At 66.4% G+C, this 54,533-nt stretch carries 60 protein-coding genes (2 of these 60 running past the window's edge); 32 read left to right on the top strand and 28 right to left on the bottom strand.

Going from position 1 to position 54,533, the window contains the following annotated elements; translation table 11 throughout:
* Together R5H30_RS10195 and R5H30_RS10190 are read right to left on the bottom strand one after the other, a co-directional pair.
* A protein-coding gene (locus R5H30_RS10195; protein WP_318328180.1) for an aminotransferase class I/II-fold pyridoxal phosphate-dependent enzyme crosses the window boundary here: on the bottom strand, positions 1-76 show its beginning. The gene continues 1,121 nt to the left of window position 1, outside the view; only the first 76 of its 1,197 coding nucleotides appear in the window; its start codon is at positions 74-76; the stop codon falls past the left edge of the window.
* A gap of 156 nt (positions 77-232) precedes the next feature.
* Positions 233-1,561: an amidase gene (locus tag R5H30_RS10190; protein ID WP_318328179.1), complete on the bottom strand. Its 1,329-nt coding sequence runs from the start codon at positions 1,559-1,561 to the stop codon at positions 233-235.
* Between the two features lie 84 nt (positions 1,562-1,645).
* On the opposite strand from R5H30_RS10190, the gene R5H30_RS10185 reads away from it, so the two are divergent.
* Positions 1,646-2,872: an FAD-dependent monooxygenase gene (locus tag R5H30_RS10185; RefSeq protein WP_318328178.1), complete on the top strand. Its 1,227-nt coding sequence runs from the start codon at positions 1,646-1,648 to the stop codon at positions 2,870-2,872.
* Here R5H30_RS10185 and R5H30_RS10180 read toward each other — a convergent pair whose 3' ends face one another.
* The 6 genes from R5H30_RS10180 to R5H30_RS10155 all read right to left on the bottom strand — a co-directional run bounded on the left by R5H30_RS10180 (position 2,873) and on the right by R5H30_RS10155 (position 7,459).
* Complete coding sequence (locus R5H30_RS10180; RefSeq protein WP_412105128.1) at positions 2,873-3,025, bottom strand: Trm112 family protein; 153 nt, start codon at positions 3,023-3,025, stop codon at positions 2,873-2,875.
* A gap of 29 nt (positions 3,026-3,054) precedes the next feature.
* On the bottom strand, positions 3,055-3,699 hold the full coding sequence (locus R5H30_RS10175; protein ID WP_318328176.1) for an LON peptidase substrate-binding domain-containing protein: 645 nt from the start codon (positions 3,697-3,699) through the stop codon (positions 3,055-3,057).
* Between the two features lie 27 nt (positions 3,700-3,726).
* On the bottom strand, positions 3,727-4,644 hold the full coding sequence (gene trxA, locus R5H30_RS10170; protein ID WP_318328175.1) for a thioredoxin: 918 nt from the start codon (positions 4,642-4,644) through the stop codon (positions 3,727-3,729).
* Between the two features lie 57 nt (positions 4,645-4,701).
* Positions 4,702-5,490: an exodeoxyribonuclease III gene (locus R5H30_RS10165; RefSeq protein WP_318328174.1), complete on the bottom strand. Its 789-nt coding sequence runs from the start codon at positions 5,488-5,490 to the stop codon at positions 4,702-4,704.
* A gap of 68 nt (positions 5,491-5,558) precedes the next feature.
* Positions 5,559-6,533, bottom strand: a complete 975-nt coding sequence (locus tag R5H30_RS10160; RefSeq protein ID WP_318328173.1) for a zinc-dependent alcohol dehydrogenase family protein — start codon at positions 6,531-6,533, stop codon at positions 5,559-5,561.
* 239 nt (positions 6,534-6,772) lie between these two features.
* Positions 6,773-7,459 (bottom strand): response regulator transcription factor, encoded by a 687-nt coding sequence (locus R5H30_RS10155; RefSeq protein ID WP_318328172.1) that lies wholly within the window; start codon positions 7,457-7,459, stop codon positions 6,773-6,775.
* A 158-nt stretch (positions 7,460-7,617) separates the two neighbouring features.
* On the opposite strand from R5H30_RS10155, the gene ribA reads away from it, so the two are divergent.
* Positions 7,618-8,712, top strand: a complete 1,095-nt coding sequence (gene ribA, locus R5H30_RS10150; RefSeq protein WP_318328171.1) for a GTP cyclohydrolase II — start codon at positions 7,618-7,620, stop codon at positions 8,710-8,712.
* Positions 8,709-9,221, top strand: coding sequence for a L,D-transpeptidase family protein (locus R5H30_RS10145; RefSeq protein WP_318328170.1), 513 nt, complete (start codon positions 8,709-8,711; stop codon positions 9,219-9,221). The genes ribA and R5H30_RS10145 overlap by 4 nt, the downstream gene beginning before the upstream one ends.
* Positions 9,222-9,231: 10 nt before the next feature.
* Here R5H30_RS10145 and R5H30_RS10140 read toward each other — a convergent pair whose 3' ends face one another.
* Both R5H30_RS10140 and R5H30_RS10135 read right to left on the bottom strand, forming a co-directional pair.
* Entirely contained in the window at positions 9,232-9,885 is a 654-nt protein-coding gene (locus tag R5H30_RS10140) for a YggS family pyridoxal phosphate-dependent enzyme (protein WP_318328169.1), read from the bottom strand.
* Between the two features lie 105 nt (positions 9,886-9,990).
* Positions 9,991-10,902 carry a porin gene (locus R5H30_RS10135; RefSeq protein ID WP_318328168.1) on the bottom strand — a complete coding sequence of 304 codons (912 nt, stop codon included), beginning with the start codon at positions 10,900-10,902 and terminating at the stop codon, positions 9,991-9,993.
* Between the two features lie 267 nt (positions 10,903-11,169).
* Here R5H30_RS10135 and R5H30_RS10130 point away from each other — a divergent pair, with 267 nt between their 5' ends.
* The 5 genes from R5H30_RS10130 to R5H30_RS10110 all read left to right on the top strand — a co-directional run bounded on the left by R5H30_RS10130 (position 11,170) and on the right by R5H30_RS10110 (position 16,363).
* On the top strand, positions 11,170-11,661 hold the full coding sequence (locus R5H30_RS10130; protein ID WP_318328167.1) for a DUF3576 domain-containing protein: 492 nt from the start codon (positions 11,170-11,172) through the stop codon (positions 11,659-11,661).
* Between the two features lie 99 nt (positions 11,662-11,760).
* Positions 11,761-14,301, top strand: coding sequence for a leucine--tRNA ligase (gene leuS, locus R5H30_RS10125; RefSeq protein ID WP_318328166.1), 2,541 nt, complete (start codon positions 11,761-11,763; stop codon positions 14,299-14,301).
* Complete coding sequence (lptE, locus tag R5H30_RS10120) at positions 14,288-14,764, top strand: LPS assembly lipoprotein LptE (protein WP_318328165.1); 477 nt, start codon at positions 14,288-14,290, stop codon at positions 14,762-14,764. Before leuS ends, lptE begins: the two co-directional genes overlap by 14 nt.
* The gene (holA, locus tag R5H30_RS10115) at positions 14,761-15,765 is read left to right on the top strand and encodes a DNA polymerase III subunit delta (RefSeq protein WP_318328164.1); all 1,005 of its coding nucleotides are present in this window, start codon (positions 14,761-14,763) and stop codon (positions 15,763-15,765) included. Before lptE ends, holA begins: the two co-directional genes overlap by 4 nt.
* A 10-nt stretch (positions 15,766-15,775) precedes the next feature.
* Positions 15,776-16,363: a glutathione S-transferase family protein gene (locus R5H30_RS10110; protein WP_318328163.1), complete on the top strand. Its 588-nt coding sequence runs from the start codon at positions 15,776-15,778 to the stop codon at positions 16,361-16,363.
* 68 nt (positions 16,364-16,431) lie between these two features.
* Here the strand turns inward: R5H30_RS10110 and R5H30_RS10105 are convergent, their stop codons facing one another.
* A complete protein-coding gene (locus tag R5H30_RS10105; RefSeq protein WP_318328161.1) occupies positions 16,432-17,613 on the bottom strand; it encodes a TIGR03862 family flavoprotein in 1,182 nt (393 codons plus the stop codon).
* 47 nt (positions 17,614-17,660) lie between these two features.
* Between R5H30_RS10105 and R5H30_RS10100 the strand changes: the two genes are divergently transcribed.
* The gene (locus tag R5H30_RS10100; RefSeq protein ID WP_318328160.1) at positions 17,661-17,966 is read left to right on the top strand and encodes an HNH endonuclease; all 306 of its coding nucleotides are present in this window, start codon (positions 17,661-17,663) and stop codon (positions 17,964-17,966) included.
* 67 nt (positions 17,967-18,033) lie between these two features.
* Here R5H30_RS10100 and R5H30_RS10095 read toward each other — a convergent pair whose 3' ends face one another.
* Positions 18,034-18,783: an SDR family oxidoreductase gene (locus tag R5H30_RS10095; RefSeq protein ID WP_318328321.1), complete on the bottom strand. Its 750-nt coding sequence runs from the start codon at positions 18,781-18,783 to the stop codon at positions 18,034-18,036.
* Positions 18,784-18,920: 137 nt separating this feature from the next.
* Here R5H30_RS10095 and R5H30_RS10090 point away from each other — a divergent pair, with 137 nt between their 5' ends.
* From R5H30_RS10090 to lpxK, 6 genes are all read left to right on the top strand, one after another.
* Complete coding sequence (locus R5H30_RS10090; protein WP_318328159.1) at positions 18,921-20,438, top strand: DUF2125 domain-containing protein; 1,518 nt, start codon at positions 18,921-18,923, stop codon at positions 20,436-20,438.
* A 90-nt stretch (positions 20,439-20,528) separates the two neighbouring features.
* Positions 20,529-21,875, top strand: a complete 1,347-nt coding sequence (locus tag R5H30_RS10085; protein ID WP_318328158.1) for a TldD/PmbA family protein — start codon at positions 20,529-20,531, stop codon at positions 21,873-21,875.
* Positions 21,862-22,638, top strand: a complete 777-nt coding sequence (locus R5H30_RS10080) for an inositol monophosphatase family protein (RefSeq protein WP_318328157.1) — start codon at positions 21,862-21,864, stop codon at positions 22,636-22,638. Before R5H30_RS10085 ends, R5H30_RS10080 begins: the two co-directional genes overlap by 14 nt.
* Positions 22,639-22,713: 75 nt before the next feature.
* A complete protein-coding gene (locus R5H30_RS10075; RefSeq protein WP_318328156.1) occupies positions 22,714-22,956 on the top strand; it encodes a DUF4170 domain-containing protein in 243 nt (80 codons plus the stop codon).
* A 6-nt stretch (positions 22,957-22,962) separates the two neighbouring features.
* Entirely contained in the window at positions 22,963-24,198 is a 1,236-nt protein-coding gene (locus R5H30_RS10070; protein ID WP_318328155.1) for a 3-deoxy-D-manno-octulosonic acid transferase, read from the top strand.
* A complete protein-coding gene (gene lpxK, locus R5H30_RS10065; RefSeq protein WP_318328154.1) occupies positions 24,198-25,202 on the top strand; it encodes a tetraacyldisaccharide 4'-kinase in 1,005 nt (334 codons plus the stop codon). Before R5H30_RS10070 ends, lpxK begins: the two co-directional genes overlap by 1 nt.
* Positions 25,203-25,212: 10 nt before the next feature.
* On the opposite strand, the gene R5H30_RS10060 is transcribed toward lpxK, so the two are convergent.
* Genes R5H30_RS10060 through R5H30_RS10050 form a run of 3 tightly spaced genes read right to left on the bottom strand, consistent with a single transcriptional unit; the run spans position 25,213 to position 27,515 of the window.
* Positions 25,213-26,334: a CaiB/BaiF CoA transferase family protein gene (locus R5H30_RS10060; protein WP_318328153.1), complete on the bottom strand. Its 1,122-nt coding sequence runs from the start codon at positions 26,332-26,334 to the stop codon at positions 25,213-25,215.
* Positions 26,331-26,996: a DsbA family protein gene (locus R5H30_RS10055; RefSeq protein ID WP_318328152.1), complete on the bottom strand. Its 666-nt coding sequence runs from the start codon at positions 26,994-26,996 to the stop codon at positions 26,331-26,333. Before R5H30_RS10055 ends, R5H30_RS10060 begins: the two co-directional genes overlap by 4 nt.
* A 12-nt stretch (positions 26,997-27,008) precedes the next feature.
* Positions 27,009-27,515 (bottom strand): DUF721 domain-containing protein, encoded by a 507-nt coding sequence (locus R5H30_RS10050; protein WP_318328151.1) that lies wholly within the window; start codon positions 27,513-27,515, stop codon positions 27,009-27,011.
* A gap of 82 nt (positions 27,516-27,597) precedes the next feature.
* On the opposite strand from R5H30_RS10050, the gene mutY reads away from it, so the two are divergent.
* The 3 genes from mutY (at position 27,598) to R5H30_RS10035 (ending at position 30,387) form a co-directional block, all read left to right on the top strand.
* Positions 27,598-28,662: an A/G-specific adenine glycosylase gene (mutY, locus tag R5H30_RS10045; protein ID WP_318328150.1), complete on the top strand. Its 1,065-nt coding sequence runs from the start codon at positions 27,598-27,600 to the stop codon at positions 28,660-28,662.
* A 69-nt stretch (positions 28,663-28,731) separates the two neighbouring features.
* Complete coding sequence (locus R5H30_RS10040) at positions 28,732-29,883, top strand: alkane 1-monooxygenase (RefSeq protein ID WP_318328149.1); 1,152 nt, start codon at positions 28,732-28,734, stop codon at positions 29,881-29,883.
* Positions 29,884-29,949: 66 nt separating this feature from the next.
* Positions 29,950-30,387: a response regulator gene (locus R5H30_RS10035; protein ID WP_318328148.1), complete on the top strand. Its 438-nt coding sequence runs from the start codon at positions 29,950-29,952 to the stop codon at positions 30,385-30,387.
* Positions 30,388-30,515: 128 nt separating this feature from the next.
* Here the strand turns inward: R5H30_RS10035 and R5H30_RS10030 are convergent, their stop codons facing one another.
* The 3 genes from R5H30_RS10030 to R5H30_RS10020 all read right to left on the bottom strand — a co-directional run bounded on the left by R5H30_RS10030 (position 30,516) and on the right by R5H30_RS10020 (position 33,153).
* On the bottom strand, positions 30,516-31,616 hold the full coding sequence (locus R5H30_RS10030) for a site-specific DNA-methyltransferase (protein WP_318328147.1): 1,101 nt from the start codon (positions 31,614-31,616) through the stop codon (positions 30,516-30,518).
* A gap of 86 nt (positions 31,617-31,702) precedes the next feature.
* Positions 31,703-32,332, bottom strand: a complete 630-nt coding sequence (gene rnhB, locus R5H30_RS10025; RefSeq protein ID WP_318328146.1) for a ribonuclease HII — start codon at positions 32,330-32,332, stop codon at positions 31,703-31,705.
* A gap of 179 nt (positions 32,333-32,511) precedes the next feature.
* Entirely contained in the window at positions 32,512-33,153 is a 642-nt protein-coding gene (locus R5H30_RS10020; protein ID WP_318328145.1) for a hypothetical protein, read from the bottom strand.
* 174 nt (positions 33,154-33,327) lie between these two features.
* On the opposite strand from R5H30_RS10020, the gene R5H30_RS10015 reads away from it, so the two are divergent.
* The 3 genes from R5H30_RS10015 (at position 33,328) to R5H30_RS10005 (ending at position 35,409) form a co-directional block, all read left to right on the top strand.
* On the top strand, positions 33,328-33,615 hold the full coding sequence (locus R5H30_RS10015) for a hypothetical protein (RefSeq protein WP_318328144.1): 288 nt from the start codon (positions 33,328-33,330) through the stop codon (positions 33,613-33,615).
* A gap of 1 nt (position 33,616) precedes the next feature.
* The gene (locus tag R5H30_RS10010; protein WP_318328143.1) at positions 33,617-34,291 is read left to right on the top strand and encodes a winged helix-turn-helix domain-containing protein; all 675 of its coding nucleotides are present in this window, start codon (positions 33,617-33,619) and stop codon (positions 34,289-34,291) included.
* A 95-nt stretch (positions 34,292-34,386) separates the two neighbouring features.
* Entirely contained in the window at positions 34,387-35,409 is a 1,023-nt protein-coding gene (locus tag R5H30_RS10005) for an aspartate-semialdehyde dehydrogenase (RefSeq protein WP_318328142.1), read from the top strand.
* Between the two features lie 322 nt (positions 35,410-35,731).
* On the opposite strand, the gene R5H30_RS10000 is transcribed toward R5H30_RS10005, so the two are convergent.
* A complete protein-coding gene (locus R5H30_RS10000; RefSeq protein ID WP_318328141.1) occupies positions 35,732-36,217 on the bottom strand; it encodes a DUF6364 family protein in 486 nt (161 codons plus the stop codon).
* Positions 36,218-36,298: 81 nt separating this feature from the next.
* Entirely contained in the window at positions 36,299-36,949 is a 651-nt protein-coding gene (locus R5H30_RS09995; protein ID WP_318328140.1) for a carbonic anhydrase, read from the bottom strand.
* 143 nt (positions 36,950-37,092) lie between these two features.
* On the opposite strand from R5H30_RS09995, the gene R5H30_RS09990 reads away from it, so the two are divergent.
* The 3 genes from R5H30_RS09990 to R5H30_RS09980 all read left to right on the top strand — a co-directional run bounded on the left by R5H30_RS09990 (position 37,093) and on the right by R5H30_RS09980 (position 39,712).
* A complete protein-coding gene (locus R5H30_RS09990; protein WP_318328139.1) occupies positions 37,093-37,473 on the top strand; it encodes a hypothetical protein in 381 nt (126 codons plus the stop codon).
* Positions 37,474-37,541: 68 nt separating this feature from the next.
* Positions 37,542-38,924 carry a leucyl aminopeptidase family protein gene (locus tag R5H30_RS09985; RefSeq protein ID WP_318328138.1) on the top strand — a complete coding sequence of 461 codons (1,383 nt, stop codon included), beginning with the start codon at positions 37,542-37,544 and terminating at the stop codon, positions 38,922-38,924.
* Entirely contained in the window at positions 38,921-39,712 is a 792-nt protein-coding gene (locus R5H30_RS09980) for a C40 family peptidase (RefSeq protein ID WP_318328137.1), read from the top strand. The genes R5H30_RS09985 and R5H30_RS09980 overlap by 4 nt, the downstream gene beginning before the upstream one ends.
* Before the next feature lie 76 nt (positions 39,713-39,788).
* On the opposite strand, the gene R5H30_RS09975 is transcribed toward R5H30_RS09980, so the two are convergent.
* The 3 genes from R5H30_RS09975 to R5H30_RS09965 all read right to left on the bottom strand — a co-directional run bounded on the left by R5H30_RS09975 (position 39,789) and on the right by R5H30_RS09965 (position 42,581).
* Positions 39,789-40,136 carry a DUF2794 domain-containing protein gene (locus R5H30_RS09975; RefSeq protein ID WP_318328136.1) on the bottom strand — a complete coding sequence of 116 codons (348 nt, stop codon included), beginning with the start codon at positions 40,134-40,136 and terminating at the stop codon, positions 39,789-39,791.
* 51 nt (positions 40,137-40,187) lie between these two features.
* Positions 40,188-41,849 (bottom strand): Y-family DNA polymerase, encoded by a 1,662-nt coding sequence (locus R5H30_RS09970; protein ID WP_318328135.1) that lies wholly within the window; start codon positions 41,847-41,849, stop codon positions 40,188-40,190.
* Between the two features lie 114 nt (positions 41,850-41,963).
* Positions 41,964-42,581, bottom strand: coding sequence for a TetR/AcrR family transcriptional regulator (locus R5H30_RS09965; protein WP_318328134.1), 618 nt, complete (start codon positions 42,579-42,581; stop codon positions 41,964-41,966).
* Positions 42,582-42,708: 127 nt separating this feature from the next.
* Here R5H30_RS09965 and mbfA point away from each other — a divergent pair, with 127 nt between their 5' ends.
* The 7 genes from mbfA (at position 42,709) to R5H30_RS09930 (ending at position 48,526) form a co-directional block, all read left to right on the top strand.
* Positions 42,709-43,683, top strand: a complete 975-nt coding sequence (gene mbfA / locus R5H30_RS09960) for an iron exporter MbfA (protein ID WP_318328133.1) — start codon at positions 42,709-42,711, stop codon at positions 43,681-43,683.
* Between the two features lie 36 nt (positions 43,684-43,719).
* Positions 43,720-44,649 carry an AEC family transporter gene (locus R5H30_RS09955; protein ID WP_318328132.1) on the top strand — a complete coding sequence of 310 codons (930 nt, stop codon included), beginning with the start codon at positions 43,720-43,722 and terminating at the stop codon, positions 44,647-44,649.
* A gap of 64 nt (positions 44,650-44,713) precedes the next feature.
* Positions 44,714-45,547: an S-formylglutathione hydrolase gene (gene fghA / locus R5H30_RS09950; protein WP_318328131.1), complete on the top strand. Its 834-nt coding sequence runs from the start codon at positions 44,714-44,716 to the stop codon at positions 45,545-45,547.
* A complete protein-coding gene (locus R5H30_RS09945; RefSeq protein ID WP_318328130.1) occupies positions 45,544-45,996 on the top strand; it encodes a YaiI/YqxD family protein in 453 nt (150 codons plus the stop codon). The genes fghA and R5H30_RS09945 overlap by 4 nt, the downstream gene beginning before the upstream one ends.
* 69 nt (positions 45,997-46,065) lie before the next feature.
* On the top strand, positions 46,066-46,686 hold the full coding sequence (locus R5H30_RS09940) for an HAD family hydrolase (protein ID WP_318328129.1): 621 nt from the start codon (positions 46,066-46,068) through the stop codon (positions 46,684-46,686).
* Complete coding sequence (locus tag R5H30_RS09935) at positions 46,683-47,597, top strand: ornithine cyclodeaminase family protein (protein WP_318328128.1); 915 nt, start codon at positions 46,683-46,685, stop codon at positions 47,595-47,597. The genes R5H30_RS09940 and R5H30_RS09935 overlap by 4 nt, the downstream gene beginning before the upstream one ends.
* The gene (locus R5H30_RS09930; RefSeq protein ID WP_318328127.1) at positions 47,594-48,526 is read left to right on the top strand and encodes an alpha/beta hydrolase; all 933 of its coding nucleotides are present in this window, start codon (positions 47,594-47,596) and stop codon (positions 48,524-48,526) included. Before R5H30_RS09935 ends, R5H30_RS09930 begins: the two co-directional genes overlap by 4 nt.
* Positions 48,527-48,530: 4 nt before the next feature.
* Here the strand turns inward: R5H30_RS09930 and R5H30_RS09925 are convergent, their stop codons facing one another.
* Positions 48,531-49,775 (bottom strand): MFS transporter, encoded by a 1,245-nt coding sequence (locus tag R5H30_RS09925; protein ID WP_318328126.1) that lies wholly within the window; start codon positions 49,773-49,775, stop codon positions 48,531-48,533.
* Positions 49,776-49,921: 146 nt separating this feature from the next.
* On the opposite strand from R5H30_RS09925, the gene zapE reads away from it, so the two are divergent.
* Positions 49,922-50,980 (top strand): cell division protein ZapE, encoded by a 1,059-nt coding sequence (zapE, locus tag R5H30_RS09920; RefSeq protein WP_318328125.1) that lies wholly within the window; start codon positions 49,922-49,924, stop codon positions 50,978-50,980.
* Positions 50,981-50,984: 4 nt separating this feature from the next.
* Here the strand turns inward: zapE and R5H30_RS09915 are convergent, their stop codons facing one another.
* The 4 genes in view from R5H30_RS09915 to R5H30_RS09900 are tightly spaced (at most 56 nt apart) and all read right to left on the bottom strand, a layout consistent with a single transcriptional unit that may run on beyond the window.
* A complete protein-coding gene (locus R5H30_RS09915; protein ID WP_318328124.1) occupies positions 50,985-52,259 on the bottom strand; it encodes a bifunctional folylpolyglutamate synthase/dihydrofolate synthase in 1,275 nt (424 codons plus the stop codon).
* Positions 52,256-53,203 carry an acetyl-CoA carboxylase, carboxyltransferase subunit beta gene (gene accD, locus R5H30_RS09910; RefSeq protein ID WP_318328123.1) on the bottom strand — a complete coding sequence of 316 codons (948 nt, stop codon included), beginning with the start codon at positions 53,201-53,203 and terminating at the stop codon, positions 52,256-52,258. Before accD ends, R5H30_RS09915 begins: the two co-directional genes overlap by 4 nt.
* A 56-nt stretch (positions 53,204-53,259) precedes the next feature.
* Positions 53,260-54,165 carry a CPBP family intramembrane glutamic endopeptidase gene (locus tag R5H30_RS09905; RefSeq protein WP_318328121.1) on the bottom strand — a complete coding sequence of 302 codons (906 nt, stop codon included), beginning with the start codon at positions 54,163-54,165 and terminating at the stop codon, positions 53,260-53,262.
* Positions 54,162-54,533 carry the end of an ABC transporter transmembrane domain-containing protein gene (locus tag R5H30_RS09900; RefSeq protein ID WP_318328120.1) on the bottom strand. 2,733 nt of this gene lie beyond the right edge of the window, so 372 of the gene's 3,105 nt are visible here — the last part of the coding sequence; the start codon falls outside the window, past its right edge; the stop codon is at positions 54,162-54,164. The genes R5H30_RS09905 and R5H30_RS09900 overlap by 4 nt, the downstream gene beginning before the upstream one ends.

Raw genomic sequence — 54,533 nt, 5'->3', positions numbered from 1 at the left:
CATGCACGTCAAGCAACGCGCGAAGGCGCGGCCATGCATGCGGCGGAAGGTTCGAGAACCGCTCGGGAAAAAACATACGACTGCCTCAGACCGGGATCGTTCACGCCCCGTTTCGCCCAAGGTAGCCCAGCGCCGCCGCCCGCGTCCAGAAAATCCCGACTGCTTGTCGGCACTTGTGGCATTTCTGACATCTTGACGCGGGCTGAATCGCGCGGTTTCCGGAAGGCCCGGATCAGGCCAGAGCGGCCTCCGCGGCGGCCCCGATGCGCAGCAGCGCCGCTTCCATGTCCGGGGGTGCCATCAGCGTGATCCCGCAGCTCGGCGTCCCGGTCGGAAGGGTCAGCGCACAGAGCCCCATCAGGTTCGCGATCCGTGCGTTGCGCAGCGCCATCAGGTTGGCCGACACATAGTAATCCTCGTCGCTTTCCAGCTTCTCGAGCGTCGGTGGCATGATCGGGTTGGTCGGCAACAGCACGGCATCGAACCCCGCGGTCGCCCGGTCGTAGTCGATGCGCAACGCCTTCAACGACGCCCAGGCGGCGACGAAATCCGGGCCGGAATGGGCATTGCCGATGCGGAACCGTTCGAGGATCTGCGGGAACATCTTCTCGGGATCGGCTTCGATCACGTCGCGCCATAGCCCGTAGGCCTCGGCGGTGTAGACGCAGGCGGAGAGATCCATGGCTCTCGGAAGGCCGTCGAAGCTCAGGCGTTCGATCTGCGCCCCCGCCTCGCCGAGCCTGCTCACCGCGGCCTCGAAGGCAGCGCGCGGCGTGTCGGCGATACCGTCGAAGGTCAGCGTGTCCAGAACGGCGAAGCGTCGCCCCTCGAGTGACGCGCCTTCCAGATCGGAGGGCCCTTCGCCTTCGAGCACGCCGAGCAGCAGCGCCGCATCCTCGACCGTCCGACACAGGGGCCCAACCGTGTCGAGGCTCAGGATCAGCGGCACGACACCTTCGAGCGACAGCCGGCCGGAGGTGGTCTTGAGCCCGACAAGGTCGTTCCAGGCCGCCGGCGTGCGCACCGAACCGCCGGTGTCCGACCCGATGGCAGCGGCTGCGAGGCCGAAGGCGACGGACGCCGCGGCCCCGGAAGAGGACCCGCCCGATACGGCGGCTTCGTCGTTGACGCAAGGCGACGTCGCGGTCGACGGGTTGTAGCCCAGACCGGAGAAGGCCAGCTCGCTCATATGGGTCTTGCCGAGGCACACGAGCCCTGCGGCGGTCGCGTTCGCCAGCACCACCGCATCCGCTTCGGGAACGCGGCCCTCCAGAAGCTTCGAACCCGCCTCGGTCGCGACGCCCGCGGTGTCGAAGAGGTCCTTCCAGCTGACCGGCACGCCGTCGAGCGGCGACAGGCGGCGATTTTCCTTCGCCCGCACGGCGGCGGCCCGGGCCTCCGACAGCGCCCGGTCGCGGGTCACGCGGGCATAGATCCGGTCGCTGAGCCGATGCGCCTCGATGGCGTCGAGATAGGCGGAGGCCAGCGCCACGGGATCGATCTCGCCGCGGCCGATCGCGCGCCCGAGTTCCGCCGCGCTTTTCGTCAACCACTCCTGCATCGTGCCGTCTCCCGGGATTTTCGCGGCACGGTAGCGACGCCGGGGCGCATGGACAATCCCCCGGCCCGGATCATATGCAGGGCCATGAGTTACGACAGCGATATCGTAATCGCCGGGGGCGGTCTGAACGGCATGACACTGGCGCTTGCCTGTGCCGCGGCTGGCCAGAGCGTGACACTCGTGGATGCGCAGATTGCGGCGCGTCAGGCCGAGCCGGAGTTCGACGGCCGGGCCTATGCCCTCGCGCTCACCTCGATGCGGCTGCTCGACGGGCTCGGGTTGCGCGCGGCGATCGAGGACGATGCGCAGCCGATGCTCGAGATCAAGGTGACGGACGGCCGCGCGGGCGAAGGCCCCTCGCCCTTTTTCATGCATTTCGACCATGCCGAGATCGAGGAAGGCCCGATGGGCTACATGGTCGAGGACCGGCACCTGCGCCCCGCCCTTCTGTCGACCGTCGAGAACGCGCCGGGAATCGATCATCTCGACGACACGACCGTCACAGGCCAGAGCGCGGATACGAGCGGGATCACCGTGACATTGTCCTCGGGTGGATCCCTGCGCGCGCGGCTGCTCGTCGGCTGCGACGGACGTGGATCGGGAACGGCGATCCGTGCCGGCATCCAGCGCACCGGATGGGGCTACGGTCAGACAGCGCTGGTCTGCGCGATTGCGCATGCCAAGCCGCATGGCGGCACCGCGCACCAGTTCTTCATGCCCGAAGGTCCGCTGGCGATCCTGCCCCTGAAAGGTGACCGCTCGTCGATCGTCTGGACGCAGGGCACCGAGGCCGCGGCACGGGTCAACGCCCTGCCCGACGCGGCGTACCTTGACGTGCTGCGCCCGCGGTTCGGGGATTTCCTGGGCGAGATATCGCTGGCCGGAGGCCGCTTCAGTTACCCGCTGAGCCTGTCGCTGGCGAACCGGCTTGTTGCCGACCGCGTGGCGCTGGTCGGGGATGCCGCGCACGGGGTCCACCCCATCGCGGGGCAGGGTCTCAACGCCGGGCTGCGCGATATCGCGGCGCTGGCCGAGGTGATCGCCGACGCGACACGGCGCGGCGAGGACGCAGGCGCGCCCGACGTGCTGCGGCGGTACGAGCAATGGCGGCGCTTCGACAACACCGCTTTGGCGCTGGCGACAGACACCTTCAACCGACTGTTTTCGAACGACAATCCGATCCTGCGCGCGGGGCGCGACATCGGCATGGGCATCGTCGGAAACTGGCCCGGACTGCGCCGCGCCTTCATCCGCGAGGCCGCAGGGCTGACCGGCGACCTGCCGCGCCTGATGCAGGGCCTGCCGCTCTGATCAGTCGAGCACCCGCGCCTCGTGTTCCAGCATCACCGGGATACCGTTGCGGATCGGGTAGGCGAGGTTGGCCGCCTTCGAGACCAGTTCCTGCCGCTCGGCATCGTAGTGCAGCGTGGTCTGGGTGCGCGGGCAGACCAGCGCTTCGAGCATGCGCCGGTCGAAGGTGACCTCGGTCCCGCTCACTGCATGACCTCGCTCGCGTCGCCGCCACGCAGCGCATATTCGATCAGGGTCACCAAAGTCTCGCGGCGCGTCGCCAGCGACGGCGCCTCGAGCAGCGCTTGTTTGTCCTCGGGTTCGAAATCCAGCATCATCGACAGCGAGTTGACCAGCAACTCGTCCTCGGCCTGCTTCAGCGTGTCCCAGTCTGCGGTTAGCTTGCGCGCGTCGAAGTACCGCCCGATCAGGTTCATGAAGGGATCGCGCGAAAAGCCCGCGTCATGCTCTTCCGCGCCGAGATCCCGGTCGAACCCGCTCCAGTTCACGGTGCAGCGCCGGTAGGGCGCGAAGCCCTCGATCTCCTCGACGATCCGAAAGCGCGAGATACCCGCCAGCGTGATCAGGTAGCGCCCGTCCTCGGTCTCGGAAAATTGCGTGACCCGCCCGGCGCAACCGATGCTGTGCAGAGACTTGCCCGCGCGTCCGGGAACCGGGTTTGGCTGGACCATGCCGATCAGCCGGGTGCGGGTCTTCAGCGCGTCCTCGAGCATCTGCAGGTAGCGCGGTTCGAAGATGTGCAGCGGAAGCCGTGACCGTGGCAGAAGCAGCGCCCCGGGAAGGGGAAATACCGGGATCGTCTCGGGGAGCTCTGCCGCGGTGACCATGACTTCGAAGTTAGCCCGCGACACGGTTCAGGCAAATATCATCGAACTCAATTTGCGGCGGCCATTCAGCATCACCGGATCGTTCGGTTTCATCGCCTCGAAAATGGTAAAAAGCTGCGTCTTCGCGGCCCCGTCGTTCCATTCGCGATCCCGCCGGAAGAGCTCGAGCAGCTCGTCTACCGCCGCCTCGGCGTCGCCCTTGGCATGCAGTGCCTGCGCAAGGTCGAAGCGTGCCTGGTGGTCGTCGGGCTTTGCCTCGACCGCAGCCCGCAGTTCGGCCACCGGACCCGCGTTCTCGGCCTGCCGGGCGAGCTGCAGCTGCGCATGCGCGGCGTCGAGTTCGGGCGACTTGGAAATCTCGGCCGGCGCCCCGTTCAGGATCGCCTCGGCCTGGTCGAGTTCGCCCATCGCGATATGCGCGCGCACCAGACCGCCGTAGGCGGCCGCGTTGTTCGGCTCTTCCCCGAGGATCGCGGCAAAGGTCTGGGCCGCGTCGGTCGCCGCCCCTTCGGACAGCATCTCTTCGGCCGCCGCGATCGCCTCGGCCAGGGCTTCACCCGGCGCCTCGCCGCCACCGGCGCTGACGACACGGTCGACAAAGGCTTTGATCTCGGATTCGGGCACTGCGCCCTGGAAACCGTCGACCGGCTGGCCCTTGTGGAAGGCGTAAACGGTCGGGATCGACTGGATGCGCAGCTGGCCTGCGATCATCTGCGCCTCGTCGACGTTCACCTTGACCATCTTCACAGCGCCCTTGGCGGCGCGCACGGCAGCTTCGAGCTGCGGCCCGAGCGTCTTGCAGGGGCCGCACCACGGGGCCCAGAAATCGACGATGACCGGCGTGGTCTGCGAGGCGTCGACGACATCCGCCATGAACGTCGCTTCGCTGCTGTCCTTGATCAGATCGTCCGCCGTCGGCGCGGCTCCGAGATTGAGGTCGACCATGTCACTATCCTTCGCGTTGAGCGTTTCGGGCCTTATATGTGCGCATGCGCGCCGGATTCAAAGGTCAAATGTCGCAAACACCGGGGCGTGGTCGCTGGGCTGCTCCCAGCCTCGCGCCGCGCGCAGGATCCGGCTCGAATGGGCGGCGTTGGCGATGTCGGGCGAGGCCCAGACATGGTCCAGCCGCCGGCCCTTGTCGGCGGCGTCCCAGTCCTTGGCGCGGTAGGACCACCAGCTGTAAAGCTGCCCCTCGGGGATATCCTTGCGGGTCACGTCGACCCAGTTGCCGGCATCCTGCGCCGCGCCGAGATGCTCGACCTCGACCGGCGTGTGGCTGACGATCTTCAGAAGCGCCTTGTGGTTCCAGACGTCGTCCTCGCGCGGGGCGATGTTGAGATCGCCGACGAGGATGGATTTCTCGGGTTTCTCAGCATGGAACCAGTCGCGCATCTCGGTCAGATAGTCGAGTTTCTGGCCGAACTTCAGGTTCACCTCGCGGTCCGGCACGTCGCCCCCGGCAGGCACGTAGAAGTTGTGCACCGTCACGCCGTTCTCGAGCCGTGCTGCGACATGCCGTGCATGGCCCAGTTGCGCGAAGTCGCGTTCGCCGACATCCTCGATCGGCAGCTTCGACAGGATCGCGACACCGTTGTAGCCCTTCTGGCCGCGCGCCACCGCGTAGCGGTATCCCGCCGCGGCAAAGGCATCGAGCGGCATCTTCTCCACCGGGCTTTTGCATTCCTGCAGGCAAAGCACGTCGGGCGCGGTCTCGGCCAGCAGCCGCAGAACGATTGGCGCGCGCAGGCGCACCGAGTTGATGTTCCAGGTGGCAAGCGAAAAGGGCATCGACGGTCTCCGTTGGTGGTGCGGCGGACCCTATCGCGGCCCGCCCGGAGGTTCCATGCCCGATCCCGTCAGATCCCGTTCGGAGCGAGGAGCACCTTGCCGTCGCGCTCTCCGGCCCAGGAATGACGTGCCGCCTCGGCGATCTGGTCGAGCGTGAAATGCCGGTCGATCGGGGCGTGCAGCGTGCCTTTCAGCACAGCACCCGTGAGGGCGGTATAAAGCTCTTTCTGCGCCGCGCGGCTCGCGGACTCGAACCACTTGACCAGCCAGAACCCGCGCAAGTGCAGGTCGCGGAAGATCATCTTGCCGGCATCCACCGCGCAAGGCTGGTTCGACATGCCGCCATAGCTGACCAGCGTGCCGCCCGGGGCCAGCGTATCGCCGAGCCGGGCGAAGGTGTCACCCGCAACCGCGTCGAGAGCCAGTTTCATCTCGGCGCCCGTCGCTTCGCGCACGCGCTCAGCCAGGTCGGGACCATCAACCAGCACGGTTTCCGCGCCAAGCTTTTCAAGGCTCGGGATCGCGCTCTCGCGGCGCACCACGTTGAGCACGTTTATTCCGCGCGCCTCGGCAAGCTGCACAAGATAGCTGCCGACCGCGGAATTGGCGGCGGACTGGATCACCCAATCACCCTCGGCAAGATCGACGAACTCGGTCAGCAGAAGCTGCGCGGTCGCCGGATTCACCGTGAGCATCGAAAGCTGGTCGAGGTCGCCCTCCGGCAGTGGGACCAGCGTGGCGATGTCGCAGACCATCTCGGTCATCCATGTGCCGCGTCCGGGCGGCAGCAGGACAAGCTGCCCGGTCTCGATCCCGTCGCCGTTCACTTCCGACACGCGACCAAGCCCCTCGTTGCCCGGGATCGCCGGCAAGGGCGGCTTGATGCCGTAGTTGCCCGAGACCTGGATCAGGTCCGAGGGATTGATCGGGGCGCGCAGCACCGACACCCGGGCCTGCCCGTCTGCGAGGACCGGAGCGTCTTCCTCGACAAGCTTCAGCACCTCGACCGGGTTTCCGAACTCTTCGTAGATCACCTTCTGCATCGGCCTGTCCTTTCCTCGCTTGCGGTTGGATCAGAGGTAGTGACCTCTAAGTCACCCTGCCATGCGCCTTACGCGCGGTCAGGACAAAAAAAGACCGGGCACAAGGCCCGGTCCAGTCCAACAGGGAGGTGCATGCCATGACCCGGGCATGCGCGGGAACTGGTTCGGTCGCTCGTCAACCGGAGTCCAAGTGGCTCGATACACTCATAACGGGATATTCGTTAACCTGGGCTTGAACGTCAAGCCATCAGACGATAGCCGCCGGATTCGGTCACAAGAAGGCGCGCATTTGACGGATCCGGTTCTATTTTCTGACGAAGCCGGTAGATGTGCGTCTCGAGTGTATGGGTCGTGACGCCGGCATTATAGCCCCAGACCTCGTGCAAGAGCACGTCGCGCGGCACCACCGCATCGGTCGAGCGATAGAGGAACTTCAGGATATTGGTCTCTTTCTCGGTCAGGCGCACCTTCTTCTCGTCTTCGGTGATCAGCATCTTCATCGACGGCTTGAAGGTGTAGTGGCCGAGCTGGAACACGGCGTCCTCGGACTGCTCGTGCTGGCGCAGCTGCGCGCGAATCCGTGCCAGCAGCACCGGAAACTTGAACGGCTTGGTCACGTAGTCGTTGGCCCCGGCGTCGAGGCCGAGGATGGTATCGGCATCGCTGTCATGGCCTGTCAGCATAACGATCGGGCTTTTCACGCCCTGCTTTCGCATCAGCTTGCACAGCTCGCGCCCGTCGGTGTCGGGCAATCCGACGTCGAGAATGACCAGATCGTAAAGCGCCTCACGGGCCTTTGCCATCGCGTCCGCGCCGTTCCCGGCCTCGTAGACGTCGAAATCCTCAGTCATGATGAGCTGCTCGCTCAGAGCCTCGCGGAGGTCCTCGTCATCGTCGACCAGAAGTATCTTCTTCAACTGTGCCATGCCAATTCCTCGCGTCGTTTCGGGACACATGTGGCCGGATCACGATGGCGGCAAGGAAGGCGTCGGAAAAATCACGGGCTCGTGTTGCGTGAACCGGCAAATGTTTCATTCTATGTCGATCTGGCCTAGATGGGCTGAAAACCTCGGATCGCCGCATCATGACACTTTCACCCGACAGCACCGAACGGATCGCACGTGCACGCGCAGACATGCGGATGGGCTTGCCCGTGGTGCTGGACGGCGAGGACGGCACTGGAAGCCTCGTGCTGGCAGCGGAAACGGTCTCGGACGCGCGGCTCGGGGACGTCCTTACAGTCGGTCAGATACCTGTGATCGCGATCACCGCGCGGCGGGCGCAGACGCTGAAGGCGATGATCTATGATGGCGATCTCGCGCGGGTCCGGATACCGCCGGACGCAACGGGGCGCTGGGTGCGCGCGTTGGCCGACCCGGCGGACGACCTGCGCGTGCCACTCAAGGGACCGCTGACCTGTGACCGCGGCGGCGATGTCTCGGCGCACCGTGTGGCGATCCTTCTGGCCAAGGCGGCGCGCCTGCTGCCGGCCGCGATCGTCGTGCCGGTGCCGGATGCGGCGGGATTTGCGGCGGCCAACGATCTCACGCGGATCGCGCTTGGCGACGCGGCCTCGCAATTCGGTGTGGCAAGCCCGTTGCACGCAGTCGTCAACGCGCGTCTGCCGATGGAAGTCTCGGAAAGCGGGCGGCTTCACGTCTTTCGTCCCGAAGACGGCGGCGAAGAGCATTACGCCGTTGAGATCGGCACGCCGGACCGGCAGGCGCCGGTGCTGGTACGGCTGCATTCGGCCTGTTTTACCGGCGACCTGATGGGCTCGCTGAAATGCGACTGTGGCCCGCAACTGCGCGCGGCGCTGGCACAGATGGGCCAAGAAGGTTCCGGCATCCTGCTTTACATGAACCAGGAGGGGCGCGGCATCGGATTGGCCAACAAGATGCGGGCCTATTCCTTGCAGGACCAAGGCTTCGACACCGTCGACGCCAATCACCGCCTCGGCTTCGAGGATGACGAGCGCGACTTTCGCCTGGCAGCACAGATCCTGACGCGGCTCGGGGTCTCGCAGGTGCGTCTGCTGACGAACAACCCCGCGAAGGTCGCTATGATGGACACCTGTGGCATCACCGTTGACAAGCGGGTGCCGCTCCGGGTCGGCGAGAACAGCCATAACGCGGCCTACCTTGCCACGAAGGCGGCGAAGTCGGGGCACTTGCTGTGACGACCGGGCCGGGTTTCGGCCCGCACGACCTCGTGCTGACCCCCCGCGGGTTGCGGTTTGGCGGTGTCTGTTTTCCCTGTACCATCGGGCGCGGCGGCGTGATCGGCACGAAGGCCGAAGGCGATGGCGCGACGCCGCGCGGCACGTATCGGATCGTCGGGATGCTCTACCGGGCGGACCGGATCGCGCCACCTGCGCCCTGGGCCCGGCCGATCGGCCCGCGAGACCTGTGGTCGGACGACCCCGAGGATCCAAGCTACAACCACCTCGTCCAAAGCCCGCATGCGTTCAGCCACGAAGCGCTGCGGCGTGCAGATCCCCTCTATGACCTCGTATTTCTGACGGACTGGAACTGGCCCGATGCCGTGCCCGGCAAGGGGTCGGCGATCTTTCTGCACCAGCAGCGCCGGCCGGGCTATCCGACGGAAGGGTGCATTGCGCTTCGCCGGCGTGACCTGCACCGGATCGCGCGTGCCATCGTGCCCGGCACACGACTTTTCGTGCGCTAAAGCTGCGGCGTCAGCCTTGTGTCCGTTCTCCGAAAATCGCGGAGCCGACTCTGACATGTGTGGCGCCGAGCGCTATCGCGCGCTCGAAATCGCCGCTCATGCCCATGCTGAGGCCCGCAAGCCCGTTGCGCGCGGCGATCTTGGCGAGCAGGGCGAAATGCAGCGATGGCTCTTCTTCGAGCGGCGGAATGCACATCAGGCCGCGGATCGGCAGGTCGAGCGCGCGGCAGTCCTCGATGAAGCTGTCGGCATCCGCGGGTAGGACGCCCGCTTTCTGCGGTTCCTCGCCGGTGTTGACCTGCACGAAAAGCTCCGGACACGCGCCGGTTTCCTGCGCAAGCCGCGCGAAGGTATTGGCGAGCTTCGGGCGGTCGAGCGAGTGGATCGATTGGAACAGCTCGAAGGCCGTCCGGGCCTTGTTGGTCTGCAGCGGGCCGATCAGGTGCAAGTCGATCCCGTCGAACCGCTCGCGGAAATCCGGCCATTTTCCCGCGGCTTCCTGCACGCGATTCTCGCCGAAGACGCGGTGTCCTTCGCCAAGCACCGCCTCAACGCGCGCGTCGGGCTGAACCTTGGACACAGCGATGAGCGTGACGGAACCCGCATCGCGCCCTGCTGACGCCTCGGCCTTCGCGATGCGCTCGGTTATCTCTGCAAGTCCCACGCAACCTGTCTCCCGGTGATCTTATCCGGGCAGGTAAACGCAGACCCCCACAAATGAAAAGGGCGGACCCGAAGGCCCGCCCGAATTCAGATCGACTGGTTCGACTTAGAAGTCGAAGCGCACACCGAGGTCTGCGATGGTGGTGTCGTCCGACTGGCCCACACCGCCGCGCAGGAATGCGCCGCCGCCGAGGTTGTGCTTGAAGCCGATACCGTAGGCTTCGTCGCTGTCGTCGTCACCGTCGCCGTAGGCGAGCTGGATCGAGGTGGCTGCGCCGATTTCGATATCTGCCGACAGACCGTAGGAGTCGTCGTCGATGTCGCTGTTGGCGTAGAAGCCGACCAGGTCGAAGGTGCCGAAGTCGTAGTTGCCGGTCAGGACCCAGAGGTCGTCGTCAACTTCGGAGTTGGCGTAGCCCAGAGCGACACCGAAGTTCGCGCCGGTGTAGGCAACGTGGAACGATGCTTCCTCGTCGTCGACCGCGTCGTCCGAGTAGGAGCCGGCGATTGCGAAGGCGCCGAAGGCGTAGCGTGCGTACACGGCGTTCTTCTGGCCGGTGCCGGTGGAGCTGTAGCCGTCGAAGCCGAAGTCCTGGCCGTTGTACTGGCCGAGGAAGTCGGTCAGACCGATTTCATAGCCGTAGTAGTTCGGCATGTTGTCGATGGCGCCGGCGATGTTGCCGAGGTCCATGCGCAGGCCGCCGGCCGATGCCGAGAAACGTGCGCCGTTCAGGCCTGCGGTGTCACCGTCGTCAGCCTGCATACGAACACGGGCTTCGAGCTTAACGCCACCGTCGGTTTCGGTGATGACGTCGATGTTCAGGCGGAAGCGCGTGTCAAGGAAGGTCTCTTCCTCGGTGAAGATCGGGTCGCCGTTGGCGTCCACTTCACCGGTGTCGACGAGACGGTCTTCTTCGTACTTCACACCGAAGCGCTGGTAGCCGCTGAAGGAGACTTCGGCGGCAGCTACGCCGGCGGTCAGGACCAGTGCCGTAGTAGCGAGGAGGAGATTTTTCATGCGTGTTCCCTCGAGTTAAAATCTAACACCAGACTGGAGAATCCAACCCTGATATGGGCTGCATATGCCGCCTTCGCGTTCATCAACACAAGGATTGTGTCCGGAGCCTCGGGAAAATGCACTTCGATGGTGCAGCTTTGCCACACCCGATTTGACGCCGCCCAAACCGGCCCGCAAATGCCCGGCTGGGCGCAGCGTGGAGAATGAACTTGCCCGCATTTGCCCCATTGTTTATGGCTCTTTGCAGTTACAAAGAGGGTCGAGCGGATGAAACCCAACAAAGCATTGCGCCTGTGGCTGGTGCCGGCGTCACTGCTGGCGCTCGCGGCCTGCGGACAGGGCGGAAACCCACCCGAGGCCGGACCCTTCCCGTCCGAGACAACCGGTCCGGAACGCGACGAGGCGCGCGCCGAGGGCAACACGATCTGGGATCTGTTCAACCGGCCCGATCACGAGACCCAGGTCCAGGTTAACCGGTACCTGTGGTCGGCCTCGCTTGAGGTGCTCGATTTCCTGCCCGTGCAGACCGTCGATCCCTTCACCGGGGTGATCGTCACCGGCTTCGGCACCCCGCCGGGCGGAGGGCGCAGCTACCGCGCCACGGTGCTGATCAGCGACCCGGCGCTCGACGCGCGGTCTTTGAACGTTTCGCTGCAGACCAGCGGCGGCGGTTCGGCCGATGCCGCAACCGTGCGCGCGGTGGAGGATGCGATCCTAAACCGGGCGCGGCAGCTACGGATCCGGGACAACCGGCTCTAGTTCGCCCGACCCGCGACGGCCAGAAGGATACCGGCGCCGGGCCTCCGTGCAGGACACGGTGCCCGGCGTTTCATTTGAGACGAAGACGAAGGACGCAGGATGCAGCGTTACACACCCGCAGAGATCGAAGCGCGCTGGCAGGATGCCTGGGAGAAGAAGTCGGTCTTCAAGGCGGTGCGGAGCGAAGACAAGCCCAAGTACTACGTGCTGGAGATGTTCCCCTACCCGTCGGGCCGCATCCACATGGGGCATGTGCGCAATTACACGATGGGCGATGTGATCGCGCGCCACAAGCTCGCCACCGGTCATAACGTGCTGCACCCGATGGGCTGGGACGCCTTCGGCATGCCGGCCGAGAATGCCGCGATGGCGATCGGCGGCCACCCCAAGGACTGGACCTACGGCAACATCGACGACATGCGCGCGCAGATGAAGCCGCTTGGACTCTCGATCGATTGGAGTCGCGAGTTCGCGACCTGCGATCCGGAATACTACGGGCAGCAGCAGGCGCTGTTCCTCGACATGCTGAAGGCCGGCCTGGTCTACCGCAAGGAAGCGGTGGTGAACTGGGACCCGGTGGATATGACCGTGCTCGCCAACGAGCAGGTGATCGACGGCAAGGGCTGGCGCTCGGGCGCCGAGGTCGAACGGCGCGCGCTCACCCAGTGGTTCTTCAAGATCTCGGATTTCTCCGAGGAACTGCTCGAGGCGCTCGACGGGCTCGAGAACTGGCCTGCCAAGGTGCGCCTGATGCAGGAAAACTGGATCGGCAAATCGCGCGGGCTGCAATTCGCCTTCTCCACGGTCGACGCGCCGGACGGGCACGACCGGATCGAGGTCTACACGACAAGGCCCGACACGCTGATGGGCGCCTCATTCGTCGGCATCTCGCCCGATCACCCGCTGGCCAAGGTGCTCGAGCGCGAGAATCCGCAGATCGCCGCCTTCTGCGCCGAATGTCGCAGGGGCGGAACCACCGAGGAGGCCATCGAGAAGGCCGAGAAACTCGGGTTCGACACCGGTATCAAGGTCCGCCATCCTTTCGACACGGCGCACGAAATGCCGGTCTACATCGCGAACTTCATCCTGATGGATTACGGAACCGGTGCCATCTTCGGCTGTCCGGCACACGACCAGCGCGATTTCGAGTTCGCCACCAAGTACGATCTGCCGATCATCTCCACCTACCTTCCGTCGGAAGACGCCGACGAAGCGCTTGCCGCGGCATACGTGCCGCCCAAGACCGAAAAGGTGTTCTACAACAGGGGCTTCGCAGGCGAGCAATGGCAGACGGGTTTCGAGGGGATCGAGACCGCCATCGATTTCTGCGAGGCCAATGGCGTCGGTCAGGGCGTCACCAAGTACCGCCTGCGCGATTGGGGCCTCTCGCGCCAGCGCTACTGGGGTTGCCCGATCCCGGTGGTGCATTGCGAGACCTGCGGCGTGGTGCCCGAGAACAAGGAGAACCTGCCCGTCGAACTGCCCTACGACGTCAGCTTCGACACCCCCGGAAACCCGCTCGACCGGCACGCGACCTGGCGCGATACAACCTGTCCCTCCTGCGGCGGCAAGGCGTTGCGCGAGACCGACACGATGGACACCTTCGTCGATTCCTCGTGGTATTTCGCGCGCTTCACAGCACCCCGGGCCGGAACGCCGACCGAGGCCGAGGACGTGGCCTACTGGATGAACGTCGACCAGTACATCGGCGGCATCGAGCACGCGATCCTGCACCTGCTCTACTCGCGCTTCTTCGCCCGCGCGATGCACATCACCGGGCACCTGCCGAAATCGGCCATCGAGCCCTTCGATGCGCTGTTCACGCAGGGCATGGTCACGCACGAGATCTACCAGACCCGCGATGCCAAGGGCCGCCCGGTCTATCACCTGCCCGAGGACGTGACCGACGGCAGGCTCGCCGACGGCACCGAGGTCGAGATCATCCGCTCTGCCAAGATGTCGAAGTCGAAAAAGAACGTCGTCGATCCGGTCAACATCATCGGGGCCTATGGCGCGGACACCGCGCGCTGGTTCGTGCTGTCCGACAGCCCGCCCGAGCGCGACGTGGAATGGACCGCCTCCGGGGCCGAGGCCGCCTACAAGCACCTCGCGCGGGTCTGGTCGCTGGCCGAGCGTATTGGTGGGATGGAAGGCGCAGGGGAGGGCGACGACGATCTGCTGCGCGCCATGCACCGGACCATCCACGACGTGACGCTCGGAGTGGAAAGTTTCGGCTTCAACGCCGCCATCGCCAAGCTCTATGCCTTTACCGCGACCTTGCAGAAGTCCAAGGCCGGGGCGGATGCCCAGAAACAGGCGATGCTGACGCTCGCGCAACTCATGTCGCCGATGACACCGCATCTCTCCGAGGAGATCTGGGCGCGTCTGGGCCAGGACGGGTTGATCACCACCGCGCCCTGGCCCGTGGCCGATCCGGCCATGCTGGTCTCGGACACCGTGACCCTGCCGATACAGGTCAATGGCAAGCGCCGAGGCGAGATCACGGTCGCGGCCGATCTTGGCAAGGACGAGGTCGAGCGTCTGGCGCTGGAAGAGGCCAACGTCGCGCGTACCCTCGACGGGGCCGTGCCGCGCAAGGTCATCGTGGTGCCGGGACGGATCGTGAATGTCGTGGTCTAGCCGCCTCCTGTTGCCGCTGCTTCTGGCGCTGGCCGCCTGCGGCTTCCAGCCGGTCTACGCACCGGGCGGCAGTGGAACGCGGTTGCAGAACCAGGTCCTGGTGTCTGAACCCGATGATCAGCGCAGCTATCTAGTCACGCGACGGATCGAGGAACGGCTCGGACGCGCCGCGACCCCGGCCTACGCGCTCGATCTGGTTGTCTCGACCCGCGAGGACGGTCTGGCCGTCGACCGCGAAGGCAATACCACGCGGTTCAACCTTCTGGGCCGCGCCGACTACACCCTGACCGAGGTCGCGACGGGTCGCGTCGTCACTTCCGGCTTCGTCGACAACTTCACCGGCTATTCCGCTACCGGCACCACCGTGGCGACACTGGCCTCCGAGCGCGACGCGCTGATCCGGCTGATGACGATTCTCGCGGACGAGATCGTGCAGCGCCTGCTGGTCTCGGACCTGTCGTGAAGCTCGGCGCACGCGACGCACCGGGGTATTTTGCCAAGCCCGATCCGGGAAAAACCGGGGTGCTGATCTACGGCAGCGACGCGATGCGGGTCGCGCTCAAGCGCCAGCAGATGCTCGCGGCACTGCTCGGAGAAAACGCCGAGGAAGAGATGCGCCTGACACGCATGACGGGGGCCGAGCTGCGCGCCGATCCGGCACGGCTTGCCGATGCGGTCAAGGCCATCGGTTTCTTTCCCGGCCAGCGCGCCGCCTTTCTCGAGGATGCGACGGACACCAACGCCGATCCGGTCACAGCGGCGGTGCAGGACTGGCAGCCGGGTGATGCGCAGATTGTCGTTACCGCGGGCGCGCTGAAACCGACGTCGAAACTGCGCAAGCTTTTTGAATCTCACAAGAACTGCTATGCCGTGGGCATCTACGACGATCCCCCCGGACGCGCCGAGATCGAGCAGACACTGGCCGCGGCGGGATTGCCGCGCCCGGACGGTGCGATCATGGCCGCGCTCGAGGATCTCGCGCGTGCGCTCGATCCCGGGGACTTCCGCCAGACGGTCGAGAAGATCACGCTTTACAAGCACGGCGACGCGACGCCGCTGAACCTCGAGGACATCGCCGCTTGCGCGCCGACCTCGACCGAGGCGGATGTCGACGATGTGCTGGTCGTCGTCGCGGACAGCCGCGCCGACGAGATCGGGCCGGTGATGCAGAAACTGGTCGCGCAGGGCGTGACGCCGGTGACGCTCTGCATCGGGGCGATGCGTTACTTCAGGACCCTGCACCGGGTGGCTTGCGATACCAGCGGCCGTCCTTCGGTCTTTGGGCCAAACCGCGACCGCATGATGGCGCAGGCGAAACGCTGGGGCGCCGAAAGGCTCGAGGGCGCGCTGAGCGAGTTGACGGAGACGGACCTGCAACTGCGCTCGGCCGCACAGACCGCACCGGGCATGGCGCTGGTCGAACGCACTTTCATCCGGCTCGCCATGTTCGGCAAGCAACGCTAGGAGAACGGCCATGTACAAGGTGATCGGCGCCACCAGATCCCGGACCTTCCGGGTGCTCTGGATGCTCGAGGAGCTCGGGCTGGACTATGACCACGAACCCGCCGCCCCCCGCTCGGACGAGGCGCTGGCGCACAATCCTCTGGGCAAGGTGCCGGCGCTGGTAAACGGGGAAGGCGAGGTGCTGACCGATTCGGTTGCGATCATGACCTATCTCGGCGACCGCCACGGCGCGCTGACGGCACCCGCCGCCACAGTCGCGCGCGCCCGGCAGGACGCCATGACGATGTGGCTGGTCGACGAGATGGACGCGGTGCTCTGGGCGGCCGCCAAGCACAGCTTCGTGCTGCCCGAAGAGGAACGCCAACCGGCGATCAAGGAGCAGCTCAAACGCGAGTTCGAGCGGTCGGCGGCAGTGCTTGCGAAGCGGCTAACGGGTCCGTTCCTGATGGGCGAGGAGATGACGCTGACGGATATCCTGGCGGTGCATTGCCTGAACTGGGCCATCGGCGCGAAGTTTCCACGCGTCGACGACGACCTCTTCGCCTACGGTCAGCGTCTGCGGCAGAGACCCGCGTTCATCCGCGCGAGCGCACGCTGAGGCCCCGGAGTTTTGGAAAATTCCGGCCCGTTTTCCGGATCGGAAAACGGTCTCGCCCGAACGTTCTGTCAAGCATTCAGCCTGCGCGCAGCGGCGCGGCCGGCCCAACGGCCGCTCGCGAAACAGGCAGTCAGCAGATAACCGCCCGTGGGGGCTTCCCAATCGAGCATTTCGCCTGCGCAGTAGGTGCCGGGCAGCGCCCTGAGCATCAGCTCGCCGTCGAGCGCGTCGAGCGAGATACCGCCGGCAGTGGAGATCGCCTCGTCCAGCGGCCGCAGTCCGGCGTTTGGCAGGTACAGCGCTTTCAGGATGCGCGCGAGGCTGGCAGCTTCCGCGGGCAGCGGACGCGCGATCTCCTGCACGAGCGCAATCTTGGCCGCGTCGAACCCGAGTGTCTTGCGCAGATGGTTCGAGAGACTCGCCTTGCCGCGCGGGCGGGACAGGCGGCGCGTGGCCTCGGCCAGGTCGAGGTCCGGCAACAGGTCTATCGTGAGCGGCGCACCTTCGCGCATGCCGCGGCTGACCGTGTAGACCCCGCCGCCTTCGAGCCCGCGCGCGCTCAGCACCGCCTCGCCGCGAGAGGTGAGTCGCCCCGCGCTCAGAGCGATGCCCTTGAGCGGAGTTCCGAAATGTCGGCGCATGTGTTCCGACCAGGCGACCGAGGCGCCCGAGTTGGCAGGGGCGAAGGGCGCGAGCGGTATGCCTTTCGCCGACAACAGGTCGCGCCAGGCTCCGTCAGACCCCAGCCGCGCCCAGCTGGCGCCGCCGAGGGCAAGCACCGTGGCCGACGCCGTGACGCGCGCACCGCCCTCCGGTCCGTCGAAGACCAAAGCTGCGTCATCCCAGCCACGCCAGCGCATACGTGTCCGGATCTCGATACCCATGTCCTCGAGCCGCGCCAGCCACGCCCGGAGCAGCGGCGAGGCTTTCATCTCGCGCGGAAACACGCGCCCGGTCGAGCCGGTGAAAAGGTCTTGCCCAAGCCCGCGCGCCCAGTCCTGCACCGCTTCCGCGTCGAAGTCCGCGAGCATCGGCTTCAGCGCATCCGCCGCCTCGGCGTAGTGCGGCAGAAGATGGTCTAAGGGCTCGTCCTTGGTCAGGTTCAATCCCGACTTGCCGGCCATCAGGAATTTTCGCGCCACGGTCGGCTTGGCCTCGAAGACCGTCACCGGCACCCTGGCCGCGCCCAGCATCTCGGCGGCCATCAGGCCGGCCGGCCCGCCGCCGATAACGGCGGCACGCCGCGTCACGTGGCCCCCCTTGCGGGCCGCGCACGCATCCCGCAGGCTCGCGGGAGATGCCAGATGCTTCCGCCGATCCGATCTGCCCGCTCTGCCTGCGTCCGATCCCCGCGGACGTACCGCAGAGCACGCATCACCTCGTCCCGAAGCTCAAGGGCGGCAAGGGCGGCGCGACCGTGCTGATGCACCATATCTGCCACCGCGAGATCCACGCCACGCTGACCGAGGCAGAGATCGCGCGCGACTACGCCACGCCCGACGCCTTGCGCGCGCATCCGCGCTTGGCGAAATTCGCGCTCTGGGTTGCGAAACGACCGCCGGGGTTCAGCTCCAAGGTTCCGGGCGGCATGCGCAAGCGGTAAGCGGTCACCGGGACCGTGCCGGACGGATGGACGTTTCACGGAGCCTTTTCGCCGGACCGCCAGGCAATCACACCAGCCCGACCTTCTTGCGGATCTCCTCGTCGCGCAGCGAGATTTCCTGCCCGCACCAGTCATCCGCTTCGGGCCCGCACATCCAGAGCAAAGCCTTCGCGGGCCAGTCGGCAGGGATGTGATCGGACCATTCGAGTTTGCTCACCGGATTGATGCCCGAGGCCTTGATCTCGCGCTGCATCTGCGTTGCCACCGTGCCAGGCGACAGGCCGATGGCGCGGATGCCGTTCTCGGCCTCTTCCTTGTCGAGACAACGCGTCAGCATCGCGACACCGGCCTTGGAGGCGCAATAGTGGCTCCAGGCCTCGACCGGCCCGTGCGCCGCGCCCGAACTGACCGTCAGGATCGAGCCGCCGCCCGCGGCCTTCATCACTGGCAGGGCGGCGCGCATGCCGAAGAACACGCCCTTGAGATTGATGTCGATCACCTGCGCCCAGCCGTCGGGGTCGGCCTCGTCCATGCGCGCGATCGGCTCGATCGCGCCGGCGTTGTTGATCAGCACGTCGAGCCCACCGAAAGCCTCGCGCACGGCGTTCACCGCTGCCGCGACCTCGGTGTAACGCGACACGTTGCAGGGAACGGCAAGCGCCCTGTCGCCGATTTCGCCGGCGAGGTCGGCGATCGCCTCCTGGCCTCGCGCCAGCAGCGCCACGTTGGCCCCGGCACCGGCAAAGACGCGCGCCGCCTCCGCGCCGATGCCACGGCTCGCTCCGGTGATCATCACCGTCTTGCCTGTCATGTCCATGCGCCTGTCCTCCTGTTCGGTCCGGCCGCTGGCCCCGTGGTACTGCGCGCTGCGCCGCGGGTCCACCCCGCGCCCCCTTGACCGCGCCACGGCCATGACGGAGCATGCGCGCGACCTCGCCCCGAAGGATTAGTGACATGCCCGTGACCCCCCGTCTTGCATCCGCAACCGCGCTCGCCCTCGTGATCTGCGCCCCCGCCGCACGCGCGGATCTTTCAGCCGACGAGGTCTGGGCCGACTGGAAAGGCTACCTGGCTGGCATGGGCTACGAAGTGTCCGGGTCCGAGGCGCAATCCGGCGCCGTCCTGACCGTCAGCGACGCGGCGCTGACGATGCGCTTTCCCGAAGAGGAAGGACAGTTCGGGATGGATTTCGGCACCCTGACCTTCACCGAGGGCGGTGACGGCACGGTCACCGTGACCTGGCCCGAGAAAATGCCGATGACCATCTCGGCGACGGCGGAAACCGGCGAAAGCTGGGAAGCCGCCATCGATCTCACGCAAGCCGGCATGCAGATCACCGCGTCCGGCGCTCCGGACGATATCGTCTACGACTACGGCGCGGACAGCATCGCGATGATGCTGACGGACCTAACGATCGACGGCGAACAGGTGGCAGAAAGCGACGCCTCGGGGCAGATGGGCATCGAAGGTCTCGAGGGCCGCACCGCGGTCAAGGTCGGCGAGATGCGCGACATCGACCAGTCCGGCACGGCCGAACGGCTGACCTATACGCTCAAAATGACCGATCCGGACGGATCGACCGCCGATATCTCCGGTTCGGCCGAGACCATCGACTTTTCCGGCACGCTTTCGGTGCCGCTCGAGCCGATCGATTCCTCGGACCCCTCGGCCATGTTTGCGGCCGGCGCGACCTTCGACAGCACGATGCGCTTCGGCAGCAACGCGACAACCGTGAACGGCACCGGGCAGGACGGTGTGGTGCGGATGAACACGACGTCTGAAGGCGGCGATCTCAAGGTGACGATGTCCGAGGCCGGACTGTCCTACGACATCGCGCAGAACGGACTTTCCGTGGCCCTGGAAGCCGACGCCGCGCCGCTGCCGATCGCCTTCGACGTCGGGCAGATCGCGCTCAACCTCATGATGCCGCTGACGGAATCGGACGCGGCGCAGGATTTCGCGCTCGGCGCGCGCCTGGCCGGTCTGACCGTCTCGGACGCGATCTGGAGCATCTTCGACCCGCAGGGCCAGCTGCCGCGCGACCCGGCGACCGCGGCCTTCGACCTGACCGGCAAGGCCCGCATCGACGCCGACTTCCTCGACCCCTCCTTCGCACCGGACGGCAGTGCGGCGATGGAAGCGCCGGGGCAGGTGGAATCGCTTTCCATCAACGAACTGCGTCTGGATGCCGTGGGGGCCGAATTGACCGGCACCGGCGACTTCGCCTTCGACAACAGCCAGCCCGCGACCGGTCCGGTGCCGGATGGAAGCGTGCAACTGACGCTCTCGGGCGGAAACGCGCTGCTCGACAAGCTCGTCGCCATCGGCATCCTTCCGCAGGAACAGGCGATGGGCGCGCGGATGATGCTGGGGCTCTTCGGGGTGCCTTCGGACCAGCCCGACACGCTGACCTCGAAGATCGATTTCCTGCCGGACGGACAGATCCTCGCCAACGGTCAGCGCATCCGCTGACCATTGGCCTGAGGGACGCCAAGCCGCGCCGGCCCTTGCGACGCGCCGCGCCAATGGCTACCACGTGGCGGTGATCCCGGAGACCCGCCCATGACAGAAACGCTGGAGGACCTGACCCGGCAGCTGCTCGACGCCGCGCGCACTGCTGGTGCGGACGCGGCCGACGCGATCGCGATGCGTGGGACAGCATTGTCGGTCGAGGTGCGCGGCGGCGCGCTGGAACATGCCGAGCGGTCCGAGGGCACGGACATCGGTCTTCGCGTCCTGGTCGGCCAGAAGGTCGCCAACGTGTCGGCTTCCGACACCAAGCCCTCGACCGTCGCCGAGATGGCGGACCGGGCGGTGGCCATGGCGCGCGAGGCGCCGGACGACCCGCATGCCGGGCTCGCAGATCCAGCGCAACTCGTCGGGACATACGATCTCGCGGCGCTCGAGCTGCGCGACCCTGCACCGGAGCCGACCGCAGCGGCCCTTCAGGAGGACGCGCTGCGCACCGAGGCGGCCGCGCGTGACGTCGACGGGATCAGCCAAATCGATTCCGCCAGCGCGGGCTATTCGTTGCGGCACGTATATCTGGCCGGCAGCAACGGGTTTTCGGGCGGATATGCGCGCACCAGCCGCGGCATCTCCTGCGTGGCGATCACAGGGTCCGGCACCGCGATGGAGCGGGACTACGACGGCGACAGCCGGACCTTCCAGTCCGACCTGCGCAGCCCCGAGGATATCGGGCGCCGCGCCGCCGAACGTGCCGTTGCAAGAGCCGGCGCCCAACGCCCAAAGACCGGGGCCTACCCGGTGCTCTTCGACGAGCGCGTGTCGGCGACGCTGGTCGGGCACCTGCTGGCAGCGGTCAACGGCGCATCCGTCGCGCGCGGCGCCTCCTGGCTACGCGACGGGCTCGGAACGCAGGTTCTGCCCGAGGCGCTGTCGGTCATCGAAGAGCCACACCGTCCGCGCGTCAGCGGGTCGCGTCCGTTCGACGGCGAGGGCTTGCCGACACGCACGCGCAGGATCGTCGAAGGCGGCCGCCTGACCGGCTGGACGCTGGACCTCGCGACGGCGCGCAAACTTGGCATGGAGTCGACCGCCAACGCCGTGCGCGGCACCTCGGGCGGGCCGTCGCCCGCCTCCTGGAACGTGCGGCTGACCCAGGGCGACCGTGATCGCGACGCGCTGATCCGGGAGATGGGGACCGGTCTGCTTGTGACCTCGCTGATCGGGGCGACGATCAACCAAAACACCGGGGACTATTCGCGCGGCGCCGCCGGCCTCTGGGTCGAAAACGGCGAAGTGCAGTACCCGGTCAACGAATGCACCATCGCGGGGAACCTGCGGGACATGCTGCTCGGGCTGGTCCCGGCGAACGATGCCCGGCCCTGGCTCAGCCGGGTCGTACCGTCACTGCTGGTGCCGGGGATGACCATTGCCGGGGGATGACCTCGACCTGATCACGGCGGCGGTTCTGCGGGCAGGTGAACTCGCGCGCGGCTACGTCGGTGCCGAGGCCCGGCGCTGGAACAAGCCGGACGACGCCGGACCGGTGACCGAGGCCGACATCGCGGTCAACGATCTGCTGGAAGAGGCGCTCAGATCCGCGCGACCGGACTACGGTTGGCTCTCCGAAGAGTCCGAGGATACCGGTGACCGCCGCGACCGCGAATTCGTCTTCGTCATCGACCCAATCGACGGCACGCGCAGTTTCGCGGAAGGCTCCAACACCTGGGCGCACTCGGTCGCCGTCTGCCGCGACGGCGCGGCCACGGCGGGTGCGATCTACCTGCCTTTGCGCGACAAGCTCTTTACCGCAGCCCTGGGTAGCGGCGCGTATCTCAATGGCGCCCGGATTGAAGCCTCGACCGTCGAGGATCCCAATGCGGCCAGCGTGCTGGCCACAAAGCCGTCCATCGCCCCCGAGCGCTGGCCGCGCGGGGTGCCGGGGTTCAGACGCGAACACCGCCCCTCGCTCGCCTACCGGCTTGGCCTTGTGGCGCAGGGCCGGTTCGAGGCGATGGTCACCTTCCGACCGACCTGGGAATGGGACGTGGCCGCCGGGGCGCTGATCGTGACCGAGGCCGGGGGGGTCTGCACCGATGCGGCGGGGAAGGCGCTGCGCTTCAACCAGGCGGTGCCGCGACACGGCGGCGTGGTCGCCGCGGGGCCGAACATTCACGCCCCGCTGCTCGAAGCGATGCGTGCCTGACCCGGCGGCGGCGCTTGACGCTCCGGTCGCGATACGCGATTTTCCGCCAATGCCGCCAGACCAAAGGATCTGAAGATGAGCCAGCGCCTGCACCTCGTATTCGGAGGGGAGCTCGTAGACCCCTCGAAGAACACCTTCAAGAATGTCGACGACCTGCACATCGTCGGCATCTTCCCGGACTACCAGAGCGCCTTCAACGCCTGGAAGGCGGAAGCGCAACGCACCGTTGATAATGCGCACATGCGGTACTTCATCGCGCATCTGCACCGTCTGCGCGACGAAGAGCAGCCGGCCTCGACGACCGAAGTCCTGAGATAGCGCGACATGGCCCGGTCGCTGGGGCTGGCGGCCTACAGGGCTTGGTCGCAGAGGGGTGAGAACGGTCGCTACGCCGGCGTCCTGGCACGCCCCCGGGGCGAAGTCGTCTGGATCCATGCCGCCGAGATCGCCAACCTCGCGGCGGTCCACGACCTCGCAACGCGCCTTGTCACCGCGCGGTACGGTCTGAACGTGTTGGTGACCCTGCCAAACGTGCCCGAGGCCGCCGAGAAAATCGACACCTTCGCCGGAGGCCCGATCCTCTACGACATGGCGCCGAAATCCGATCACCCCGCGACGGTTTCCGGGTTTCTCGATCATTGGTCGCCCGGCATGGGTCTCTGGGCGTGGGGCGGGCTGCGGCCCAACCTTGTGCAGGCCGCAATCGATCGCGGTTGCCCGATGGTGCTGTTCGATGCCGACGCCGAAGGTTTCGACGGCCGCCGCGACCGATGGATCCCCGAAGTGACGCGGCATGTCCTGGCCGCGTTCCGCGCGCTTCTGGTGCGTTCGAGCCAGGCCGAGGCCCGGCTGGAACACCTGGGGCTTCCCGCAGGCCGTTTGCAACGGCTCGCGCCGCTCCAGGCCGGTGGCAGCGCGCTGCCCTGCGACGACGCGGACGAAGCCGAACTGTCCGCGGCGCTGTCCGGGCGGCCCGTCTGGCTGGCGACCGGCGTCCAGCCCAGCGAGATTGCGACCGTGCTGAGCGCGCATCGCGCGGCGCTGCGGCTGTCGCACCGGATCCTTCTGATCCTCCACCTCGCCGATGGCGGCAGCGCGCGGGCCTGCGATGCCACCGTGCGCGACGAGGGGTTCCGCGTGTCGCATTGGCCCGACACGCGCGAACCCGACGACCTGACGCAAGTCCTGCTCGTCGAGGATGCACAGGACCTCGGGTTGTTCTACAGGGTCGCCCCGGTTTCATTTCTCGGCAGTTCGCTGTCGCCCGAGTTCAGCGGCCGCGATCCGTTCGAGGCGGCCGCCTTGGGGTCCGCCATCCTCTACGGCCCGAACATCCGGAAGTACCTGCCGCTCTACACGCGTCTCGCCAATGCCGGGGCGGCGCGCATCGTCAACGACGCCCATGCCTTGGGCATTGCGGTGACGCGGCTGATGGCGCCGGACCAGGCGGCCTCGATGGCCCACGCTGGCTGGGACGTAATCAGCCAGGGCGCGGCGGTCACCGACAAGCTGATCGACCTCGTGCAGACGACGCTCGACGATATCGAGAGCGGCCGCTGATGCGTGCGCCTGGCTTCTGGTTCACCGACCCCGCGCATCCTGCTCCCGCCGCGCGCCTGCTGTCGCCGCTGGGTGCGCTTTATGCGCGGGCGACAGCCCGCCGTCTCGCGGGGGGTGCGCGGCGTCGCGTTGGTGTTCCGGTGATCTGCGTCGGCAATCTCAACGCCGGCGGCACCGGAAAGACGCCCACCGTGATCGCCGTGACCGAGCGCCTGCGCGATCTGTTCCACAGTCCGCATGTCGTCTCGCGCGGCTACGGCGGTCGCCTGAAGGGACCGCTGCGGGTCAATCCGGCGAAACACCGTGCCGAGGATGTTGGTGACGAACCGCTCCTGCTGGCCGCGTTCGCCGAGGTCTGGGTGGCCGAGGACCGAGTCGCGGGTGCGAAGGCGGCGGTCGACGCGGGGGCCAGCGCGCTCGTGCTCGACGACGGGTTCCAGGACCCGGCGCTGGCCCATGACCTCGCCATCGTGACAGTCGATGCGGACAAGGGGTTCGGCAACGGGCGTTGCATTCCCGCAGGTCCGCTGCGCGAACCGGTGGCCGAAGGATTGTCACGCGCCGACCTGCTGCTGTCGATCGGAGGGGCTGAGGCGCAGGCACGGTTCGCCGCGCGCGACCTTCCTGACGGCCTTTCGCACCTCAGGGCCGAGATGCGGCCTCTGCAGACCGGCATGGACTGGGCGGCGACGCAGGTCTTCGCCTTCGCGGGCATCGGGCATCCCGAAAAATTCTTCGACACCCTGCGCGATCTCGGGGCGCGGCTCGTGCAATGCGAACCGCTCGACGATCACCAGCCGCTGACCCCCGCCCTGCTGGCGCGGTTCGAAGCCGACGCGCTCGCGCGGGATGCGCAACTTGTCACCACCGAAAAAGATGCGGCGCGTTTGCCTGCGTCGTTCCGAAGCAAGGTGCTGACCCTGCCGGTGCGGTTGCACTTCGAGGATGACGCGCCGCTTGTCGCCGCGTTGAAGGCTTTGCCCGCCCCCGACGGCGCAGGTTAGGCCGCGCCGGTCACGCGCGGTTGTCCTCGCCCAGCTTCGGAGATGGGCGGTCCAGCGCCAGCGTGGCATCCGAGAAGGTGAAGGGCGAGCGGACACCGGGCACGCCGCCCGCGTCGATCTGCATGCCGCGCGCCTGCACCTGCGGATCGGCCATCACCTCGGCCATGTCGTTGATCGGACCCGCGGGAATGCCATCCGCCTCGCAGGCGGCCAGCAATTCCGCCTTGCCGCGCCGCGACGTCTCCGCGTTGAGCCGCCGAATCATCTCGTCGCGATGCGCCAGCCGGTCTGCGTTCTTCATGTAGTCCGGATCGGTCGCCATCGTGTCGAGCCCCAGCACCCGGCAGAGCCGCTGGTACTGCCCGTCGTTGCCGGTGGCGATGACGATATGCCCGTCGGCGCAATCGAAGACCTGATAGGGCGCGAGGTTGAGATGCGCATTCCCCATGCGCCGCGGCGGCACGCCCGTCGTCAGGTAGTTCATCGCCTGGTTCGAGGTGATGCCGACGGCCACGTCCATCAGTGCCATGTCGATGTGCTGCCCGCGCCCCGTCCGTTCGCGCTGGTGCACCGCCGCGAGGATCGCCGTGGTCGCGTAGACCCCGGTCAGGATGTCAGTGATGGCGACCCCGTACTTCTGCGGCTGGCCCTGCGGCTCGCCTGTCAGCGACATCAGCCCGGACATGCCCTGGATGATGAAGTCGTAGCCCGCCCGGTGCGCATAGGGTCCCGAATGGCCGAAGCCGGTGATCGAACAGTAGATCAGGCGCGGGAAGTCCTTGGCGAGGCTCTCGTAGTCGAGCCCGTACTTCGCCAGCCCGCCGGTCTTGAAGTTCTCGATCAGGATGTCCGCGTCCGCCAAGAGCTCGCGCACAAGCGCCTGGCCCTCCTCGGTGCGGAAATCTGCTGTGACCGAGGCCTTGCCGCGGTTGCAGGAATGGAAGTAGGCGGCCGAGACGTCCTCGTCGCGGGTCACGAAGGGCGGGCCCCATTGCCGCGTGTCGTCGCCGGCAGGGCTTTCGACCTTGATTACTTCGCAGCCGAGATCGGCAAGCGTCTGGCCGGCCCAAGGGCCGGCCAGAACGCGTGCCAGCTCGACGACCTTCAGGCCCGCGAGCGGAGCGTCGGTCACTCGGCGGCCTCGTCGATGATCTGGGCCATCTCGTCGTAGGGCATGTTGCCGTATTTCTTGCCGTTGATCACGAAGCTCGGCGTGCTGTCGATGCCGTGCTCGGCGGCGTTTTCCTCATACCAGGCGACCAGCGTGCGCGCCTTGTCGCCGTCCTGCAGGCAGGCCTCCATCGTGTCGCCGTCAAGCCCGGCGAGCCGGCCGATCTTGCGCAATTCCTCGACGATCTGCGCCGGCTCCCCGGCGCGCACCCATTCGCTCTGGCCGGCATAGACCAGGTCGGCGATGCCGAAGAAGGTCTCGGGCTTGTCGGCGCAGCGGGCGATCATCGACGCCCAGAGCCCGAAGCGGTCGAAAAAGACCTCACGGTACACGAAGTTGATCTTGCCGGTGTCGATGTAGTCGGTTTTCAGCTGCTTGTAGGCTCCGGCATGGAACGAGGCGCAATGCGGGCAGGTAAAGCTGGCGTATTCGATGACCGTAACCGGTGCGTCCGGGTTGCCCTGCGTCATCTCGGTGACGGTCGAGGTATCGACCTCGGCTTCCTGCGCGTTCGCGGCGAACGGCAGGGACGTCGCGCCGGTCTGGCCGGCTCCGCCGCCATAAATGAAGGTTCCGAGGCCCAGAACCGCGATCGCGGCCAGGAGTGCTGTCAGTCGCGACATGTGTCTTCCTTTTCAGTGATGGGTTTTCGTCAGAATGTTCTGTCCCAGAAGCGCCAGCGCCGCCCGCAGGCCCGCGTCCTGCACCGGGCCGACCGCCGCCTCGGCCTCGGCGCGCAGCGCCGGGTCCGGGCCGGCCGCGGCATCGGGCTTGCGATGCTCGAAGGCGACTTGGCCTTCGGCGAACCCGGTCGCCGCGGTCTGGGTGATCCGGATCCGGGCGATGGCGTTGTAGCCATAGACCGCGTTGACGCGGGCGCGCAGCTGTTCCTTCTGCATCTCGAGCATCGGCGCGTTGGCCCCGGTGGTCAGCAGCGTCAGCGTCGCACCAAGCCCGCCGCGCCCGTAGCTGATCTCGACCGGGCGCGAGATTTCGGCGGTGGCGCTGCCCGCGACCTCGGCCCAGTGCGTCAGTAGCCGGCTCTGCGCGAAACCCCGGCTTTCAGAGGCTTCGCGGATCCGGCCCTGCAACAGGCTGGAGGTGCGTTTGAACCCTTTGGTGCTGGCGCGCGGCGGCGGCATGACTATGTTTCTCCGGACTTGCGCCAGCATAACGTTTGCGGCGTGGGCCGCCAGTGCAACAGAGGGCCGCGGGGCATAAAGATTGCGTGACACCACCGACATAGAAACGCTGCGCCACGACCTGCTTGCTTGGTACGACGTGCACGCCCGCGAGATGCCCTGGCGCGTGCCGCCCGCGGCGCGCAAGACGGGCGTTCGACCGGATCCGTATCGGGTCTGGCTGTCCGAGGTGATGCTCCAGCAGACCACCGTCGCGGCCGTGCGCGATTACTTCGCGCGGTTCGTGGCGCGCTGGCCCACGGTCGCCGACCTCGCCGCCGCCGAGGACGGCGACGTGATGGCCGAATGGGCGGGGCTGGGTTACTACGCGCGGGCGCGCAATCTGTTGAAATGCGCCCGCGTGGTCACGCAAGAGCACGGCGGCGTCTTCCCGGCGGACCATGCCGCGCTGCTGAAGCTGCCCGGCATCGGCCCCTACACCGCCGCCGCCATCGCCTCGATCGCCTTCGACCTGCCGCAAGCGGTTCTCGACGGCAACGTCGAACGGGTCATGGCGCGTCTTCACGACGTCCATACGCCGCTCCCGAAGGCCAAACCGGAGCTGATGGCGCTTGCCGCTGCGCTGACGCCCGACGACCGACCGGGCGATCATGCCCAGGCGGTGATGGACCTCGGGGCCACGATCTGTACACCGCGGTCGCCCGCCTGCGGCATCTGTCCCTGGCGCACGCCCTGCCAGGCCCGCATCGCCGGCACCGCCGGATCGTTGCCGCGCAAGGTGCCGAAAGCGGCCAAGCCGGTGCGCCTCGGTACCGCCTTCATTGCCCGGCGCACTGACGGGGCCTGGTTGCTCGAACGCCGGCCAGAGACCGGACTGCTCGGCGGGATGCTGGGCTGGCCGGGCAGCCCCTGGGTCACCGAAGCGGACGCGGCAACCTCCCTCGAACCTCCGGTCGCGGCGGACTGGACCCCGGTGGCAGGCGAGGTCCGGCACACGTTCACGCACTTTCATCTGCGGCTTTCGCTGATGCGCGCAGACGTCCCGATGGACGCACAGCCTTTGCGGGGAAGCTTTCGTGACGCAACGGAATTTCGCCCATCCGACCTGCCGACGGTTATGCGAAAGGCCTTCGATCTTGCGCGCTGAGCGGCAAGGCGGTTTGATGTAATCGCTGCGCCGCACCGCACGTATCGAAACACCCTGAAGAGTGAACGCATGAGCGACACCTCCCGCATCCTCCCACCCTCGGAAGTCGCGCGGTTCACCCGCGCCCTGCCGTTCTGGATGTCTTTCCTGCTGCCGCCCGTCGCCGTCTTCGGAGCCTATCACGGCGGCTGGACGGTGATCCTGCTGCCGCTGATGACCTGGTACCTTTTCTCCGCGCTCGACGCGGTGATCGGCACCGATCGCGACAATGCCGACCTCGCGACCGGCGAGGATCACCTGTCGCTCTACCGGGCCGTGACCATTGCCTGGGTGCCGGTGCAATTCGTCACGCTGTTCGGCCTGCTGTGGTACGTGCCGCAGGCCGCGCATCTCGGCACATGGGAGCGCCTGGGCCTGTTCTTCGGCGTGGGCGTCATCACCGGCACCATCGGGATCAACTACAGCCACGAACTGATGCACCAGAAAAGCCACTTCGAACGCTGGCTTGGCGACATTCTGCTGGCAATGGTACTCTACTCTCATTTCCGCTCGGAACATCTCGTGGTCCATCACCGCTATGTCGGCACGCCGCGCGATCCGGTGACGGCACGCTACGGCGAAGGCTTCTATCGGTTCTTTCCGCGCGTGCTCTGGCAGTGCCTCGTGTCGTCCTTCCGCGGCGAGCGCGCGCGCCTGCAGCGCGGGAACCGCCCGGCTTACGATCGCACGAACCCGTTCTGGCGCTACGCGACGCTGCAGGGCTTCATGCTGTTGCTGGCATTTCTGCTCGCCGGATGGGCCGGCATCGGATTCTTCCTGCTGCAGGCCGTCGTCGCGATCTGGCAGCTCGAGCTGGTCAATTACGTCGAGCATTACGGGCTGACCCGCAAGCATCTCGGCGACGGCAGGTACGAGCACGTCAAACCGCATCATTCGTGGAACTCGGATCAGAAGACCTCGAACTGGTTGCTGATCAATCTGCAGCGCCATTCGGACCACCATTACAAGCCTGACAGGCGCTATCCGGTCTTGCAGACCTATGGGCCGGACGCGGCGCCTCAGTTGCCGTTCGGCTACCCGGTGATGACGATGCTGGCGATGGTCCCGCCGCTCTGGCGTCGGGTCATGAACCCGCGCGTGCAGGCGTGGCGCTCCCGCCACTATCCTGACGTCGCGGACTGGTCCGCCTACGATTCCGCCGCCAACCCGCAGCCGCGCTGACGAGAGAACCTCGCGTTAAGACTTTCATGGCATGTCTCCCGTTGGATCAGTGTTCCGGGGGAAGAAATGTCGATGCAAGTCCAGACAATGCAGGTTCCACGACCCAACGTTCACAGGCCCGAAAGCTGCCTGATCATTGAGGACAGCAGTTTTGACAGGCGCATGATGTCGCGCGTTCTTGGCCGCAGTTTTCCGCATATGTCGGTTTCGGCGGTGACGACACTGGCGGCAGCGCGGCGGCATCTCGCCTTGCATGGCACATCGCTGATCCTGCTGGACAACCAGTTGCCCGACGGCATCGGCGCCAACTTCGCGATGGAACTCTCCGCCGACACGCGCTTTGCCCATATCCCGGTGATCCTGATCAGCGACTGGCCGTCGCCTTTCATGTACGACAAGGCGCATTTCGCCGGCGTCCGGCACGTTGTCGACAAATCCGATTTCGGTGCGCGCTACATTCACGACGCGCTGCGCCCGGTACCCAGGAAGATCAGACGGCACTAGGCCCCGCGGAAAAAAAGACCCCGCCAGGTGGCGGGGTCAAGGTGAGTGCCTGTCAGGGCTGCCTTCGCTTGGGAAAGGCCGCAGGCACCGGCGGTGTCAGTGTAATTCTGTGTCCGTGAAGCTCGGTGTCAGTCGCCCATTTCCGAGCGGATCTGCTGGCGCAGGAAGTCGATCGGCACGTGCTTCCCGTCGCGCTTGAAACACCAGTAGGTCCAGCCGTTGCAACTCGGCGCCTTCTCGAGCGCCGCGCCGACCTGGTGAATCGAGCCCTTCACATCGTCCCCGATCAGCGTTCCGTCGGCCCGAACCTTGGCCTTGTGACGCTTGTTCATCGAGTATAGCTCTTCGCCCGGGCGCAGCATCCCGCGCTCGACAAGCTGCCCGAACGGCACCCGCGGCTCGGCACGACGCGACGTCGAGACCTGCAGCGCCTCGCGATCGAACTTGCGCACCGACGCGATGCGTTTCTCGGCGACAGCACGATAGGCCGCCTCGCGCTCGATGCCGATGAAATCGCGACCGAGCATCTTGGCCACCGCACCGGTGGTCCCGGTTCCGAAAAACGGATCGAGCACGACGTCGCCGGCATTGGTCGATCCGACGAGTACCCGGTGCAGCAGCGACTCGGGCTTCTGCGTCGGATGCGCCTTGTCGCCGAAGGCGTCCTTGAGGCGTTCGTGACCCGTGCAGATGGGCAGAACCCAGTCCGACCGCATCTGGATGCCCTCGTTGAGCGCCTTCAGGGCCTCGTAGTTGAAGGTGTATTTCGCGTTTTCGTCCTTGCCCGCCCAGATCATCGTCTCGTGGGCGTTGGTAAAGCGCTTGCCGCGAAAGTTCGGCATCGGGTTCGACTTGCGCCAGACAACGTCGTTGAGGATCCAGAACCCCTGGTTCTGCAGCGCCGCACCGACGCGGAAGATGTTGTGATAGCTGCCGATGACCCAGATCGCCCCGTTCGGCTTCAGCAGACGGCGCGCGGCCTTGAGCCAAGCGTTGGTGAAGCTGTCGTAGGCCTTGAAGCTGGCGAACTGGTCCCAGTGGTCGTCGACTGCGTCGACCCGCGAATTGTCCGGCCGGTGCAACTCACCCTTGAGTTGCAGATTGTAGGGAGGATCGGCGAAGATCAGGTCGACCGAGGCTTCGGGCAGCCCGTTCATCACCTCGACGCACTCGCCGGAGAGCACGCAATTCAATGGGAGCGCCGCGGCGCTTCTGGTCTTGGTCATCATGGTCTGCCTCGTCCCGGTGCTTGGTGCACTCGCTTGTTGAAGCAAGGATGAGTCAAAGGCGAATCCCGGTCAATTTCTTTATTGAATCAACCGGTTACGTTTTCGCCTTGATACAAGATATTGTGGACGGGCCGGAACGTTTTTCTATGGTGTGGGGTCACGCCGAGATTTTGGAGCGCCGAGATGTGGCTTTTCGATCCATATCCCATGTTGGTCTCCCAGCCGTAGCCGGGGTGCTGTTGCGCCAAATCCACCATGATCGCGTCACGCGCTATCTTGGCCACGATCGAGGCGGCGGCGATGGACAGGCACACCGTGTCGCCGCGCACGATGCACCGCGCCGGAAGCGTCAGTCCCCGCGGGATCATGTTGCCGTCGACCAGCACGCTCTGTGGCGCGAGCGACAGCCCGTCAATCGCCCGGGACATCGCGAGATGACTGGCACGCAGGATGTTAAGCTCTTCGATCTCCGCGACGCTGGCATGGGCGACGCTGACCTCGGCACAGGCGAGGATCTCGGCCGCGAGCCGTTGGCGCGCCTTCAATCCCAGCGACTTGGAATCGTTCACGCCCTCGGGAATGCAATCCGGGTCCAGCACGACGGCGGCCGCGGTGACCGGACCCGCCAGCGGTCCGCGCCCGACCTCATCGACACCGGCAACGCGGAAATGACCCTCGGATTGCGCGGCGCGCTCGAACTCATAATGCGGTCCCATGCCTACCCATCGCCCGGAGAGGGGTCGGTTGGCAACAGCCGGTCACGTCACGGACCGACAAAACGCCGCCCGCCCCGGGGTTACCGGGGCGGGCGGTTAACTTGGCGCCGAAGCGCCGCACTCGTTAACAAAGGCGCAGGACGTGGTTCCCGAAAACCGTGTCCCGCAGGCCCTCCGCGTCAGCGGCGGGCCAACTGGTAGCCGCGGTCCCGCAGGCAGACCGCGTCATATCCGTAGATTTCGCCTGTGCCGCCCCGAACGCTGGTGCGGCAGGTGTCGGGGAGGTCGTTGAGGTGGCCGTAAGAGTTCTCCAGGCAGTTGTAGCCGAACATGCGCACCTTGCCGCCGGACGTGTCATGGCTTTGCAGGCACTGTCCCGGAAGCAGCTTGCGCTCCACGTCCCAAGGCAGAGGACGCGGCGTGATGTAGGACTGCCCGCCGTAAAGGTTGGTGTTGCCGCGCGCCACGTAGTTCTCGCGGTCGCGCTCCAGCCTGCGTTCGTAGGCCTGCCGGCGCTCCTCCTCGATCGCGCGCCAGGCTCTTTCGCGTTCGCGCTGCTCTTTGCGCGCCTGCTGGGCCTCGCGCTTGCGCAAGCGCGCGTTCTTGGCCTCCTGCTTGCTTTCGCGGGCCTCGCGGCGCTTGCGATCGCCGTCATCGTCGTCGTCGTTGCGGTTCTTGATCAACGCTCCGATCGCCGCCACGCCCAGCGCCGCGATCAGCGCCTTCGTCAGATCGCTTGGTTCGGCCCGTACGGGGGTCGCCCCGACAGAGGTGATGGCGATCGCGGCAGCGACGACGGTGGCGATGAACTTGCGGTGCATTGACCTGCTCCCTTGTTGACGTTGTGGACGCCGCCCGAGCAGTGGGCGACTTTGCCCGAGCAAACTGTCCGCGACCCCCGGGAACAGCAATAACACCGGCGCGTTATCCGATAACGCGAACGATTTCGCAGGTTTGATATTGATTGACCGGGCCTCGGCACGCAGGAATGGGACATGAGACACACTTTCTCTTTCGTCTTCGCCCTGGTGCTGGTGTTCACGTCCGGAGCGACCGCCTCGGCGGAATGCTTCGCAGACTACAAGGCCAAGCGGGACAAACCCTTGCGGCTGCACTACGGTGTCGCGCAGGTGTCCAACTGCAGCAGAAGAGGTGCGCAACGCGAACTTGCGCCGCGCCTCGAGTCTGCTGGCTGGACCCTGCTCAACGTCGTTTCGGTGTTTGACCGGTCCGGGCTGGACGAAAGGAAAGAGAGTGCAGGACGATTTTTCCTCCGCTTCTGACATGCGGCGTTCAAGCGAGCGGATTGTCGTGCTGGGGATCGTGGGGATACTGGCGCTTCTGCTGGTCTCCGCGGCCTGGCTGTTCTGGGCGCTTCCGGATGCCAACGCCTTCAATGCGCAGGTCGAGAGGCTTTTCGTCGAGAACGACGATCTGACCGCGCAGGCCGAGGTCAAGCTGCTCGAGATCCTCGCGCAGTCCGGCACCGCGTTTTCCGACACGCTGTCGAGCTACAGGCTGGTGATCTTCGTGCTGCTGGTCTTTGCCACCGCGATGCTGATTGCGGCGCTGGTCTTTCTGGTGATGCTGGTCGGGTTCAATCGGCGCATGGCGCAGATCGAGCGGGTTGGGATCCAGGTCAACTCGCTGCTGATCAGCCGCGAGGAGAACACGGTCTATCTCAACAATCTCGGCTTCAAGCTCACCGAGGCGGCGATGGAGACCATGGCGGTGCTGGCCGAGGCGCGCATGGATGACGACGTTCTGACCGGGTCGCAGATAGAGGGCATGATCTCGGGGCGTTCGGCGGCCGACTGCGAAGAAGCGGCAGGGGCGACGCGGATCAAGCGGTTGCGCGACACGCTTGGCAACCAGATCGTGTCGGAGCTTCTGGTCAAGAACATCGCGCGGCGCGGCTACATGCTGGCGATCGACAAGGACGTGATCCGCGTCATCTGAGCGCCGGCCGCAAGATCGGTCCGGAGCCCCCCCTTTCGCTGCGCGCGCAACAGGTATATGAGGCGCCGGACTCACCGCAATCATCGGAGTGAAACATGGGCTACCGCGTCGTAGTCGCGGGCGCCACGGGCAACGTGGGCCGCGAAATGCTGAACATCCTGGCCGAGCGCCAGTTCCCCGTCGACGAGATCGCTGTACTGGCGAGCCGCCGGTCGATGGGAACCGAGGTCAGCTTTGGCGACAAGACCCTCAAGACCAAGGATCTCGACACTTTCGACTTCACGGGCTGGGACATGGCGCTTTTCGCCATCGGCTCGGACGCCACCAAGACCTACGCGCCCAAGGCGGCGGCCGCGGGCTGTGTGGTGATCGACAATTCCTCGCTCTATCGTTACGATCCGGACGTCCCGCTGATCGTGCCGGAGGTGAATGCCGACGCGATCGAGGGCTACGCCAAGAAGAACATCATCGCCAATCCGAACTGCTCGACCGCGCAGATGGTCGTGGCGCTCAAGCCGCTGCACGACCGGGCGAAGATCAAGCGGGTGGTCGTCTCGACCTACCAGTCGGTCTCGGGCGCGGGCAAGGACGGTATGGACGAGCTCTGGGATCAGACCAAGGCCGTCTACAACCCGGTCGACGACAAGCCGGCGAAGAAGTTTACCAAGCAGATCGCCTTCAACGTGATTCCGCATATCGACGTCTTCATGGACGACGGATCGACCAAGGAAGAGTGGAAGATGGTCGCTGAAACCAAGAAGATCGTGGACCCCGCGATCAAGGTTACGGCGACCTGCGTGCGCGTTCCGGTCTTCGTGGGGCATTCCGAAGCCGTGAACATTGAGACCGAGGACTTCCTCGACGAGGACGAGGCACGCGAGATCCTGCGCGAGGCGCCCGGGATCATGGTGATCGACAAGCGCGAGGACGGCGGCTACGTGACGCCGATCGAGTGCGTCGGCGATTTCGCGACCTTCATCAGCCGCATCCGTCAGGACAGCACGATCGAGAACGGGCTGAACCTGTGGTGCGTGTCCGACAACCTGCGAAAGGGTGCTGCGCTCAACGCGGTGCAGATTGCCGAGCTTCTCGGCAACCGCGTTCTCAAAAAGGGATAGTCGGCGCCGCGACACCCGGCTCTTTCACGTCAACCTGCTGAAACTTATGCCTTTAAGCCGACCCGGATCACATTATCCGGTCGGCGGGGGTGTCAGTTTTCGAAAAAAACTCTACTCTTGCGAGAAACTTCTCACAACCTTGAGTCGTGACTGCCTGTCGATCGACCAAAGGGGAGGATGCCTTGAGTAGAATGATCGGTCTGCTGCGGACCACGACGGCGTTCCTTGGGCTGACGGAACAGCGGTCTCATTCCCATACGGCTGCGAGGTCCGCCGGACTGAGCCGGGACGAGCTCGAGCGGCTTTTCGCGGACGAGCTTTGCTATGCCGCGGACTCGGACGCGGACAAGGGTGCGGTGTCCGGTGCCAGAAGGGCAGCGGGCAACAGTGCCGCGTCGGATTCGAGATCGTGAGGATGAACTGGCGCCCCCGGGCCAAACCGGCGCAGGAAGGTACGATAGCCGAACCCGAGATCGGTCACGAGGCAAAGTAGCCGTCCGCTGGTTTCCGTATGAAGCGTAAGCCCGCCCCATGACAGCTTCAGCCAGTAACCGTGCCGCGCAAGACGATGGCTGAGGTCCTCCCAGCCGGTCGCCGCGTCCAGCTCGGAGACCAGGAGCGTCTGCAAGGCGAAAACAAGCCGCGTGTTGCCGTGATGTGATGTCTTGGGCGTGGCGCGACCGGCGAGGTCACGCTTGAGAAGATCCTCGACGACCTTGGCGATGGTCTCGTTTCTCTGGCTGGCGATGCTCTTGGCGGCGTGAACGAGACTGGACGGAAGTTTCAGCGTGACCGTTTGCGTATCCATACCCGGAGAAAAACCCGGGCACGGTAAACTTGGGGTTAAGGCAAGCAGTCGACGTCCGCTCGTAATGCGGTGCAGAGCCCGTCAGACCGGGGCGAACTCGCCGCTCTCGGCGTGATAGGCTTCGAGCCCGCCTTCGGCGATGTCGGTCCATAGCCCGTGCAGCGACAGTTCACCCCTGTCGACCTTCTCGGCGACGAAGGGAAAGGTCATCAGGTTCTCGAGGCTCGCCAGCACCGCCTGTTTCTCAAGCATGCGCGCCTGAACCTGCGGGTCGGTCTCTTGTTCGACGAGTTCGTACTTGGGCTTGAGAATATCCATCCAGCGCCCGACGAAGCTCGTCTTTTCCTCGAGTTGCGGTGCGATGCCCTTGCACATGTCGATGCAGCCCTGGACACCGCCGCAGCTGGAATGGCCCAGCACGATCAGATGCGCGACCTTGAGCACCTGGACGGCGTATTCGACCGTCGCACTGGTGCCATGGTGATCGCCGTCCGGTTCATAGGGCGGCACGAGGTTGGCGATGTTGCGGTGAATGAAGAATTCGCCCGAATCCGCGCCGAAGATCGAGGTGACGTGGACTCGGCTGTCGCAGCACGAGATCACCATCGCGCGCGGCCTCTGGCCCTCGGTCGCCAGCCTGCGGTACCAAGCGCGGTTTTCCGAGAACCCGGTGGCTTTCCAGCCGTGGTAGCGTTTCGTCAGATACGCCGGAAGAGGTTTCGCCTTTTTCATTTCCTCACCGCTCTTGCGTGGACTTCACATCAGCGCCTAGCGCGAAAACGACACAAATTCGAGAGAAAACATACCACCCCCGCAACGGTTTGGAGAGAGGTGGATCGTTAGGACCCGTGCGTGGGAGACTGCGAGGGTGAGACATGAACGGTGTTCTGAAGATGCGGCTGTGCGAGGCCGTGAACGTGGACCAGGACCGGCTCGGCGCGCTTTACGCGCAACTCGGCGAAGACGGGGCCGAAGACGTGGTTTGCCGCGCGATGGAGGAACTGGCCCTGCGCCTGTCGCATTGCATGCGCCTGCACGCGGCGTGTGACTGGGACGAACTGCGCAAATGCGCCCGCTCGATGATCGCGATCGCCAACCAGATCGGCATGCACGCCCTCTCCCGCGTGGCGGGCGACGTCATCGAATGCCTTGATGCCCGCGACGGAATCGCGGCGGCCGCGACGCTGGCCCGGTTGCTGCGGGTGGGGGAGCAATCGCTGACGGCCATCTGGGACCTTCAGGACCTCACCATCTGATCCCTTGCGACCGCCGTCATTCGGACTAGGCTGGCGACGACTCCCGCCTTTCCGAAAGCTCCGACCACATGACCCTCGCCTTCGCCGAACCGACAGATCAATCCATTCCTCTGCACGTCCTCGCGGAGGACGAGGTGCCCGACTGGCTTGAACAACAGCCGGAAACGACACAGGCTTGGGTCAGGGCCACCGGCTTCAGCGGGGCGCTCGGCCAGACCTGCATCCTGCCCGACACCTCGGGCGGGATCACCGCCGCGCTCGCTGGCTATGGCACCGCCGAGAAGCGCCTGCGCGGACGTTTTCACCTGGCGTCCTGCGCAGCGAGGCTGCCCGCGGGCACCTACCGGATCGAAAGCGGTCTCGATGCCGATCAACTTTCCCTCGAGGCGCTGGGTTGGCTGCTCGCCGGGTACCGCTTTGACCGCTACAAGGATGCCAGCGCGATGTCCGCGCATCTCGTTGCGCCCGAAGGTGTGGATTCGCGGCGGATCGAGGCGCTGGCGGCAGGCGAGGCGCTCAGCCGTGACCTAATCAACACGCCCGCCTCCGACATGGGGCCTGCCGAACTCGAGGATGCGGCGCGCGACCTCGCCAAGACGCATGGGGCCGAGATTTCGGTGACCACCGGTGCCGACCTTCTGAGCGCGAACCTGCCGATGATCCATGCCGTCGGTCGCGCCTCCGAACGCGCGCCGCGGCTCATCGATCTGACCTGGGGTGACCAGGGTCCGCGGCTGACGCTGGTCGGCAAGGGGGTCTGCTTCGACACCGGCGGGCTCAACATCAAGCCCGGGTCCTCGATGAAGTTGATGAAGAAGGACATGGGTGGCGCAGCCTCGGTGCTGGGACTTGCGCACATGATCATGGCGACCGGAGCGCAGGTGCGCCTGAGGGTGCTGATCCCTGCGGTCGAGAACAGCATATCCGGCAACGCCTTCCGGCCGCAGGACGTGCTGACCTCGCGCAAGGGGCTGACCGTAGAGATCAACAACACCGACGCCGAAGGCCGGCTGGTGCTGGCCGATGCGCTGGCGCTTGCCGACGAGGAAGCCCCGGACCTGATCGTGTCTATGGCGACCCTGACCGGCGCCGCGCGCGTGGCCGTGGGTCCGGATCTCGCGCCCTACTACTGCGATGACGACGGGTTCGTCGCGGCGCTCGAACACGCGGCGCGGGCCGAGGCGGACCCGGTCTGGCGGATGCCGTTCCATCCGCCCTACGAGAAGATGATCGAGCCCGACATCGCGGATCTCGACAACGCGCCCTCGGGCGGTTTCGCCGGCTCGATCACCGCGGCGCTGTTCCTGCGCCGCTTCGTCACCCGCAGCCGTTACGCGCATTTCGACATCTACGGCTGGCAGCCCTCCGACGCGCCGGCCCGGCCCAAGGGCGGCGTCGGCCAGGCCACGCGGGCGCTCTTTGCCGCGCTGCCGCGGCTGATGCAGACATGACCGACAGGCGCCTCACGCCCGATCCAGAGCATCTGCGCACGCGCATCCCGGCACGCGTCACGGTTCCCGTCAGCGATCTCTGCCGCAGTCCGGACGGGCCGCGCGACCGACAGATGCTGCTGGGCGACGGCGTGACCGTGTTCAGCGAGGACGATGGCTGGAGCTACGTGCAGGCGGCGCGGGACGGCTATTGCGGCTTCCTGCGGTCGGAAACTGTCGGCCCCGCGCTCGAACCGACACATCGCGTGGCGGCGCCCGCGACGCAGGCCTACAGCGCCCCCGACATCAAGTCGCCGGACCGCATGACGCTCAGTTTCGGGTGCCAGCTCTGCGCTACCTCCGAAAGCGCAACTTTCATCGAAACGCCCGAGGGCCACGTGCCGCGCCAGCATGTCCACCGGATCGGCACCTACGCTTCGGACCCGGCCTCGGTGGCCGAGCTTTTCCTTGGAACGCCCTATCTCTGGGGTGGCAATTCGCGCAATGGCATCGACTGTTCGGGGCTGGTGCAGGCAGCGATGCTTGCGTGCGATATCGACTGCCCGGGCGACAGCGACATGCAGCGCGCGCACCTCGGAACCGATCTGCCCGCCGGCAGCGACTACCGCCGCAACGACCTTATCTTCTGGACCGGGCATGTGGCGCTTGTCACCGGTCCCGACATGTTGATCCATGCAAACGGCGGCCACATGGCGGTGGCCGTCGAGGGAATTGCGAACGCGATTTCGCGCATCGAACGGCAAGGCGACGGCCTTCCGACGGCGCACAAACGGCTCCCGCCCGCTTGAGGCCGCGCTGCGTCGGGTTCCGGTCTATGGCGCAGCGTCGCGCTGAACGCGACCGGCCCGGGCATAAAAAAAGCGGTCAGTCGACCGCGCGGATGAGCTTGCGTTCGAGGACGCGGAGCACGGTCTTCAAATCGTGCCCGCGCCGCAGGATGCGCCCGTCCATTCCGACGACCGCGTAGATCCCCTGCCTGTCACGCAGCTTGGGCCGTTTTTCGATGCGGTAGAGCGGGGTTTCGGCGGTGCGCCGGAACACCGAGAAGACGGCGACCTCGCGCAGGCAGGAAATCCCGTAGTCGCGCCATTCCCCGGCGGCCACCATGCGCCCGTAAAGCGACAAGATCACGCTGAGTTCGCTGCGCTGGAATGCGACCTGCGCGGGCGGCAGAGGGTAGAGGTTGCTCGGCGGCGGGGTCGGTGCGTTCATGGCCCGATGGTCGCCGGGTTCGGGTCGCAAATCAATACCCAGATGCGGCACTCAGGCAAAGCTGCCCTGGCAGAACCAGCCCGAGGACATCGTCCCGCCATGCCCGTAGAAGACCCAGAGCCGTCGTCCCTCGCCGGTCTCCACCACCCAGTAGTCGCGTACGCCGCTGCGCCAGGCCGGATCGTCGAGCCACCATTCCGGCGCGATCCGCTCGGGCCCCAGCGCCCGGCGCACGGCGTGATCCTGCCCGCGCCAGCGGAAGCTTTCGGGCGTGGCGGGCCGGTCCGGGGCCTGCACCACCTCGGGCGGCCAGACCAGCAGCGGGCGCGGCGGCGCGGTGCGCGGCCACGCCCCGGCATGGGGTTCGGACCAGGCCGCGGCAAGCACCTTGGCGGTCTTTTCGGGGATGTGGCTCTCGGCCGGGTGCAGCCGGGTGATCGCCTCCAGCCCGACCCGCGCCCCGATCCGGCCCACCAGGTCGTCAAGCGCGGTATTGGCCGCAAGCCGGTCGCGGACCGCCTGCCCGGCGTCCAGATGCCCCGTCGCGCGACGTTCGTGCACCGGTTCGGTCTGCATCGCCTCGAGGCGCAGCACGTCGATGCCGAAGCCTGCGTCGATCTCGTCGAGCTTCAGCGCCAGCAGACCGCGCACGCGGTCGGGATCCTGCGTCGGACGGGCAAGGCCGACCTCGACGCTGGCAATGCCGTGATCGCTGCGGAATGCCTCCAGCCGCACCCGGCGCGCAGCGCGGGCCTTCGCCTTCAGGCTTTCGCAGAGGCGCGGCAGCAGGCGGTCGATCCCGGCGAGGATGTCGGCCTCGAGCCCGATCGGGTCCGGAAGGGTCAGGCGCACGGCGAAATGCTCGGCCGGCTTCGCGGGCGAGACCGGCTCGGGGGCCGAGCCCATCGCCTGGTCGAGCCGCATCACCAGACCGCGCCCGAAGCGCCGCGCCAGACCGGCGCGCGGCTGGCCAAGCAGGTCGCCGACGCGTCGCAGGCCGAGCCGGTCGAGCTGTCGCGCGATCTCGGGGTCGAGCCGAAGCGCCGCCACCGGCAGCGGCGACAGCGCCGAATACATCTGCCCCGGAGCGGCGATGCGATGCGACAGCACCTGGGTCGTGGACGTGACCGGCGGGGCTGCCCCGCCCTTGGTCCAGTGCCGGCGCCGGGCCGCGCGCGAGCGCGTGGCGGGCGCCTCCTGGTCGATGACGTCACCGCTGCGATGACCGCCGGCCGCCTGGCCCGCGAAACGCGCCAGCGCCCAGGCCGCCCCCCGGGTGTCGGCAAGCCCCATACGCACCGCGAGGCCGAGGTCGTTGCAATCCTGCTCGACCACGCCCAGGAGCGGCGCCTCACCACCGAAGAGATGCGCGCAGCCGGTCAGGTCGACGATCAGCCCGTCTTCGCCCTCAGGCGCCACCCAGGGGCTGAACTTGCCGGCCCAGCGCCGCAACCCTGACAGGAACGCCGCCTCGGCCTCGGGGCTGCGGGCGCGGGTCAGCAGCCCCGCGCACATGGCATGGGCGTCCCGCACCGGCTGGCCGACCCGCAGCCCGGCCGCCCGGGCAGCGGCGTTGAGCGAGCTCAGCACCTGCATGTTCTGGCGCTCCTCGACGATGGCCAGCGGCGCTTCGGCAAGCTGCGGCTCCCGGCGGATCAGCCGGTCGGCCCCGAGGCTCGGGAACCACAGCGAAAGGATTCGACGATCGTTCATCGGGACGACGGCAGCAGGATCCGCGCCGGGCAGATGGCGCAATGTTCATACTTTGTTCTAGTGCGAAACTAGACCCCGCAACGGGTCGAGTCGAGTCCGCCGGGCGGAAAAGGATCAGGTGCCGTAGCGCGCCATGAAGGTTTCGAGCGCGCCGTCGACCACGCGGTCGATTTCGGCATCGCTCACGGATTTGCTGACCCCGAAGATCAGCCGCGGCCAGACATCGGCCTTGCAGAGCTCGCCGAACTGGTCCGCCGCAAGCCCGACATCCTCGATCTGGAGCTCGCCACGTGCAATCGCAGTTTCGAGATAGGCCGAAATCTCTGCGCGCATGACCGCCGGACCGGAATTGTAGAACTGCTGGCCGAGTTCCGGGAAACGGTCGGACTCGGCGACGCAGATGCGAAAGATCTGCTGGCCGAACCGCGAGGTGAGAAACTTCAGGAAATGACGGCCGGCCTGTCCCAGAACGCTGCGCGGCGGTCCGGCCATGTCGATCCTGTCCAGACCTTCGCGGGCCTGCCGCGAGCATTCGCGCTGTGCGACTTCCAGAAACAGCAGCCGCTTGTCGGGGAAATAGCTGTAGAGCGTGGCCTTCGAGACGCTGGCGACGCGGGCGATCTCGTCCACGCTGGCGCCTTCGAACCCGTCGGCCATGAACACAGTCCGGGCGCCGTCGAGCACCTGGTCGAACTTGCGGCCCTTGCGGACCGCCGCCTCTGCCATGCCCATACGTTCCCTCCTCCACCCTTCCACGATATAAACCGTTCGGTTCAGTTCCAAGCAAAAATACGTGGGCGTTGACTGTCATTGCGCGCTCACTAGATTAGAATCATTCTAATCAACCTCGGGGGCAGGTATGCGGTTCGGCTTTTCGCGCAAGCGCTTCAGCGATCTCAGCGAACAGGAAATCCTCGCACTCGCGATCTCGTCCGAAGAGGACGACGCGCGGATCTACCGTGGCTACGCCGAGACGCTGCGCGAGGACTATCCGGACAGCGCGCGGGTGTTCGAGGGCATGGCCGCCGAGGAGGACGAGCATCGCCGGCGCCTGATCGCGCTGCACGAGGATCGCTTCGGCAAGGTCATTCCGCTGATCCGGCGCGAGCACGTCGCCGGCTACTACAACCGCAAGCCCGTCTGGCTTGTCGAGAACCTCGGGCTCGATCGGATCCGGGCCGAGGCGGAAGGCATGGAAAAGGATGCCGAACGCTTCTACCTGCAGGCCGCGTCGCGCACCAGCGACGCCGCGACTCGCAAGCTGCTGGGCGATCTGGCTGCGGCTGAGGCGGGCCACCAGCAGAAGGCCGACGATCTCGCGGCCGAGCACCTCGACGCGGCCGCGCGCCGGACCGAGGACGAGACCGCGCATCGCCAGTTCATCCTGACCTGGGTGCAGCCGGGACTCGCCGGACTGATGGACGGGTCGGTCTCGACCCTGGCGCCGATCTTCGCCACCGCCTTCGCGACGCAGGACACCTGGACGACCTTTCTTGTCGGTCTCGCCGCCTCGGTGGGCGCCGGCATCTCGATGGGTTTCACCGAGGCCGCCTCGGACGACGGGCAGCTTTCGGGGCGCGGCTCGCCAGTCAAGCGCGGGCTGGCGACCGGCGTGATGACCACCGTGGGCGGGCTTGGCCACGCATTGCCCTATCTCATCCCGCATTTCTGGACCGCGACGATCATCGCCTGCATCGTCGTTTTCATCGAACTCTGGGCCATCGCCTGGATCCAGAACCGATACATGGAGACGCCGTTCTTCCGCGCGACGCTTCAGGTCGTGGTCGGCGGCGCGCTTGTGCTGGCCGCCGGGGTGCTGATCGGGTCGGGCTAGCTTGCGGCGCTGCAGCGACGCGGCTAGCTTCGCGGCATGATCGAGATCCTGTTCAAGACCCTGCCGTTCTTCGCCATCATCGGGCTGGGGTACTGGGCCGGAAAGACGCGGTTTTTCAGCGAGGAAGCGACCGCGTACCTGACCAAGTTCGTGTTCTACTTCGCGTTGTCGGCGATGCTGTTCCGGTTTTCCGCCAACCTGTCGCTGGCCGAGGTCTGGGACACGCGGCTGGTCAGTGCTTACCTATGGGGCACCGCCTTCGTCTACGGCATCGCGACCGCGGTTGCCTTCTTCCGCGGGCTCGACGTGCAGACCACAGCCGTCGAGGCGCAATGCGCGGTGATCGGCAACACCGGCTTTCTCGGAGTGCCGATGCTGACGCTGTTGATCGGGCCGCAAGCGATCGGACCAGTGGTGCTGGCGCTTGCGGTGGATCTGGTGGTGTTCTCGAGCCTGATCGTGGTGCTGATCACAGGTGCGCGCGAAGGCCGCATGAGCCTGCGCATCCTGCGAACCGTGGCCGTGGGTCTTGTGAAAAACCCAATGATCGTCGCCATCTCGGCCGGGCTGATCTGGTCCGGGCTCGAGATCCCGCTCCCCGGTCCGCTCAACGACTTTCTCGACATTCTCGGCGGCGCGGCGACGCCCGGCGCGCTGTTCGCCATCGGCGCCTCGCTGGCCTCGAAATCCGCCGAACGCATGAGCATCGCGATCTGGCTGAGCTTCTGCAAGCTGGTGCTGCATCCGCTCTTCGTGTTCTTCGCCTGCGTCTTTATCTTCGGCGTCGACACCTTCAGCACCGGGGTCATCGTCGCGGCGGCGGCCCTTCCCGTGGCGGGCAACGTCTATATCCTCGCCCAGCACTATGGTGTTGCCCCGCAGAGGGTCTCGGCGGCGATCCTGATCTCGACGGCGGCCAGTATCCTGACGGTCAGCGCGGTGATCGCCTGGCTGGCGCAGCCCTGAACGCTTGCGGGCCGGGGGCGCAGCGGCTAGCCAAGGGACCGACGCGGCAAGAAGAGGGGCTGCAATGAAGACTGTATCGGAGAATGCGAGTTTCGGCGGAACCCAGGGCGTCTACAGCCATGCCTCCACGACTTGTTCGTGCGACATGACCTTCGGCCTGTTCCTCCCGCCGCAAGCCAAGACGCGCGCCGTCCCTGTGCTGTGGTATCTGTCGGGGCTGACCTGCACGCATGAGAACGCGATGGTGAAGGCCGGCGCACAGGGTTGGGCGGCCGAGCACGGGATCGCGCTGGTGTTTCCCGACACATCGCCGCGCGGTCCAGACGTCGCGGACGATGACGCCTTCGATCTGGGCCAGGGGGCCGGGTTCTACGTCAACGCGACCGAGGCGCCCTGGTCGGCGCATTACCGGATGTGGGACTACGTCGCGGAGGAACTTCCGAAGCTCTTGGCGCGCAACTTCGACGGCCTCGACATGGACCGGCAGGCGATCACCGGGCATTCGATGGGCGGACACGGGGCGCTGACGCTCGGGATGGGTCTGCCGGGGCGCTTCCGGTCGCTCTCGGCCTTCTCGCCGATCTGCAATCCGACGTGCAGCGACTGGGGGCGCAAGCAGTTCGGGGCCTATCTCGGCGAGACCGAAAAGAACTGGCAGGCGCATGACGCGAGCCTTCTGATGCGCGAGAAAGGCTTCGACGGGCCGATCCTGATCGACACCGGCACCGACGACCAGTTTTACGACCTTCTCAGGCCCGAGGCTCTGGCCGAGGCGGCGGCGGCGCGGCACCAGCAGATCACCTTCCGCCTGCAGGCCGGCTACGACCACAGCTACTTTTTCGTGTCGAGCTTCATCGCCGATCACGTCGCCTTCCACGCGGCAGCGCTTGGAGAATGACGCGCCTTTTCGTCGACGCGGATGCCTGTCCGGTGAAGGCCGAGGCCGAACGCGTGGCGACGCGGCACAAGATCCGGCTTTTTCTCGTCTCCAACGGCGGGCTTCGGCCCTCGCGCAACCCTTTGGTCGAGACGGTGATCGTGGCCGAAGGCGCGGATGTCGCCGACATGTGGATCGCCGAGCGCTGCGGGCCCGGTGACCTGGTCGTGACCGGCGACATTCCGCTGGCCGCGCGCTGCGTCGAGGCCGGCGCACGGGTGATCAAGCATGACGGTTCCGCCCTGACGCAGGCCAATGTCGGGCAGGCTCTGGCGACACGCGACCTGATGGCCGACCTGCGGGCCGCCGACCCGTTTCGGCAGGGTGGCGGCAGGGCCTTTACAAAGGCCGACCGCTCCCGTTTTCTGGACTCACTGGAACGGGAAATCCGTGCGGCACTTCGCGACTGAGCGCATTTTCCGACACAAAGAACGGACCGGGATTTTGCAGCATTCCGGCGGCGGGGGTACGGAACGGGCATGAAGCCGAAGGCAGTGGTTTTCGACATCGGCAACGTGCTGATCGAATGGCAGCCCGAGCGATTCTACGACGCCGAGATCGGCGAAGAGCGGCGCCGCGCCATGTTCTCGGCCGTGGACCTGCACGGGATGAACGATGCGGTCGACCGCGGCGGACATTTCACCGACACGATCTATGCCACGGCGGACGCCAATCCCGACTGGCGCGCCGAGATCCGGCTCTGGCACGACCGCTGGATCGAACTGGCCTCGCCCGTGATCGAGCACTCGGTGCGGCTGATGAAGGCGTTGCAGGCGCGTGGGGTACCGGTGTTCTCGCTGACCAATTTCGGCATCCAGAGCTACGATCTCGCCGCCGGGTACTATCCGTTCCTGCGCGAGTTCGACCGTGATTTCATCTCCGGGCATATGGGCGTCATCAAGCCCGATCCCGCGATCTTCGAGCGGCTCGAAGCCGACAGCGGCCTGGCCGCGTCCGAGCTGATCTTTACCGACGACCGCGCCGACAATATCGCTGCGGCGCATCTGCGCGGCTGGAAAACCCATCATTTCACATCGCCGCAAGGCTGGGCGGACAGGCTGGTGGCCGAGGGTCTGCTGGACGCGACGGAGGCGCGATGACCGTTCCCGTGATCCCCTTTGAGGCAGGCGAGGCCGGTCTCGACTGGCTCGAACTCACCGACGCGCTGGCAGCGGGGCATGATTTGCCCAAGGCTGAGGTCGGCGATACCTTCATCTACCGCGACCCGGATACGCTGCTCAGCCGGTCGGCCTGGATCGACGGGCTGGGGATCGCGGTGAAGTCGGCCACGATCTTTCCCGGCAATGCGCGCCGGGGCAGTCCGGCGATCAACGGCGGTGTCACGCTCTACGCGGACACGGACGGGACGCTCGAGGCGATCGTCGATTTCCACCTCGTGACCAAGTGGAAGACCGTGGGCGACAGCCTGCTGGCCGCACGCCGGCTCGCCCGGCCCGACAGTGCACGCATCCTGATCGTCGGCGCGGGCACTCAGGGGCGCAACCTGCACGCGGCCTATTCCGCACTGTTCCCTGCCGCGGCCTTCGCGGTGTGGAACCGAACGCCCGAGAACGCCGCTGCGATGGCCGCCGAAATCCCCGGCCTCTCGGTCACCGATGACCTCGAGGCGGCGGTGCGCGAGGCCGATATCGTCACCTGTGCCACGATGTCGACCGAACCCGTGATCCAAGGCGACTGGTTGCGGCCCGGCCAGCACGTCGACCTGATCGGCGCCTACCGCCCCGACATGCGCGAGGTCGACGACACGGCCCTGCTGCGGGCGCGGATCTTCGTGGACAGCTACGACACGACGCTCGATCACATCGGCGAGTTGAAGATCCCGCTGGCCTCCGGTGCAATCCAACGGGATGACGTGATCGCCGACTACTACTCGCTCGACCGCTTCGCACGCGGGTCGGAGGACGAGATCACGCTGTTCAAGAATGGCGGCGGCGCACATCTCGACCTGATGACCAGCCGCTACATCCTGTCACGCTGGAAGGCCGCATGACCTGGCTCACGGCGGTGCTGATCGCGGCACTGGCCGTCACCGCGTTGCCCTGGATCCTGGAACTGCGGCGCCGCCCGATGGACGATGCGGCGCGCCAATCGGCGCCGGGGCAGTTCGCCGATCTGCCTCAGGGGCGCACCCATTACCACTGGACCGGGCCAACAAACGGACCCGTCGCGGTCTGCGTGCACGGGCTGACGACGCCGGGTTATGTCTGGCGTGATGTGGCCGACGGTCTGGCCGCGATGGGCTACCGGGTGCTGGTCTACGATCACATCGGTCGCGGCTTTTCGGACCGCGCCCGTCAGGTTCAGGATCGCGCATTCTTCATCGACCATCTCGACGCGCTGCTCGCGCATGAAGGCGTCGACCAGCCGGTCACGCTTCTGGGCTACTCGATGGGCGGCGCCGTGGCGACCGTCTATGCGGCCCGCCACCCGGCCCGCGTCCGCGCGCTGATCCTGCTGGCTCCGGCGGGGATGGGGCGCGTGGCGGTGGGCGTCAACGGCATGCTGCTCAACACCCCTCTGCTGGGCGACTGGCTGATGCTGACGACCTACCCCAAGCAGTTCCGCGAGGGCATCGAGGCGGAGCGCGCAAGCGGCCACGACGCGACGGACGTCAACGACAGGCAGCTTGCCGAACTCGAGACACGCGGCTTCGTGCCGGCGGTCCTGGCTAGCCTGCGCGGGCTGATGTCCGAAGTGCTGGAACAGGACCACCGGGCGATCCTGCGGGCGGGCATCCCGGTGCTCGCCATCTGGGGCCGCGAGGACGAGGTGATCCCGCTGGCCGCAGCGGACGTCCTGACCACCTGGAACCCGGATGTGCGGACCGTGATCGTCGACGGCGCCGGGCATGGCCTGCCCTACACGCACGGGCAGGATGTGATCGAGGATATCGCGGGTTTTCTCGACACGCGGACCTGACCCGTCAGGCTGCGGCCAGCCCAGGCATGCGGCGCTCGCGGATCGGCAGGTGCACGATGGCGCTGAAAGCGCCGACGGCGACGCCGATCCACCAGACCATCGTGTAATCGCCATAGACGTCGTACAGCCTTCCGCCGAGCCAGACACCCATGAAGCTGCCGACCTGATGGCTGAAGAAGACGATGCCGTAGAGCGTACCCATGTAACGCAACCCGTAGATCTGCGCGACCAGACCCGAGGTCAGCGGCACGGTGGCGAGCCACAGGCTGCCCATGGCGATCGAGAAGAGTATCACCGAGACCGGCGTGATCGGCAGGAGGATGAAGATCGCGCCGACGATCGTGCGCGCGGCGTAGATGCCGGCCAGCACGTATTTCTTGGTAAAGCGCTTGCCGGCCCAGCCCGCCGCCAGCGTGCCCGCGATATTGGCAAGACCGATCAGCGAGATCGACACCGCGCCCAGCGCCGAAGTGGTCGAGATGCCCATGCCATGCAGCACGCCGCCGGGCAGGATCGGCCCGCAAAGCTCGGTCACGAAGGCCGGGAAATGCGCGGTGATGAAGCCCAGTTGGTAGCCGCAGGAGAAAAAGCCGAGAAAGATCAGCGTGAAGGACGGATCGCGGAAGGCCCGGCTGAGGATTTCGCCAAGGGTCTCGTCGGGCTCGGCGCTCGGGGTCGCCTGCGGAGCGCGCATGAAGGGCAGCAGCAGGGTACAGGCCATGATCGCCACAGCAAAGACGACGAAGGTCAATTGCCAGGTCAGGAACCCCAGCAGCCATTCGGCGACCGGAGCACCGACCACCTGGCCGATGCTGCCTGCCGCCGTGACGACGGCCAGCGACATCGAGCGGTTCTCGTCGGACGCCGCGCGCCCGACGGAGGCGAGGATCACGCCGAAGCCGGTACCGGCGATGCCGAACCCGACGAGCCACTCCCAGTTCTGCATCGCGAAGGGCGTGGTCGATACCGCCGAAAAGATAAGTCCGGCGGCATAGAAGATCGCGCCGATGAAGATTGCCTTGCGGTCGCCGATCTTCTCCGCGATCGCCCCGAAGATCGGTTGTCCGATGCCCCAGGCGAGGTTCTGGATCGCGATGGCCAGCGAGAACTCGGCGCGCAGCCACCCGAACTCGTCCGCGATCGGGATCTGGAAGACCCCGAACGAGCCGCGAATGGCGAAGTTGATGATGATGATGCCGCAGCCAACCAGCAGGACGGGCGTGAAGAAGGATGAGGTGCGCTGTTCCATTCAAAAAGCCCGCCTGAAGATCAGAAAGATGCCTAGCCTCTGGACCGGTCCAAGGCAAATCAAGAGATCTTGGCGTCACTTCACGAATATTGATGCGGGGCGGCGAGGCTTTCCAACGGCGGGCCGTCGCGATATTTGAGGTCCGGATGAGCACCCTGACCGAGATCTACGACCGCGAGGTTGCCGCCGGAAAGCTGCGCGACGACCCGGCGCAGCGTGAAGTGCTTCCCGAGTTCGAACGCATTCGCGCCGAACTGTCCAAGCCGGTCAAGAAAGGCCTTTTCCGCAAGGCGCCCGAGCCGCCGAAGGGCCTCTATCTGTGGGGCGGTGTCGGGCGCGGCAAGTCGATGCTGATGGATTTCTTCGTCGAGCACCTTGACGGTGTCGCGGCGCGACGGGTGCATTTTCACGCCTTCATGCAGGAAATCCACGCCGCCATGCACGAGGTCCGAAAGACTGGCGTCGAGGATGCGATCACGCCGGTGGCCAAAGACGTCGCCGCCTCGCTGCGCCTGTTGGCATTCGACGAGATGCAGGTGACCGACATTACCGATGCGATGATCGTCGGGCGCCTGTTCCAGCATCTCTTTTCCGCCGGCGTCGTGGTGGTCACGACGTCGAACCGGGTGCCCGACGATCTTTACAAGAACGGGATCAACCGCGAGGTGTTCGTGCCGTTCATCGAACTCATCAAGACGCGCATGGTCGTCCGGGAGCTCAGCAGCCCGACCGACTACCGGCAAGACATCCTCGGTGGGCATCAGGTCTATTTCACGCCGGTGAATGCCGAGTCTCGCGCCGAGATGAACACGGTCTGGGAAGAACTGGCCGGCGGTCCGGGTGAGCCGCTGGAGTTGCGCGTCAAGGGCCGCACCGTCGAGATCCCCCAGTTCCGCAACGGCGTGGCGCGGGCGCGGTTCCACGATCTCTGTGGTCAGCCGCTTGGTCCGGCGGATTACCTCGCGCTCGCCGAGGCGGTGAAGGTACTGCTGCTCGACAACATCCCGTCGCTGTCACGCTCCAACTTCAACGAGGCCAAGCGCTTCGTGACACTGATCGACGCGCTTTACGAGGCGCGCGTGCGGCTGATCTGCTCGGCCGCCGACAAGCCCGAGATGCTCTATCTCGAAGGCGAGGGCACGTTCGAGTTCGAGCGCACCGCCTCGCGCCTGCGCGAGATGCAGGGCGCCGACTGGGGCACGTGACGGCTCAGCCGTTTTCGCGCAGCACCGTCCCGGCAAGGTAGAGCGAACCGCAGATCAGGATACGCGCCGCTGGTTCGTCCGCGACGATCCGCCCGATCGCCTCGGCGACCGAGGGTGCGGTGGCGGCCTGCATACCGACTTCGTCGGCCTTCGCGGCGGTGTCTTCGGCGCTCAGCGTATTGGCCTCGCCGGGGATCGAGACCGCGACCAGCCCCCGGACCTCCGGCGCCAGCGGGCCGAGATAACCGGTCACGTCCTTCGTGTTGAGCATCCCGCAGACCAGGTAGGTCGGGCGCCGCGGTAGGCTTGCCAGCACCCAGCCCAGCGCGACCCCGGCCGCCGGGTTGTGGCCGCCGTCGAGCCAGACCTCGGCGTCCTGCGCCAATTCGACCAGCGGCCCGTGGCGCAGACGCTGCATCCGGGCCGGCCACTCGGCGCGCGTGACCGCAGCTTCGCACGCCCGTTCGCCGATTCCGAGGTGTCGCAGGGCGGCGAGTGCGGCCCCGGCGTTCTGGATCTGGTGATCTCCGGGCAGGTTCGGACGCGGCAGATCGAGCAGTCCGGTCTCGTCCTGGTAGGTCATCCGGTCGCGTTCGGGGTAGGCGTGCCAGTGCTGCCCGTAGGCCAGAAGCGGCGCACCGAGCCGCGCGGCGGTCGATTCGATCACGTCGAGCGCCTCTTCCTCCTGCGGTCCGACCACGCAAGGCACCAGCCGTTTGAGGATTCCCGCCTTCTCGGCAGCGATGAGCTCCAGCCTGTCGCCGAGGAAGGCCTCGTGATCCATCGAGACCGGCGTGATGACGGTCAGTTCGGGCCGCGCGATGACGTTGGTCGCGTCGAGCCGTCCCCCCAGTCCGACTTCGAGCAGCGTGTAATCGGCGCGCGCACGGGTAAAGGCGAGGATGGCGGCACAGGTCGTGATCTCGAAATAGGTGATGCGTTCGCCGCCGTTCGCGGCATAGCACTCGTCAAGCACCTCGGTCAGCGCGGTCTCGGCGATCAGGTCGCCGGAGACCCGGATACGCTCGTGAAACCGCGCGAGGTGCGGCGAAGTGTAGGCGTGCACGCGTTTCCCCGAGGCTTCGAGACCGGCGCGGATCATCGCCAGGGTCGAGCCCTTGCCGTTGGTCCCGGCGATATGGATCACCGGGGGCAGGTCGTTCTGCGGATTGCCGAGCGCGTCGAGCAGTCGCCAGACCCGATCGAGCGTCAGGTCGATGATCTTGGGATGCAGCGACATCATCCGGGCGAGGATGACGTCGGATGCCGCCGTGCTCATTGTTCCGACGGGGTCTTGGCCTTCTCCACCTTGGCCTCGGCTTCGACGGGGGCGGCCTGCGGTTCCGGTGCGGGCAGGTCACCGCGGACCGCCGGCGGCAGGCCGAGCAGCATTCGCACGATCTGGATCAGCTCGTCCCGCAGCTTGGCGCGCGGGGTCACCCGGTCGAGCATGCCGTGGTCCAGCAGGTACTCGGCGCGCTGGAACCCCTCGGGCAGCTTTTCGCGGATCGTCTGCTCGATCACGCGCGGGCCGGCGAAACAGATCAGCGCGTTCGGCTCGGCGATCTGCACGTCGCCCAGCATCGCATAGCTGGCCGTTACCCCGCCTGTCGTCGGGTGGGTCAGCACGACGATGTAGGGAAGCCCCGCCTCTTTCAGCATCTGCACCGCCACCGTCGTGCGCGGCATCTGCATGAGCGACAGGATGCCTTCCTGCATCCGCGCGCCGCCGGCGGCGGAAAACAGGATCAGCGGCCGCTTGAGCTTCACCGCCTCCTCGGCGGCGGCAATGATGGCGTTGCCGACGTACATGCCCATAGATCCGGCCATGAACGAGAAGTCCTGCGCCGCCGCCACGACGGGGGTGCGCCCGATCTCGCCTGTGGCGACCAGCATCGCCTCGGCCTCGGACGTCTCCTTTTGTGCCGCCTTCAGCCGGTCGGGATACTTCTTCTGGTCGCGGAACTGCAGCGGATCCTGCTTCGGCTGCGGGACGCGCACCTCGTTGAAGACGCCGCCGTCGAACAACGCCGCGAAGCGCGCGCGCGGCGTGATGTGCATGTGATGGCCGCAGTTCGTGCAGACGTTGAGATTGTCCGACACCTCCCGGTGGAACAGCATGGTTCCGCACTCGGGGCACTTGGTCCACAGGTTGTCCGGGGTTTCGCGGCGCGAGAAGATCGAGTTGATCCGCGGCCGGACGTAATTCGTGATCCAGTTCATTCCTTGCCTCGCTGAGGGTCTTTTTTCTAGATAATCGGGCGCGTCGCGAAGTGCAATCAGCGCTGGATCGCAAGGCGCGCGGCCAGCCAGCTTACGATCATCATCGCGAAATCGACCGGCAGCCAGGCACGCAGCGCCGCCTCGTCGTCGGCGGAGAAAGGGGCAAGGTAGAGCGACAGCCCCGACAGCTCGTCCGGCAGAGACACGATCAGCATCGCCGAGGCGTTGTTGACAAAATGCACCGCGATCGCGGGACCAAGCGTACCGGCGCGCGCGGTGAGATCGGCCATCAGCAGCCCGAAGACCAACGCCCAGACCGCGATCAGCCCGGCATTGTTTCCGTTCGCTTCGGGCAGGTAGTGCCCGGCGCCGAAGGCCAGCGCCGGCAGCAGCATCCAGACCAGTGGCGACCGGAACCGGGCGGCAAGCTGCTGTTGCAGGTAGCCGCGAAAGACGATTTCCTCCGACCCGGTCTGCACCAGGATCGCCGCCAGCGACAGCGGCAGCAGCATCAGCCAGCGACCGGGATCGACATTGGGCACGAAGGGCGCACCCCAGTCCCAGGGCGGCAGGATCCAGACCGCGGCATTCAGCACCACAAGGACCAGGATGACGCGCGAGAACTGCGCGGCGGTGGCGCGGGCGGGTCCGATCAGGCTCTGCCAGCCCTTGCCGTGCACCACCAGCCGCGCCGCCAGCACACCCAGCGACATGAAAACGAACCCGAAGAGCAGCGCGTACATCGCCGCGGGCGTTGCCCCGGACACCAGAGCGTCCAGAGGATCCGGCTCGCCCTGCGCGCGCCAGGCCCGGAATAGCGACCGGTACAGGAACTGCGTGCCGGCGATGTAGACGAGCATCGCGACGATCGCCCCGAGCAGCAGCCGCCAGAGCTGCGCCGTGTCGCGCAACGGCGCGATCAGCCGTTCGTGGGCCGTGTAGGCGGAGATGACAGGTGTCACACGGAATCCTGCTCGACGGGCGGCCGCACCGGCCCCGCTTCCTGCGGGATGTCGATGCGCGCCTCGCGCATCAGTTCCGCCGCGCCGGTCAGGTGCGAAGCCACGGTCTTGAGCAGGATCATCAGCACTGTCGGATCATGCTGGATCACCGCGCGGAATTCGCTGGCGCCGATGCGCAGGAACTGGCTGTCCTCGACCGCGTCGAGATCGAGCTGGCGCGGGTCGTCGAGGATGATCGCGAGATCCCCGATCAGGCGGCCGGGCGAGACCACGGTGACCTCGTGAGGCTTTCCGTCATCGTCGCGGTACCCCAGGATGGCCTGTCCGGAGATGCAGAGGTATGCGGCGTCCGGCCGTTCGCCCATCGA

This window comes from Roseobacter sp. FCG-D35, from assembly GCF_033436665.1.
GTDB lineage: Bacteria > Pseudomonadota > Alphaproteobacteria > Rhodobacterales > Rhodobacteraceae > JAWQFO01.
Note: the sequence above shows the minus strand (reverse complement) of the source record. Positions and strands in the feature narration are given on the sequence as shown.

Coding starts and splice junctions, on each gene's coding strand:
- trxA (WP_318328175.1), bottom strand. CDS start 4,644: ATGGTCGACCTCAATCTCGGAGCCGCGCCGACGGCGGACGATCTGATC.
- R5H30_RS10135 (WP_318328168.1), bottom strand. CDS start 10,902: ATGAAAAATCTCCTCCTCGCTACTACGGCACTGGTCCTGACCGCCGGC.
- R5H30_RS10035 (WP_318328148.1), top strand. CDS start 29,950: ATGTCGATGCAAGTCCAGACAATGCAGGTTCCACGACCCAACGTTCAC.
- R5H30_RS10165 (WP_318328174.1), bottom strand. CDS start 5,490: ATGCCCTTTTCGCTTGCCACCTGGAACATCAACTCGGTGCGCCTGCGC.
- R5H30_RS10015 (WP_318328144.1), top strand. CDS start 33,328: ATGAGACACACTTTCTCTTTCGTCTTCGCCCTGGTGCTGGTGTTCACG.
- R5H30_RS09915 (WP_318328124.1), bottom strand. CDS start 52,259: ATGAGCACGGCGGCATCCGACGTCATCCTCGCCCGGATGATGTCGCTG.
- R5H30_RS10180 (WP_412105128.1), bottom strand. CDS start 3,025: ATGCTCGAAGCGCTGGTCTGCCCGCGCACCCAGACCACGCTGCACTAC.
- R5H30_RS10155 (WP_318328172.1), bottom strand. CDS start 7,459: ATGGCACAGTTGAAGAAGATACTTCTGGTCGACGATGACGAGGACCTC.
- R5H30_RS10185 (WP_318328178.1), top strand. CDS start 1,646: ATGAGTTACGACAGCGATATCGTAATCGCCGGGGGCGGTCTGAACGGC.
- R5H30_RS09955 (WP_318328132.1), top strand. CDS start 43,720: ATGATCGAGATCCTGTTCAAGACCCTGCCGTTCTTCGCCATCATCGGG.
- R5H30_RS09945 (WP_318328130.1), top strand. CDS start 45,544: ATGACGCGCCTTTTCGTCGACGCGGATGCCTGTCCGGTGAAGGCCGAG.
- R5H30_RS10000 (WP_318328141.1), bottom strand. CDS start 36,217: ATGGATACGCAAACGGTCACGCTGAAACTTCCGTCCAGTCTCGTTCAC.
- R5H30_RS10100 (WP_318328160.1), top strand. CDS start 17,661: ATGCCAGATGCTTCCGCCGATCCGATCTGCCCGCTCTGCCTGCGTCCG.
- mbfA (WP_318328133.1), top strand. CDS start 42,709: ATGCGGTTCGGCTTTTCGCGCAAGCGCTTCAGCGATCTCAGCGAACAG.
- leuS (WP_318328166.1), top strand. CDS start 11,761: ATGCAGCGTTACACACCCGCAGAGATCGAAGCGCGCTGGCAGGATGCC.
- R5H30_RS09925 (WP_318328126.1), bottom strand. CDS start 49,775: ATGGAACAGCGCACCTCATCCTTCTTCACGCCCGTCCTGCTGGTTGGC.
- R5H30_RS10110 (WP_318328163.1), top strand. CDS start 15,776: ATGTACAAGGTGATCGGCGCCACCAGATCCCGGACCTTCCGGGTGCTC.
- lpxK (WP_318328154.1), top strand. CDS start 24,198: ATGCGTGCGCCTGGCTTCTGGTTCACCGACCCCGCGCATCCTGCTCCC.
- rnhB (WP_318328146.1), bottom strand. CDS start 32,332: ATGGGACCGCATTATGAGTTCGAGCGCGCCGCGCAATCCGAGGGTCAT.
- R5H30_RS10190 (WP_318328179.1), bottom strand. CDS start 1,561: ATGCAGGAGTGGTTGACGAAAAGCGCGGCGGAACTCGGGCGCGCGATC.
- R5H30_RS09990 (WP_318328139.1), top strand. CDS start 37,093: ATGAACGGTGTTCTGAAGATGCGGCTGTGCGAGGCCGTGAACGTGGAC.
- R5H30_RS10030 (WP_318328147.1), bottom strand. CDS start 31,616: ATGATGACCAAGACCAGAAGCGCCGCGGCGCTCCCATTGAATTGCGTG.
- R5H30_RS10130 (WP_318328167.1), top strand. CDS start 11,170: ATGAAACCCAACAAAGCATTGCGCCTGTGGCTGGTGCCGGCGTCACTG.
- R5H30_RS09970 (WP_318328135.1), bottom strand. CDS start 41,849: ATGAACGATCGTCGAATCCTTTCGCTGTGGTTCCCGAGCCTCGGGGCC.
- R5H30_RS10095 (WP_318328321.1), bottom strand. CDS start 18,783: ATGGACATGACAGGCAAGACGGTGATGATCACCGGAGCGAGCCGTGGC.
- R5H30_RS09995 (WP_318328140.1), bottom strand. CDS start 36,949: ATGAAAAAGGCGAAACCTCTTCCGGCGTATCTGACGAAACGCTACCAC.
- R5H30_RS10040 (WP_318328149.1), top strand. CDS start 28,732: ATGAGCGACACCTCCCGCATCCTCCCACCCTCGGAAGTCGCGCGGTTC.
- fghA (WP_318328131.1), top strand. CDS start 44,714: ATGAAGACTGTATCGGAGAATGCGAGTTTCGGCGGAACCCAGGGCGTC.
- R5H30_RS10020 (WP_318328145.1), bottom strand. CDS start 33,153: ATGCACCGCAAGTTCATCGCCACCGTCGTCGCTGCCGCGATCGCCATC.
- R5H30_RS09975 (WP_318328136.1), bottom strand. CDS start 40,136: ATGAACGCACCGACCCCGCCGCCGAGCAACCTCTACCCTCTGCCGCCC.
- R5H30_RS09930 (WP_318328127.1), top strand. CDS start 47,594: ATGACCTGGCTCACGGCGGTGCTGATCGCGGCACTGGCCGTCACCGCG.
- R5H30_RS10055 (WP_318328152.1), bottom strand. CDS start 26,996: ATGTCGCGACTGACAGCACTCCTGGCCGCGATCGCGGTTCTGGGCCTC.
- ribA (WP_318328171.1), top strand. CDS start 7,618: ATGACACTTTCACCCGACAGCACCGAACGGATCGCACGTGCACGCGCA.
- R5H30_RS10160 (WP_318328173.1), bottom strand. CDS start 6,533: ATGCAGAAGGTGATCTACGAAGAGTTCGGAAACCCGGTCGAGGTGCTG.
- zapE (WP_318328125.1), top strand. CDS start 49,922: ATGAGCACCCTGACCGAGATCTACGACCGCGAGGTTGCCGCCGGAAAG.
- R5H30_RS10070 (WP_318328155.1), top strand. CDS start 22,963: ATGGCCCGGTCGCTGGGGCTGGCGGCCTACAGGGCTTGGTCGCAGAGG.
- R5H30_RS09940 (WP_318328129.1), top strand. CDS start 46,066: ATGAAGCCGAAGGCAGTGGTTTTCGACATCGGCAACGTGCTGATCGAA.
- R5H30_RS09985 (WP_318328138.1), top strand. CDS start 37,542: ATGACCCTCGCCTTCGCCGAACCGACAGATCAATCCATTCCTCTGCAC.
- R5H30_RS10050 (WP_318328151.1), bottom strand. CDS start 27,515: ATGCCGCCGCCGCGCGCCAGCACCAAAGGGTTCAAACGCACCTCCAGC.
- R5H30_RS09980 (WP_318328137.1), top strand. CDS start 38,921: ATGACCGACAGGCGCCTCACGCCCGATCCAGAGCATCTGCGCACGCGC.
- R5H30_RS10175 (WP_318328176.1), bottom strand. CDS start 3,699: ATGGTCACCGCGGCAGAGCTCCCCGAGACGATCCCGGTATTTCCCCTT.
- R5H30_RS10005 (WP_318328142.1), top strand. CDS start 34,387: ATGGGCTACCGCGTCGTAGTCGCGGGCGCCACGGGCAACGTGGGCCGC.
- R5H30_RS10075 (WP_318328156.1), top strand. CDS start 22,714: ATGAGCCAGCGCCTGCACCTCGTATTCGGAGGGGAGCTCGTAGACCCC.
- R5H30_RS10090 (WP_318328159.1), top strand. CDS start 18,921: ATGCCCGTGACCCCCCGTCTTGCATCCGCAACCGCGCTCGCCCTCGTG.
- R5H30_RS09965 (WP_318328134.1), bottom strand. CDS start 42,581: ATGGGCATGGCAGAGGCGGCGGTCCGCAAGGGCCGCAAGTTCGACCAG.
- lptE (WP_318328165.1), top strand. CDS start 14,288: ATGTCGTGGTCTAGCCGCCTCCTGTTGCCGCTGCTTCTGGCGCTGGCC.
- R5H30_RS10010 (WP_318328143.1), top strand. CDS start 33,617: ATGCGGCGTTCAAGCGAGCGGATTGTCGTGCTGGGGATCGTGGGGATA.
- accD (WP_318328123.1), bottom strand. CDS start 53,203: ATGAACTGGATCACGAATTACGTCCGGCCGCGGATCAACTCGATCTTC.
- R5H30_RS09935 (WP_318328128.1), top strand. CDS start 46,683: ATGACCGTTCCCGTGATCCCCTTTGAGGCAGGCGAGGCCGGTCTCGAC.
- R5H30_RS10085 (WP_318328158.1), top strand. CDS start 20,529: ATGACAGAAACGCTGGAGGACCTGACCCGGCAGCTGCTCGACGCCGCG.